Source organism: Winslowiella arboricola (assembly GCF_025527015.1).
Classification (GTDB): domain Bacteria; phylum Pseudomonadota; class Gammaproteobacteria; order Enterobacterales; family Enterobacteriaceae; genus Erwinia; species Erwinia arboricola.
The window spans coordinates 57672-111392 of the sequence record NZ_JAODIM010000033.1; the positions used below are offsets into that span (position 1 = coordinate 57672).

Annotated in this window: 58 protein-coding genes (1 of these 58 cut by a window edge); 24 read left to right on the forward strand and 34 right to left on the reverse strand. The window is 52.9% G+C overall.

The genetic code is table 11. The features are described from left to right. The 3 genes from mrcB to hrpB all read right to left on the reverse strand — a co-directional run. A protein-coding gene (gene mrcB, locus N5923_RS02210; RefSeq protein WP_267140997.1) for a bifunctional glycosyl transferase/transpeptidase crosses the window boundary here: on the reverse strand, positions 1-2055 show its 5' portion. 444 nt of this gene lie to the left of the window's left edge; 2055 of the gene's 2499 nt are visible here — the first part of the coding sequence; it begins with the start codon at positions 2053-2055; its stop codon lies beyond the left edge, outside the window. A gap of 236 nt (positions 2056-2291) precedes the next feature. After that, positions 2292-4451, reverse strand: coding sequence for a ferric-rhodotorulic acid/ferric-coprogen receptor FhuE (fhuE, locus tag N5923_RS02215; RefSeq protein ID WP_267140996.1), 2160 nt, complete (start codon positions 4449-4451; stop codon positions 2292-2294). 84 nt (positions 4452-4535) lie between these two features. Continuing rightward, on the reverse strand, positions 4536-6956 hold the full coding sequence (hrpB, locus tag N5923_RS02220) for an ATP-dependent helicase HrpB (protein WP_267140995.1): 2421 nt from the start codon (positions 6954-6956) through the stop codon (positions 4536-4538). A 203-nt stretch (positions 6957-7159) separates the two neighbouring features. On the opposite strand from hrpB, the gene thpR reads away from it, so the two are divergent. The 9 genes from thpR to panD all read left to right on the forward strand — a co-directional run bounded on the left by thpR (position 7160) and on the right by panD (position 14444). Next, entirely contained in the window at positions 7160-7696 is a 537-nt protein-coding gene (thpR, locus tag N5923_RS02225; RefSeq protein WP_267140994.1) for an RNA 2',3'-cyclic phosphodiesterase, read from the forward strand. Between the two features lie 2 nt (positions 7697-7698). Continuing rightward, the gene (sfsA, locus tag N5923_RS02230; RefSeq protein ID WP_267140993.1) at positions 7699-8403 is read left to right on the forward strand and encodes a DNA/RNA nuclease SfsA; all 705 of its coding nucleotides are present in this window, start codon (positions 7699-7701) and stop codon (positions 8401-8403) included. Positions 8404-8584: 181 nt separating this feature from the next. After that, complete coding sequence (gene dksA, locus N5923_RS02235) at positions 8585-9040, forward strand: RNA polymerase-binding protein DksA (protein ID WP_017800386.1); 456 nt, start codon at positions 8585-8587, stop codon at positions 9038-9040. Between the two features lie 73 nt (positions 9041-9113). Continuing rightward, complete coding sequence (gluQRS, locus tag N5923_RS02240) at positions 9114-10022, forward strand: tRNA glutamyl-Q(34) synthetase GluQRS (protein ID WP_267140992.1); 909 nt, start codon at positions 9114-9116, stop codon at positions 10020-10022. A gap of 58 nt (positions 10023-10080) precedes the next feature. Next, entirely contained in the window at positions 10081-11505 is a 1425-nt protein-coding gene (gene pcnB, locus N5923_RS02245; protein ID WP_267141019.1) for a polynucleotide adenylyltransferase PcnB, read from the forward strand. Next, on the forward strand, positions 11502-11981 hold the full coding sequence (gene folK / locus N5923_RS02250; RefSeq protein WP_267140991.1) for a 2-amino-4-hydroxy-6-hydroxymethyldihydropteridine diphosphokinase: 480 nt from the start codon (positions 11502-11504) through the stop codon (positions 11979-11981). Before pcnB ends, folK begins: the two co-directional genes overlap by 4 nt. 349 nt (positions 11982-12330) lie before the next feature. Then, positions 12331-13125, forward strand: a complete 795-nt coding sequence (gene panB / locus N5923_RS02255) for a 3-methyl-2-oxobutanoate hydroxymethyltransferase (RefSeq protein WP_267140990.1) — start codon at positions 12331-12333, stop codon at positions 13123-13125. A gap of 15 nt (positions 13126-13140) precedes the next feature. Further along, positions 13141-13995 carry a pantoate--beta-alanine ligase gene (panC, locus tag N5923_RS02260; RefSeq protein WP_267140989.1) on the forward strand — a complete coding sequence of 285 codons (855 nt, stop codon included), beginning with the start codon at positions 13141-13143 and terminating at the stop codon, positions 13993-13995. 68 nt (positions 13996-14063) lie between these two features. After that, positions 14064-14444, forward strand: coding sequence for an aspartate 1-decarboxylase (gene panD / locus N5923_RS02265; protein ID WP_267140988.1), 381 nt, complete (start codon positions 14064-14066; stop codon positions 14442-14444). A gap of 39 nt (positions 14445-14483) precedes the next feature. Here the strand turns inward: panD and N5923_RS02270 are convergent, their stop codons facing one another. Continuing rightward, on the reverse strand, positions 14484-15254 hold the full coding sequence (locus tag N5923_RS02270; protein WP_017800394.1) for an ABC transporter permease: 771 nt from the start codon (positions 15252-15254) through the stop codon (positions 14484-14486). Next, a complete protein-coding gene (locus N5923_RS02275) occupies positions 15251-16174 on the reverse strand; it encodes an ABC transporter ATP-binding protein (protein WP_267140987.1) in 924 nt (307 codons plus the stop codon). Before N5923_RS02275 ends, N5923_RS02270 begins: the two co-directional genes overlap by 4 nt. A 112-nt stretch (positions 16175-16286) precedes the next feature. Between N5923_RS02275 and can the strand changes: the two genes are divergently transcribed. Continuing rightward, positions 16287-16949: a carbonate dehydratase gene (gene can, locus N5923_RS02280; protein WP_267140986.1), complete on the forward strand. Its 663-nt coding sequence runs from the start codon at positions 16287-16289 to the stop codon at positions 16947-16949. A gap of 133 nt (positions 16950-17082) precedes the next feature. Here can and hpt read toward each other — a convergent pair whose 3' ends face one another. Together hpt and N5923_RS02290 are read right to left on the reverse strand one after the other, a co-directional pair. Beyond that, positions 17083-17619: a hypoxanthine phosphoribosyltransferase gene (gene hpt, locus N5923_RS02285; RefSeq protein WP_267145188.1), complete on the reverse strand. Its 537-nt coding sequence runs from the start codon at positions 17617-17619 to the stop codon at positions 17083-17085. 229 nt (positions 17620-17848) lie between these two features. After that, positions 17849-18082, reverse strand: a complete 234-nt coding sequence (locus tag N5923_RS02290; RefSeq protein ID WP_267145189.1) for an excisionase — start codon at positions 18080-18082, stop codon at positions 17849-17851. Between the two features lie 75 nt (positions 18083-18157). Between N5923_RS02290 and N5923_RS02295 the strand changes: the two genes are divergently transcribed. Continuing rightward, complete coding sequence (locus N5923_RS02295) at positions 18158-18517, forward strand: hypothetical protein (protein WP_267145190.1); 360 nt, start codon at positions 18158-18160, stop codon at positions 18515-18517. Positions 18518-18743: 226 nt separating this feature from the next. Here N5923_RS02295 and N5923_RS02300 read toward each other — a convergent pair whose 3' ends face one another. From N5923_RS02300 to N5923_RS02340, 9 genes are all read right to left on the reverse strand, one after another. Further along, positions 18744-19367 (reverse strand): tail assembly protein, encoded by a 624-nt coding sequence (locus tag N5923_RS02300; RefSeq protein ID WP_267145191.1) that lies wholly within the window; start codon positions 19365-19367, stop codon positions 18744-18746. Between the two features lie 13 nt (positions 19368-19380). Further along, positions 19381-21042 carry a terminase large subunit gene (locus tag N5923_RS02305; protein WP_267145192.1) on the reverse strand — a complete coding sequence of 554 codons (1662 nt, stop codon included), beginning with the start codon at positions 21040-21042 and terminating at the stop codon, positions 19381-19383. Next, positions 21026-21382: a phage terminase small subunit P27 family gene (locus tag N5923_RS02310; protein ID WP_267145193.1), complete on the reverse strand. Its 357-nt coding sequence runs from the start codon at positions 21380-21382 to the stop codon at positions 21026-21028. Before N5923_RS02310 ends, N5923_RS02305 begins: the two co-directional genes overlap by 17 nt. A 265-nt stretch (positions 21383-21647) precedes the next feature. After that, a complete protein-coding gene (locus N5923_RS02315; protein ID WP_267145194.1) occupies positions 21648-22085 on the reverse strand; it encodes an HNH endonuclease in 438 nt (145 codons plus the stop codon). Beyond that, positions 22085-22387: a head-tail connector protein gene (locus N5923_RS02320; RefSeq protein ID WP_267145195.1), complete on the reverse strand. Its 303-nt coding sequence runs from the start codon at positions 22385-22387 to the stop codon at positions 22085-22087. The genes N5923_RS02315 and N5923_RS02320 overlap by 1 nt, the downstream gene beginning before the upstream one ends. Beyond that, entirely contained in the window at positions 22380-22706 is a 327-nt protein-coding gene (locus tag N5923_RS02325) for a phage head closure protein (RefSeq protein WP_267145196.1), read from the reverse strand. The genes N5923_RS02320 and N5923_RS02325 overlap by 8 nt, the downstream gene beginning before the upstream one ends. A gap of 11 nt (positions 22707-22717) precedes the next feature. Beyond that, complete coding sequence (locus N5923_RS02330; protein WP_267145197.1) at positions 22718-23926, reverse strand: phage portal protein; 1209 nt, start codon at positions 23924-23926, stop codon at positions 22718-22720. A gap of 1 nt (position 23927) precedes the next feature. After that, on the reverse strand, positions 23928-24491 hold the full coding sequence (locus N5923_RS02335; protein ID WP_267145198.1) for an HK97 family phage prohead protease: 564 nt from the start codon (positions 24489-24491) through the stop codon (positions 23928-23930). A gap of 51 nt (positions 24492-24542) precedes the next feature. Continuing rightward, positions 24543-25715, reverse strand: a complete 1173-nt coding sequence (locus N5923_RS02340; RefSeq protein ID WP_267145199.1) for a phage major capsid protein — start codon at positions 25713-25715, stop codon at positions 24543-24545. Positions 25716-25977: 262 nt separating this feature from the next. On the opposite strand from N5923_RS02340, the gene N5923_RS02345 reads away from it, so the two are divergent. Both N5923_RS02345 and N5923_RS02350 read left to right on the forward strand, forming a co-directional pair. After that, positions 25978-26715 carry a hypothetical protein gene (locus N5923_RS02345; RefSeq protein ID WP_267145200.1) on the forward strand — a complete coding sequence of 246 codons (738 nt, stop codon included), beginning with the start codon at positions 25978-25980 and terminating at the stop codon, positions 26713-26715. 42 nt (positions 26716-26757) lie between these two features. Further along, on the forward strand, positions 26758-27264 hold the full coding sequence (locus N5923_RS02350) for a hypothetical protein (protein ID WP_267145201.1): 507 nt from the start codon (positions 26758-26760) through the stop codon (positions 27262-27264). 31 nt (positions 27265-27295) lie between these two features. Here the strand turns inward: N5923_RS02350 and N5923_RS02355 are convergent, their stop codons facing one another. From N5923_RS02355 to N5923_RS02395, 9 genes are all read right to left on the reverse strand, one after another. Next, positions 27296-27595: a hypothetical protein gene (locus tag N5923_RS02355; protein ID WP_267145202.1), complete on the reverse strand. Its 300-nt coding sequence runs from the start codon at positions 27593-27595 to the stop codon at positions 27296-27298. A gap of 339 nt (positions 27596-27934) precedes the next feature. Then, the gene (locus tag N5923_RS02360) at positions 27935-30004 is read right to left on the reverse strand and encodes a DUF927 domain-containing protein (RefSeq protein ID WP_267145203.1); all 2070 of its coding nucleotides are present in this window, start codon (positions 30002-30004) and stop codon (positions 27935-27937) included. 38 nt (positions 30005-30042) lie between these two features. Beyond that, the gene (locus tag N5923_RS02365) at positions 30043-30351 is read right to left on the reverse strand and encodes a hypothetical protein (protein WP_267145204.1); all 309 of its coding nucleotides are present in this window, start codon (positions 30349-30351) and stop codon (positions 30043-30045) included. Further along, complete coding sequence (locus N5923_RS02370; protein WP_267145205.1) at positions 30335-30571, reverse strand: hypothetical protein; 237 nt, start codon at positions 30569-30571, stop codon at positions 30335-30337. The genes N5923_RS02365 and N5923_RS02370 overlap by 17 nt, the downstream gene beginning before the upstream one ends. Beyond that, positions 30564-31298, reverse strand: a complete 735-nt coding sequence (locus N5923_RS24760; RefSeq protein ID WP_407704366.1) for a host cell division inhibitor Icd-like protein — start codon at positions 31296-31298, stop codon at positions 30564-30566. The genes N5923_RS02370 and N5923_RS24760 overlap by 8 nt, the downstream gene beginning before the upstream one ends. Then, positions 31298-32002: a phage antirepressor KilAC domain-containing protein gene (locus tag N5923_RS02380; RefSeq protein ID WP_267145207.1), complete on the reverse strand. Its 705-nt coding sequence runs from the start codon at positions 32000-32002 to the stop codon at positions 31298-31300. The genes N5923_RS24760 and N5923_RS02380 overlap by 1 nt, the downstream gene beginning before the upstream one ends. A gap of 8 nt (positions 32003-32010) precedes the next feature. Then, the gene (locus N5923_RS02385; protein WP_267145208.1) at positions 32011-32295 is read right to left on the reverse strand and encodes a helix-turn-helix transcriptional regulator; all 285 of its coding nucleotides are present in this window, start codon (positions 32293-32295) and stop codon (positions 32011-32013) included. A gap of 83 nt (positions 32296-32378) precedes the next feature. Further along, positions 32379-33251 (reverse strand): DUF6387 family protein, encoded by an 873-nt coding sequence (locus N5923_RS02390; RefSeq protein ID WP_267145209.1) that lies wholly within the window; start codon positions 33249-33251, stop codon positions 32379-32381. Continuing rightward, positions 33248-34468 carry a tyrosine-type recombinase/integrase gene (locus N5923_RS02395; protein WP_267145210.1) on the reverse strand — a complete coding sequence of 407 codons (1221 nt, stop codon included), beginning with the start codon at positions 34466-34468 and terminating at the stop codon, positions 33248-33250. Before N5923_RS02395 ends, N5923_RS02390 begins: the two co-directional genes overlap by 4 nt. A 464-nt stretch (positions 34469-34932) precedes the next feature. Between N5923_RS02395 and N5923_RS02400 the strand changes: the two genes are divergently transcribed. Continuing rightward, a complete protein-coding gene (locus N5923_RS02400; RefSeq protein WP_267140984.1) occupies positions 34933-36216 on the forward strand; it encodes a cystathionine gamma-synthase family protein in 1284 nt (427 codons plus the stop codon). A gap of 60 nt (positions 36217-36276) precedes the next feature. Here N5923_RS02400 and N5923_RS02405 read toward each other — a convergent pair whose 3' ends face one another. Further along, positions 36277-36903, reverse strand: a complete 627-nt coding sequence (locus N5923_RS02405) for a hypothetical protein (protein ID WP_267141018.1) — start codon at positions 36901-36903, stop codon at positions 36277-36279. Positions 36904-37267: 364 nt separating this feature from the next. Continuing rightward, positions 37268-38833 (reverse strand): multicopper oxidase CueO, encoded by a 1566-nt coding sequence (cueO, locus tag N5923_RS02410; protein ID WP_267140656.1) that lies wholly within the window; start codon positions 38831-38833, stop codon positions 37268-37270. Between the two features lie 195 nt (positions 38834-39028). On the opposite strand from cueO, the gene N5923_RS02415 reads away from it, so the two are divergent. From N5923_RS02415 to speD, 3 genes are all read left to right on the forward strand, one after another. After that, complete coding sequence (locus N5923_RS02415) at positions 39029-39376, forward strand: YacC family pilotin-like protein (RefSeq protein WP_017800407.1); 348 nt, start codon at positions 39029-39031, stop codon at positions 39374-39376. A 105-nt stretch (positions 39377-39481) separates the two neighbouring features. Further along, positions 39482-40345 (forward strand): polyamine aminopropyltransferase, encoded by an 864-nt coding sequence (gene speE, locus N5923_RS02420; RefSeq protein WP_267140640.1) that lies wholly within the window; start codon positions 39482-39484, stop codon positions 40343-40345. 28 nt (positions 40346-40373) lie between these two features. Further along, complete coding sequence (gene speD / locus N5923_RS02425; protein ID WP_267140641.1) at positions 40374-41183, forward strand: adenosylmethionine decarboxylase; 810 nt, start codon at positions 40374-40376, stop codon at positions 41181-41183. Positions 41184-41310: 127 nt separating this feature from the next. On the opposite strand, the gene N5923_RS02430 is transcribed toward speD, so the two are convergent. From N5923_RS02430 to dtnK, 6 genes are all read right to left on the reverse strand, one after another. After that, the gene (locus N5923_RS02430) at positions 41311-41760 is read right to left on the reverse strand and encodes a hypothetical protein (RefSeq protein WP_267140642.1); all 450 of its coding nucleotides are present in this window, start codon (positions 41758-41760) and stop codon (positions 41311-41313) included. Next, on the reverse strand, positions 41757-42461 hold the full coding sequence (locus N5923_RS02435; protein ID WP_267140643.1) for a hypothetical protein: 705 nt from the start codon (positions 42459-42461) through the stop codon (positions 41757-41759). Before N5923_RS02435 ends, N5923_RS02430 begins: the two co-directional genes overlap by 4 nt. Before the next feature lie 103 nt (positions 42462-42564). Next, positions 42565-42735 carry a hypothetical protein gene (locus N5923_RS02440; protein ID WP_267140644.1) on the reverse strand — a complete coding sequence of 57 codons (171 nt, stop codon included), beginning with the start codon at positions 42733-42735 and terminating at the stop codon, positions 42565-42567. A gap of 192 nt (positions 42736-42927) precedes the next feature. Further along, a complete protein-coding gene (locus N5923_RS02445; RefSeq protein WP_267140645.1) occupies positions 42928-43689 on the reverse strand; it encodes a DeoR/GlpR family DNA-binding transcription regulator in 762 nt (253 codons plus the stop codon). 6 nt (positions 43690-43695) lie between these two features. Then, positions 43696-44676: a D-threonate 4-phosphate dehydrogenase gene (locus tag N5923_RS02450; RefSeq protein WP_267140646.1), complete on the reverse strand. Its 981-nt coding sequence runs from the start codon at positions 44674-44676 to the stop codon at positions 43696-43698. After that, the gene (dtnK, locus tag N5923_RS02455; RefSeq protein ID WP_267140647.1) at positions 44669-45946 is read right to left on the reverse strand and encodes a D-threonate kinase; all 1278 of its coding nucleotides are present in this window, start codon (positions 45944-45946) and stop codon (positions 44669-44671) included. The genes N5923_RS02450 and dtnK overlap by 8 nt, the downstream gene beginning before the upstream one ends. 223 nt (positions 45947-46169) lie before the next feature. On the opposite strand from dtnK, the gene N5923_RS02460 reads away from it, so the two are divergent. From N5923_RS02460 to N5923_RS02485, 6 genes are all read left to right on the forward strand, one after another. Next, complete coding sequence (locus tag N5923_RS02460; RefSeq protein ID WP_267140648.1) at positions 46170-47318, forward strand: iron-containing alcohol dehydrogenase; 1149 nt, start codon at positions 46170-46172, stop codon at positions 47316-47318. A gap of 17 nt (positions 47319-47335) precedes the next feature. Then, on the forward strand, positions 47336-48220 hold the full coding sequence (locus N5923_RS02465) for a dihydrodipicolinate synthase family protein (protein WP_267140649.1): 885 nt from the start codon (positions 47336-47338) through the stop codon (positions 48218-48220). A gap of 88 nt (positions 48221-48308) precedes the next feature. After that, positions 48309-49730: a sodium:solute symporter family protein gene (locus tag N5923_RS02470; RefSeq protein WP_267140650.1), complete on the forward strand. Its 1422-nt coding sequence runs from the start codon at positions 48309-48311 to the stop codon at positions 49728-49730. A gap of 1 nt (position 49731) precedes the next feature. After that, a complete protein-coding gene (locus N5923_RS02475) occupies positions 49732-50913 on the forward strand; it encodes a sialidase family protein (RefSeq protein ID WP_267140651.1) in 1182 nt (393 codons plus the stop codon). Next, positions 50910-51383, forward strand: a complete 474-nt coding sequence (locus N5923_RS02480; protein ID WP_267140652.1) for a YhcH/YjgK/YiaL family protein — start codon at positions 50910-50912, stop codon at positions 51381-51383. Before N5923_RS02475 ends, N5923_RS02480 begins: the two co-directional genes overlap by 4 nt. Further along, positions 51380-52060, forward strand: coding sequence for an SDR family NAD(P)-dependent oxidoreductase (locus N5923_RS02485; protein ID WP_267140653.1), 681 nt, complete (start codon positions 51380-51382; stop codon positions 52058-52060). The genes N5923_RS02480 and N5923_RS02485 overlap by 4 nt, the downstream gene beginning before the upstream one ends. 105 nt (positions 52061-52165) lie before the next feature. Here the strand turns inward: N5923_RS02485 and yacL are convergent, their stop codons facing one another. Then, on the reverse strand, positions 52166-52531 hold the full coding sequence (gene yacL / locus N5923_RS02490) for a protein YacL (protein WP_267140654.1): 366 nt from the start codon (positions 52529-52531) through the stop codon (positions 52166-52168). Between the two features lie 219 nt (positions 52532-52750). On the opposite strand from yacL, the gene N5923_RS02495 reads away from it, so the two are divergent. After that, positions 52751-53665 carry a LysR family transcriptional regulator gene (locus N5923_RS02495; RefSeq protein ID WP_267140655.1) on the forward strand — a complete coding sequence of 305 codons (915 nt, stop codon included), beginning with the start codon at positions 52751-52753 and terminating at the stop codon, positions 53663-53665. The last annotated feature ends 56 nt before the right edge of the window (positions 53666-53721 follow it).

Genomic DNA, 53721 nt, shown 5'->3' on the forward strand with positions numbered 1-53721 from the left:
CAACGCGCGCGCCGTTCCGCGCGCGGCAACCTGCTGCATGCTGTACAGCGTCAGATAGGCCGCCTGCGCCGGCTCAGCACGTTCCGCCTGCGGGAAGCTCTGATACAGCACCGTGCCATCTTCAGCAATCACTGAACGCACTGCTGAAAGCTGCGCCCGGTTACCGCCGCTGGCGATGGTCTGGAACGCCTGCGCCACTTCAATCGGCGTCAGGTTCAGCGCACCCAGCAGCATGGCCGGCACCGGATGCAACTGATCTTTCGGCACCCCCAGTTTGGTCCAGGTATCGGTCACCTGCTGCAGACCCAGCGACATCCCCAAATTCACCGTCGGCACGTTCATCGATCGGGTCAGAGCATCAACCAGCATCACCTGACCACTGAACTGGCGATCGTCATTTTGCGGCTTCCAGACCTGACCATTAGGCTGTTTCAGGGCAATAGGATTATCGGCGATCCAGGTATTCAGGCGATACTTATCCGGCTGGCTAAGCGCCGTCAGATAAGTTGCCGGTTTCGCCAGTGAACCGATAGAGCGACGCGCCTGCAGCGCACGGTTATAACCGGCAAACTGCGGATCGGCGCCGCCAACCATCGCACGGACTTCACCGCTGAAACGGTCCACAATCACCATCGCGGTTTCAAGATCTTTCAGGCCACGCTGTTTACGCAGTACCGGGATCCCTTCTTCCACCGATTTCTCAGCAGCATCCTGCGAGACCGAATCGAGGGTGGTGAAAATTTTCACCCCGGAGAGATCTTTAATTTTGTCGCCGAGCTTCTGCTGCAGCTCATTACGCACCATCTGCATAAAGGCTGGCTGCGGCGTAATCACCCCACCTTTCGGCTGCACGCCCAGCGGACGCGCACTCAGCATATCGTACAGCTCCTGGTCGATAACGTTCTGCTGCTGTAGCAGGCGCAGAACCAGGTTGCGACGCTCCAGCGCCAGCTGCGGGTTACGCCATGGGTTGTACAGCGACGCGCCTTTTACCATACCGACCAGCAACGCCTGCTGATCGAGACTCAGCTCATCCACCGGACGACCAAAGTAATAGAGGCTGGCCAGCGGGAAACCACGGATCTGATCGCTACCGCTCTGACCGAGATAGACCTCGTTCAGGTACAGTTCAAGGATACGATCCTTGCTGTAACGTGCGTCCATAATCAGCGCCATATAGGCTTCGTTCGCCTTACGCCACAGGGAACGTTCGTTGGTCAGGAACAGGTTTTTCACCAGCTGCTGCGTCAGGGTGCTCCCCCCCTGCACCGCACGGCCGGCGGTAATATTCGCGAGGAAGGCACGGCCAATCGAATAGAGGCTGATACCATCATGCTGATAGAAATGACGATCTTCCGTCGCCACCAGCGTATCCACCAGCAGATCCGGGAAGCCCGCGCGCGGCACAAACAGACGCTGCTCGCCATTTGGCGATTGCAGCATGGTGATCAGGCGCGGATCGAGACGGAAGAAACCAAAGTCGCGTCCGCTATCAAGGTTCTTGATTTCGCTTAGCGAACCACTGCTGAATGACAGACGCGCGCGGATCTGACCCTCTTTGCTGTCCGGGAAATCAAACGGACGGCGGATCATCTCAATACTGTTGGCCTGCACGGTAAACTCACCCGGACGCGTCATTCGCGTCACCTGGCGATACTGGGTGCCCTCAAGCAGCGCAATCATCTCCTGCTTGTTGTAGGACATGCCAGGTTCAAGACTGACCATACGACCATAGACGGTGGCGGGCAGTTGCCAGACTTTACCGTCAATGCGGCTGCGAATCTGCGAATCGAGGTAAACGCCGTAAATGGCCATCAGCACGATAAAGACCAGCAGCAGCTTGATAAACAGCCCCAGCCAGCTTCTTTTCTTACGCCCTTTTCCTTTACGTGGCACCGCTGTTACCTCCTCGTCGCCATCATCAGCATCATCCTGATAATCATCATAATCTTCATCATCATACTCTTCTTCCCTGCGGCGACCTTTAACCGGCTTCCGCGGCGGTTTTGGCTGTTTCCCTTTGCGCCCAATAGGTTCGCGATCGTTCCCAGACATTCGTTTCATTTCTCCAGGTATTGCCGTCGGCAACGCCGATTACTCTGTTCCTGTTCTGCATCGCGGGAAAGTGGAACCTTCCGAAATGCGGCTATTCGGCCGTTTATCACGGCGGGGGAGACTTGCGCATGCGGCGCAGGGGCGAAGAATTCGCCGGCCCGCAAGAATAGCATTAAACCTGAATATTCTTAACTGCCAGCAGGGAGAAATCCCCGGCGCAGAGCCGGGGTGAGGGATCAGAATTGATACGAAACATTAACCGAGTAATTTCGCGATTCGCCATACACCGCATAGTCGCTCAGCCACGAGTAATAGCTGCGATCAAACAGATTATTGACGTTGGCCTGCACCGCCAGCTGTTTAGTCAGCTGGTAACGGGCAAACAGATTAGCCAGCGGGTAACTGCTCTGGTACACACGCCGGGTTTCGCCATCTGGTCCGGTGGCGTCCTGGAAGGTGCGATTTTGCCAGTTAACGCCGCCGCCAATCGTCAGATCGCGCAGCATCGGCAGCTGATAGCGGCTGAAGAGTTTAAACGAGGTTTGCGGCATATTGCTGTTAAAGCGGCCTGATGAATCTCTGGCTACATAGCGCGTAGCACCGAAGGTCATTTGCAGGTTGTCGGTCACTGCGCCATTTAACTCAAACTCCGCCCCTTTACTGACGGCTCCCTTTGCCGCGTAGTAAGCCTGCTCACTGGAATTATTAACAAATTTGCTGCCATCGGCCTGGCCGACGTTTTCCTGCTCGATACGGAACAGCGCAAAGGTGGCGGTCAGACGACCATTCAGCCAGTCCGATTTCAGGCCGGTTTCATAGTTTTTGCCGGTAACTGGCGACAGGTAAGCGCCGTTGCTGTCGCGGTAAGTTTGTGGCTGGAAAATCGAGGTATAGCTGGCGTAAGCCGACCAGCTATCGTTGATGTCATAAACCAGGCCGCCGTAGGGCGTCAGGTTGTTTTTACGCATATTGCCGCTGCTGCCAACGGTACTCCATTGTGTGTAACGCGCACCGAGAATCAGCGACAGCGGATCGGCCAGTGAGAAGCGCGCAGCGGTATACGCCGCTTTCTGCCGCACCACATCATCTGCATTCCGATACCAGTCGCCCCACTCTGGTTCAACAACATCGCCATTGCCGTTAAAGCTGCCCATCTGCTCACTGTCGATTGAACCGTCGGCACTGTAAGTGGCGTTATGCTGGCGGCTATAGCTGATGCCTGCCACCAGCTCATGCTGACGCCCGAACAGATCAAACGGGCCGCTGGCATAGGTATCCACCGACTCCAGTTTGCGGGTACCGCGGTCTTTACTGCCAAAGCCGGAAGTGCCCTCGCCGCTCACCGCATCCGGGAAATCCATCACATACAGCAGCTTATCGTTAAAGGTCTCTTCGGCATGCGTGCCATTGAGGCGGAAGGTCCAGCCGTTATCGAAATTATGCGTCGCATTAGCAAAGACTTTACGTGAATCAATGCTGTAGCGCGTCCAGTTAGCGGCAGAGTTGGTGCTGCGATCGTAATGGGTCAGATCGCCATTACTGTACCAGGTCGGCAATCCGCCCCAGGTTGGGTTACCGGTATTGCTTTGCTGATAGTCGTAGCCCAGCGACAACGTGGTATGGTCGGTGACATCCGCGTCCACTACGCCATACAGGAACTTTTTACTTTTATGATAGCGATCCAGCCAGCTATCCTGATCCTGATAACCGGCGATCACGCGGCCACGTACGCTCCCTGCGTCATTTAACGGCGCGGAGAGATCCAGCACATAACGCTGTTTATTCCAGCTGCCGTAACTGGCGCTGACATCGCCGGTAAATACTTTACTGTCCGCATGCTTACGCACCATATTGACTGAGGCTGCCGGACTGCCAGCGCCGGTCATCAGGCCGGTTGCGCCGCGTACCACTTCAATGCGGTCATAAATCGCCGTATCCGATCCGGCATCGCCAAAGTTCCATGTATCACTGACCGAGGTGGGAATATCATCGAAGGTGAAACTGCTGATCTGAAAACCACGTGAGAAATAAGCTGAGCGTTCACTGTCAATGATTTCAGTGGCGACGCCGGTAGTGTTATCCAGTACCTCGCCGACCGATTGCAGGTTTTGATCCTGCATGCGCTGTTTGGTGATGACGCTAACCGACTGCGGCACATCGCGCGGCGTCAGCAGCATTTTGGTACCAGCACGGGTGGTTTTTACCTGATAATCCTGCTGATCGCTGATTGAGGGATCAGCCGCCGCTTCCACCACCAGATCCGGCTGCGTCTCAGTGGCGGCCAGTGCAGGATGAATAAGCGTATGAATCGCCAGTGCCAGCAGTGATACGGTAAAGCTCTGTTTAGTCACCGACGCGCAGATCGCGGCGCCGGCTTCCCTGCGAATAAAAGCCATAAATATTTCTCATCGTTGTTATTAAGATACCTGTCGTGAGAATATAAATGATAACTATTCGCTTTCAAATTATTTCATTGTGATTTATTTGCGCGTTGGCGGGGTGGTGGCAGGATTATCCGGCCAGGTGTGTTTGGGATAACGCCCTTTCATCTCTTTCTGCACCTGCGGCCAGGCGCCGCGCCAGAATGCGGCTAAATCACGGGTGATCTGCAACGGTCGCCGTGCCGGTGAAAGCAGCTCCAGCACCAGCGGCACCCGTCCGTCAGCCACACAGGGGTTCTGCGCTTCGCCATACATCTCCTGCAACTTTACCGCCAGCACGGGCGGCAGCGTGGCATCGTAACGCAGCGGCAAGCGGCTGCCGGTCGGCACCGTATAGTGCGTCGGCAGTGCGCTGTTCAGCCGCTGCCGCTGCGCCCACGTCAGTAATTGCAGTAACGCGTTGGCCAGATTAATTTGTCGCAGCCCTTTCAGATCGCGCACACCATCCATCATCGGCAACAACCAGCGCTCCAGCGTCGCCAGCAGGCTTTGGTCGTCGCTGGCGGGCCACTCCTCTTGCGGCAACCACTGCGCAGCGCAGGCGAGGCGCATACGCAGCTGTTCAGCTTCCGGCGTCCAGTTCAGGACGCTTAGCCCTTTTTCGCGGATCCAGTTCAGCATCGCCGGATGCAACTCTTCCGGTTCTGGCTTCGCTTGCGGCTGCGCCTTCAGCACCAGTGCGCCTATTTGCTGGCGTCGCCAGGCGCGCAACGTACCTTTTTCTTCATCCCACTCAACCGCGGTCACTGACTTAATCGCCTGTGGGCATTGCTGCGTCAGTTGATCGATATCCACCGGCAGCGCCTGCAAAATCCGCGCATCGGCCTGCGCACCGCTCTGTAATAACAGCGGCGCCAGCAGCCACTCATAGCGTGTTAACGCGTGATCGTCATCCAGCTGTACCCCAATGCCATTCGCCAGCTGATACCGCCCCTGCTGACCGCGACGACGCGCCAGGCGGTCGGGGAAAGCAGCCATCAGCAGCGGCAGCAGATAATCACTGTCCGCCTGCGCCGCGCCGACGCCCAGCCGTCTTTGCAGCTGGCGCGCCCGTCGCTGCCAGTGCGGCTGTACGCGCTGGAAACAGTCACGCAGATCGCTGCTGCCGTTGCGAGGCGGCTCCTCAAGGATTGCCACCAGTAACGTGGCGGTGGCGACACGCTCAGCATTACTGCCTGCATCGATCATCAGCGCCGCCAGCCGTGGATCGCTGCCAAGCTGCGCCATACGACGTCCCTTCACGGTCAGCTTGCCGCTGGCGTCACAGGCCCCCAGCGAGGTTAACAGCTCAGCAGCGGCCTGCAGCGCGCTGGATGGCGGTTGATCCAGCCATGTAAGCTGACTGACATCATGGCAGCCCCACTGCAACAGTTCGAGCCATAGCGCCGACAGATCACTGTTGATAATCTCGGCATCCGCATGGCTCGCCGCACGTTCCGCCTGCTCTTTGCTGATCAGGTGCAGACACAGCCCCGGCTCCAGGCGGCCCGCACGCCCGGCGCGCTGCGTCATTGATGCCTGACTGATACGCTGGGTTTGCAGCCGGGTTAACCCGCTGCGCAGATCGAAGCTGCCGCTGCGCTCCAGTCCGCTATCCACCACCAGCCGGATGCCTTCAATGGTTAAACTGGTTTCGGCAATATTGGTCGCCAGCACCACTTTGCGCCGTCCCGACGCGGCTGGCAGAATCGCCCGCTGCTGTTCACTCAGTGGCAAAGCACCGTACAGCGGACAGAGATCGACATCACTGCCAGTCCGTTCTTCCAGCAGCGTTTTAATACGCTGGATTTCGCCGACACCGGGTAAAAACAGCAGCAGCGATCCGCTTTCATCACGCAGCAGCTGGCTGACCTCACGTGCCACCGCATCGTCAAAACGCAGATGCGTCGGCAGTGCGCTAAAGCGTCGCTCAACCGGGAAGCTGCGTCCTTCTGAGATAATCACCGGTGCAGCGGGCAACATGGCGCTTAACCGCTGATTATCGAGGGTGGCCGACATCAACAAGATCTTCAGGTCGTCGCGTAATCCCTGCTGCACATCCAGCAGCAGCGCTAACGCCAGATCCGCCTGCAGACTGCGTTCGTGAAATTCATCGAGGATCACCAGCGAGACCCCTTCCAGCATCGGATCCTGTTGCAGCATGCGCGTCAGAATCCCTTCGGTCACCACTTCCAGCCGGGTATCTGGCCCCACCCGGGTTTCGGCGCGCATACGATAGCCGACGGTGGCACCAGGCTGCTGATTCAGTTGTTCCGCCAGCCGCTGCGCCACATTGCGCGCCGCCAGACGACGCGGCTCCAGCAGCAGAATACGTCCGCTGAAATCGGTCTGCTGCAGGATCTGTAACGGTAACCAGGTCGATTTACCGGCGCCGGTAGGCGCCGCCAGTAACACTTGTGGCGCCTGCTGTAATGCAGTTAACAGCGCAGGAAGCACCGCACTGACCGGTAATTCACTCACAGAAAAACTCCGTAACAATATGGGGGTATACCCTAAATAATTCGAGCTGCACCAAGGCGGCAAGTGAACGAATCCCGATGAGCGTAGTAAACTACGTGATTCGGGTGAGTGAACGCGGCCAACACAGGTGCAGCTTGAATTATGACGGGTATTATGATGGCAGGCATTGTAGCATTCCTCTCAGTTCATTACCGGAGGCTGCCATGTCCACGCGCCGTTTATTCTTCGGCATCGGTTTACCGCAGACGATACAGCAGGAAATCATTGCCTGGCGCGCTGCGGCATTTAACGCCGCGGCGGGTCGCCCGCTGGCCGCCGCCAATCTGCATCTGACGCTGGCCTTTCTCGGCGAAGTCAGCGACGAAAAGACCACCGCGATCTGCCGGCTGGCCGGACGTATTCGCCAGCCGCCGTTTACCCTGCATATCGACGATGCCGGTCACTGGCCGCGTCCCGGCGTGGTGTGGCTCGGCCTGCGTCAGGCGCCACGCGGTTTGGTGCAGCTGGCGGAGATGCTGCGTTCCCAGGCGGCACGCAGCGGCTGTTATCAAAGCCCGCATCCGTTTCATCCGCATATCAGCCTGCTGCGCAATGCCACCCGGCCAGTGGCGATGCCGCCGCGCGATTTTCACTGGCAGTTTGATGTCGCGCAGTTTTCCCTGCTGCAATCGACCTTTGAGCAGGGTCGCAGTAGTTACAAGGTCATTGAAAGCTGGCCTCTCATCGCCAGACAGGAATAAGCATGGAATATTTCCCGGCGCTGCAACCCGCACGCCTGATTAGCCGCTACAAACGTTTTCTCGCCGATGTGGTGACGCCACAGGGCGAAACCCTGACCATCCATTGTGCCAACACCGGCGCAATGACCGGCTGCGCCACACCAGGCGACACCGTGTGGTACTCCACCTCCGACAGTCTGACGCGGAAATACCCGCACAGCTGGGAGCTGACACAGACGCAGCAGGGTCACTGGATCTGTGTAAATACCCTGCGCGCCAACACGCTGGTGCGTGAAGCGATTGCCGCTGAGGTTATCCCGCAACTGACTGGCTACAAATCGTTACAAGCGGAAGTGAAATATGGCGCAGAACGCAGCCGAATTGATTTTCTGTTGCAAGCAGATCATCGCCGAAACTGCTATATTGAAGTGAAATCCGTGACGCTATTACAGCATGGCAAAGGGTATTTTCCGGATGCGGTTACCGAGCGTGGTCAGAAGCACCTGCGTGAACTGGCTAAAATCGCTGAAAATGGCGAGCGCGCGGTACTCTTTTTTGCCGTTCTGCACTCGGGGATTGAGGACGTATCTCCGGCGCGTCATATTGATGCGCAGTACGCAGAACTACTGGCACGGGCACAACAGAGCGGAGTAGAGATACTCTGTTATAAGGCGCAGTTATCTTCAACCGGTTTGACACTGAAAAAGTCGTTGCAAGTAGAGTTGTAATATTTCGCGCAATTTGCTCTGATAGGATAGATACTGGCGGTGCGCTAAATACGCTTTTACTCACAGGCTTGTCAAGTCATGTTCAAGAATAATTGCCAACCTTAATCGCTTCTGTTATTTATAGCGGCCTGTTTTTTCCCCCTTTGGGGATCGATAGTGCGTGTTATCCAGGAGAAACAACATGCAAGAAGGGCAAAACCGTAAAACATCGTCCCTGAGTATTCTCGCCATCGCTGGGGTGGAGCCATACCAAGAGAAGCCAGGCGAAGAGTATATGAACGAAGCCCAGCTGGAGCACTTCAAGAAAATTCTTGAAGCTTGGCGCAATCAACTCAGGGATGAAGTAGACCGTACGGTTACACACATGCAGGACGAAGCAGCTAACTTCCCGGATCCGGTCGATCGTGCCGCCCAGGAAGAAGAGTTCAGCCTTGAACTGCGTAACCGCGACCGTGAGCGTAAGCTGATCAAGAAGATCGAAAAGACGCTGAAAAAGGTTGAAGACGACGATTTCGGCTACTGCGATTCCTGTGGCGTTGAAATCGGTATCCGTCGCCTTGAAGCGCGTCCTACTGCCGATCTTTGTATTGATTGCAAAACGCTGGCGGAAATTCGCGAGAAGCAAATGGCCGGTTAACGGCGCGCGGATGTTGCAGTGAAGCAGGGACAAATTGGTGCTCCCGCTTCACTGCTCTCCGTATCTGCATATCATGTCACTATCCTATATCGGGCGCTTTGCCCCCTCTCCATCCGGTGAATTACACTTTGGATCGCTGATTGCTGCACTTGGCAGCTATCTGCAGGCGCGTGCGCGGCAGGGTCAGTGGTTAGTGCGCATCGAAGATATCGATCCGCCGCGCGAGGTGCCTGGCGCTGCAGAGCAAATTTTACGTCAGCTGGAACATTACGGCCTGCACTGGGACGGCGATGTGCTGTGGCAGTCGCAACGTCATGAAGCCTATCGTGAGGCGCTGGAGTGGTTACGCCAGCATCAGCAGAGCTATTATTGCCGCTGTAGTCGTAGTCGTATTCAGCAAATCGGTGGACACTATGATGGTCACTGCCGCACGCTGCAGCTTGGCGCGGAAAATGCAGCATTACGTTTACGCCAGCATGCGCCGGTCAGCCACTTTAGTGATGGTCTGCGCGGGGAAATCGTCGCCGATGCGGCGCTGGCTGCAGAGGATTTTATTATTCATCGCCGTGACGGGCTGTTCGCTTACAATCTGGCGGTAGTGGTCGATGACCATTTCCAGGGCGTGACGGAGATAGTCCGCGGCGCCGATCTGATTGAGCCAACGGTGCGACAGATTGCGCTGTATCAGCAGTTTGGCTGGCTGGTGCCGGCATATTTGCATTTGCCGCTGGTGCTGAACCATGATGGCGATAAATTATCGAAGCAAAATCATGCCCCTGCCCTGCCGCAAGGCGATGCCCGCCCACTGTTGGTGCGAGCTTTACAGTTTCTCGGGCAAGATGAGCCGATTGGCTGGCAGGATGATTCACTGGAAGCGCTGTTAAAACAGGCAATCCAGCAGTGGAATTTAACAAAAATCCCACGCAATGACGCAGCGGGAAGCGATGCCGTGACATCGGCATTCTCAAATGGTTCTCACTAAGCTATGATTAGCCGCTGTTTTTACCACCCAAGTTTCTTAGTCACTATCGAGGTGTCCCATTTTTACCCGAGTTGCTAATTTTTGCCGAAAAGTCCTGAATCGCGAAGATGAGGCGCCCACTGAGGTCGAGGAAATCCGTCATATGACGATAATCCCTCGAGATCGCCATACTATCTCGCGGAAAGACATTAGCGAAAATGCCCTCAAAGTGCTCTATCGCCTGAATAAAGCCGGATACGAAGCCTACCTGGTAGGCGGCGGCGTACGCGATTTGCTGTTGGGTAAAAAGCCGAAAGATTTCGATGTGACCACCAACGCCACGCCTGAGCAGATGCGTAAGCTGTTCCGCAACTGCCGACTGGTCGGTCGTCGCTTCCGTCTGGCACACGTGATGTTTGGTCCGGAAGTGATCGAAGTCGCCACTTTCCGTGGGCATCATCTGGCCGAAGTCGAGCAGGAAGATCGCAACAGCTCGCAGCGCGGCCAGAACGGCATGCTGCTGCGCGACAATATTTTTGGTTCGATTGAAGATGACGCCCAGCGCCGCGATCTGACCATCAACAGTCTTTACTACAGCGTCGCTGATTTCACCGTGCGTGATTACGTCGGCGGCCTGAGCGATCTGCAACAGGGCATTATTCGCATGATTGGCGACCCGGAAACGCGTTATCGCGAAGATCCGGTGCGTATGCTGCGCGTAGTGCGCTTCGCCGCCAAACTTGATATGAGCATTGCGCCAGAGACCGGTGAGCCGATCCCACGCCTTGCCACGCTGCTGCAGGATATTCCGCCCGCGCGTCTGTTTGAAGAGACGCTGAAGCTGCTGCAGGCCGGTTACGGTTACAGCACCTATCTGCAACTGCGTGAATATCAGCTGTTCCAGCCACTGTTCCCGATTATCACCCGCTACTTTACCGAACAGAGTGACAGTCCGATGGAGCGGATGGTGATTCAGGTGCTGAAAAACACCGATAACCGTATCCACAACCAGATGCGCGTTAACCCGGCATTCCTGTTTGCCGCCATGTTCTGGTATCCACAGCTGGAAGCGGCGCAGAAAATTGCGCAGGAGAGCGGACTGGCCTACTACGACGCCTTTGCACTGGCGATGAACGACGTACTGGATGAAGCCTGCCGTGCGCTGGCGATCCCGAAACGCATTACCACGCTGGTACGTGATATCTGGCAGTTGCAGCTGCGTCTGTCACGTCGCCATGGTAAACGCGCATGGAAGCTGATGGAGCATCCAAAATTCCGTGCTGCCTATGACCTGCTGGCATTACGTGCTGAAGTGGAAAACAATCAGGAATTGCAGCGTCTCACCACCTGGTGGAGCGAGTTTCAGGTTGCGGCGCCGCCACAGCAGAAAACCATGCTCAACACCCTGGGCGACGATCCGGTTCCTCGCCGTCGTACCCGTCGTCCGCGCAAACGCACGCCAGGCGCGGCGGCACCACGTCGTGACGGCAACAGCAACGCATGACACGGGTCTGGATCGCCTTAGGCAGCAATCTGGCCGATCCACTGCATCAGGTGCAAAATGCACTTGATGCACTGGCTGCGATCCCTGAAAGTCAGTTAATTTCGACTTCGACGCTCTACCGTACGCCGCCGTATGGCCCGGCGGATCAGCCTGACTATCTTAATGCGGTGATTGCCCTTGAGACCGGGCTGACGCCGGAAGCGCTGCTCGATCACACTCAGCGTATTGAGCTGGAGCAGGGACGGGTTCGCAAAGCCGAGCGCTGGGGACCGCGCACGCTGGATCTCGATATCCTGCTGTTTGGCGATTTGACGCTTAATAGCGAGCGCTTAATCGTGCCGCACTACGATATGAAAAACCGCGCTTTTATGCTGCTGCCGCTGCTGGAGATTGCGCCAGAACTTAGCTTCCCGGATGGAGATTCTGTCGCCGAATGTCTGGCAAAGCTTGATAGCAGTGAGATTCAGATCTGGTGATCTAAATTTGGTTAGACGCCTGTTTAATAAACAGCATATTCTGCTTATTAAATATGCGATTGCTGGAGTTTGTCTTCTGTCGTATAATTATTTTGCCAAAAGAAGAATTTCACCATGCTGTATGTCTGCTGCCCTCGCGAAGCAGTTGGCTGCAGCGCAAAACCCCGCCTTGTGCGGGGTTTTGCTTTTCTGTTTTCTAATCCGGGTAACGCCTTTTCGCTATAAGTGATTTTGTCCGTGCAGTACAAAAATCCTTCTCCTCAAGTGCTCCCCTCTCTGATAAACGTTCCTCTGCCTGGCGCGATACATTACACTTCGCCCATCAGAAATTTCGTCCTGAGAGGCCGTAATGAAACCGACCACTATTTCTCATCTGCGCCAGTGGAAACAGTCAGGGCGTAAATTTGCCTCGATTACCGCCTACGAATACAGCTTTGCCAAACTGTTTGCCGAAGAAGGCATTCAGGTATTGCTGGTAGGTGATTCACTGGGGATGACCGTACAGGGCCATGATTCAACGCTGCCGGTAACGGTGTCTGATATTGTCTATCACACCCACGCCGTACGCCGCGGCGCTCCTGCGGCTCTGCTGCTCGCCGATCTGCCGTTTATGAGTTACGCCACCCCGCAGCAAACCTTCGATAACGCCGCGCAGCTGATGCGCGCTGGCGCGAATATGGTCAAACTGGAGGGCGGCAGGTGGCTGGCGGAGACGGTACAGCAGCTGACCGAACGCGCAGTGCCGGTGTGTGGCCATCTCGGCTTAACCCCGCAGTCGGTCAATGTGTTTGGCGGTTATAAAATCCAGGGACGTGAAGCAGCCGATGCCGATCGCCTGCTGGAAGATGCGCTGGCGTTAGAAGCCGCCGGTGCGCAGCTGCTGGTGCTGGAGTGTGTGCCAGTGCCGCTGGCGCAACGCGTCACCGCAGCGCTGAATATCCCGGTGATTGGTATCGGTGCCGGTAATGTGACCGATGGTCAGATTCTGGTGATGCATGACGCCTTTGGCATTACCGGTGGACATATCCCGAAATTCGCGAAAAACTTCCTTGCTGACAGCGGCGATATCCGCGCGGCGGTGCGCCAGTATATTACTGAAGTCGAAGCCGGAAGTTATCCCGCTGAAGAACACAGTTTCCAATAATCCAGGAGAGAGTCTGTGCTGATAATTGAAACCTTGCCGATGCTGCGCCGTGAGATCCGTCGCTGGCGTCAGGATGGCAAGCGCATCGCGCTGGTGCCGACCATGGGCAATCTGCACGATGGTCATATGACGCTGGTTGATGAAGCGCGTGAGCGCGCCGATATTGTGGTGGCGACTATTTTTGTCAACCCGATGCAGTTTGAGCGCGCGGACGATCTGGCGCGCTATCCGCGTACCCTGCAGGAAGATTGCGAGAAACTTAATCGTCGTGGTGTTGATCTGGTGTTTTCGCCATCGCCAGGCGATATCTATCCGCAGGGACTGGATACCCAGACCTTCGTGGAGGTGCCAGGGCTGTCATCACTGCTGGAAGGCGCCAGCCGTCCGGGTCATTTCCGTGGCGTATCGACGGTAGTCAGCAAGCTGTTTAACCTTGTCCAGCCGGACCTCGCCTGCTTTGGCGAAAAGGATTATCAGCAGCTGGCGTTGATCCGCAAGATGGTGGCGGATATGGGCTACGATATCGATATTATCGGCGTGCCGACGGTACGCGCCAAAGACGGACTGGCGCTGAGCTCACGTAACGGCTATCTGACGGCCGATCAGCGTAAACAGGCTCCGGCCCTGAGCAAAGTGATGAACGGCATGGCGCAGAAGCTCTCTGATGGTGAACGCCATGTGGAGCAGATTATCGCTGATGCCGAAGCGGAACTGACGGAAAAAGGCTTCCGCCCGGATGGCTTAGCGATTTGCGATGCCGTCACCCTGCTGCCGCTTAATACCGAGAGTCAGCGCGCGGTGATTTTAATGGCGGCCTGGCTGGGCAATGCGCGGCTGATTGATAACCAACAGGTTGATCTGACGCAGTAGACAAGGCCCGGCTATCGACAGATACTGTTGGTCGTTTTTAATTAGACGCTGAACAAGGTAATAAAGTTATGGTACGCACCATGTTGCAAGGCAAGCTGCACCGGGTAAAAGTAACCCAGGCCGATCTGCACTATGAAGGCTCCTGCGCAATCGATCAGGATTTCCTTGATGCCTCCGGCATCCTGCAGTATGAAGCGATTGATATTTACAACGTCAATAATGGTCAGCGTTTTTCGACCTACGCGATTGCAGCTGAGCGCGGTTCAAAAATCATCTCGGTAAATGGCGCCGCTGCGCGCTGCGCCTGTGAAGGTGACCTGCTAATTATCTGCTCTTATGTGCAGATGTCAGATGAGCAGGCCCGCGAGTGGCAGCCGAAGGTGGCCTATTTTGAGGGTGACAACCAGATGAAGCGCGTGGCAAAAGCGGTACCGGTTCAGGTCGCCTGACCAGCCGTGGGGCAGCGTTATCGCTGCCCCATTGCGTTTTTACGTCCGCAATCCACGTCCACGCTGAATCAGCCACCATACCAGCGCATAAAACACCACGATAAAGGCGATCAGCACCGCGAGGGTAAATACCAGCGGCACATCGCTGATGCCAAGGAAACCATAGCGGAAGCCGCTGATCATATACACAATCGGGTTTAGCTTCGACACCGCCTGCCAGAACGGTGGCAACAGCGTCAGCGAATAGAATACGCCGCCAAGGTATGTCAGTGGCGTCAGCACAAAGGTCGGGATCAGGCTGATATCGTCAAAAGTACGGGCAAACACCGCATTTAACAGCCCCGCCAGCGAAAACAGAATCGCCGTCAGCAACAGCGTAATCGCCACCATTGCCCAGGAGTGGACATGGAACGGCACAAAAAATAGCGAAATCGCCGTTACCAGGATACCCACGCAAATTCCGCGCGCCACCCCGCCGCCAACATAGCCGGCAATAATAATATGGGTTGGTACCGGTGCCACCAGCAGCTCTTCAATATTACGCTGGAACTTAGAGCTAAAGAACGACGAGGAGACGTTGGCGTAAGCGTTGGTGATCACCGCCATCATAATCAGGCCCGGCACGATAAACTGCATATAGGTGAAACCATGCATATCACCAATCCGCGAGCCGATCAGATTACCGAAAATGATAAAATAGAGCGTCATGGTAATCACCGGCGGCAGCAGGGTTTGCACCCAGATACGCGCAAAACGGTTAATCTCTTTTTCCCAGATACTCTTTAGCGCTACCCAGTACAAATGTGTCATGCCTTCTCCCCTTTCTTCTGCGTCAGCCCGACAAACAGCTCTTCCAGCCGGTTTGCTTTGTTACGCATACTCAGCACCTGAACACCCTGCGCGCTAAGCTGACTGAACACACTATTAAGCCCCTGTTCACGCATCACTTCCACTTCCAGCGTCGAGGTATCCACCAGCCGGTACTGGAAACCTTCCAGCCGTGGCAAGGCGCTTTTTGCTGCCAGATCGAGGATAAAGGTTTCGGATTTAAGCTTGGAAAGCAGCCCTTTCATCGAGGTGTTTTCCACCAGCTCACCGCTCTGAATAATGCCAATATTGCGGCACAGCATCTCTGCTTCTTCCAGATAATGCGTGGTGAGAATGATGGTGGTTCCCTGTGCATTAAGCTCTTTCAGGAACGCCCACATCGAACGGCGTAACTCAATATCCACGCCCGCCGTTGGTTCATCGAGGATCAACAGCTTTGGCTCATGCATCAGCGCACGGGCAATCATCAGACGACGTTTCATACCACCAGAGAGCATGCGCGCGCGTTCGTTACGCTTCTCCCACAGATCAAGCTGCTTCAGGTATTTTTCCGCACGTACGATGGCATCGCGCTTTTCAACGCCGTAATACCCCGCCTGATTGACCACAATCTGCATCACGGTCTCAAACGGGTTGAAATTAAACTCCTGCGGCACCAGCCCAAGCTGGCGCTTGGCGTTGACCACATCGTGCTGCAGGTCGTAACCAAATACCCGCACCTTACCGGCGGTTTTATTTACCAGCGAACTGATAATGCCGATGGTGGTAGATTTTCCCGCGCCGTTCGGACCGAGCAGTGCATAGAAATCACCGGCCTCAACATTAAGATCGATCCCTTTTAGCGCCTGAACGCCGCCCGGATAGGTCTTGGCCAGTTTTTCAAGTTCCAGTGCATAAGTCATAGGTAAAAGCCTACCCTGTATTGTTTGGTTTTCTTGTTTGCCGTATTAAAAATTGTGGCGTTGGCCTATAGTACTGCAACGCACTTTGACTTGTTACAGGTCGTTAATTTTAATGAAAGACATAGATACCCTTATCAGCAACAATCGCGAATGGTCAAAATTGCTGGTCGAAGAGGACCCAGGTTTCTTTGAGCGTCTTGCTGATGCGCAAAAACCCCGTTTTCTGTGGATTGGTTGCTCTGATAGCCGCGTACCTGCGGAACGTTTAACCGGTCTTGAACCCGGTGAACTGTTCGTTCACCGCAACGTCGCCAACCTGGTGGTTCACACCGACCTGAACTGCCTTTCCGTGGTGCAATACGCGGTAGAAGTGCTGGAAGTCGAACACATCATTATTTGCGGTCACTATGGCTGCGGCGGTGTGCAGGCGGCGGTTGAAAATCCGGAACTGGGGTTAATCAACAACTGGCTGCTGCATATCCGCGACCTGTGGTACAAACATAGCTCATTACTGGGTGAACTGCCGCCAGAAAAACGTTTTGATAAATTGTGTGAAATCAACGTGATTGAGCAAGTCTACAACCTTGGTCACTCAACGATAATGCAATCAGCATGGAAGCGCGGCCAGAAAGTGACGATTCATGGCTGGGTATATGGCATTCACGACGGCTGTCTGCGCGACCTTCAGGTCACCGCCACCAACCGTGAAATCCTCGAGCAACGTTACCGCCATGGCATTTCCAACCTGCTGAATACCCCGGATAGTCATCGCTGATAGTCGGGCGGCGATAACGGCTCCCCTGCATAACCTGCAGGGGGGCGTTCTCGCCGCCCGCCGCAAATAGCGCCGCAAGAATACAACAGGCCGGTCACTCCGGCCTTGGTCGATTGTGCTGTAAAGCGCGGGATTACTCTTCGAGGATCACAACTTTGCCGACATACGGCAGATGGCGATAGCGCTGGGCATAATCGATGCCGTAACCGACCACAAACTCATCAGGAATGGTGAAGCCGACATATTCCACATCTACCGCCACTTCACGACGCTCAGGTTTATCCAGCAGCGTACAGATCGCCAGTGACTTCGGGCCACGCAGGCTCAGAATTTCGCGCACTTTGCTCAGCGTATTACCGGAATCGATAATATCTTCGACAATCAGCACGTCTTTACCACGAATATCTTCGTCGAGGTCTTTGAGGATTTTAACGTCACGGGTAGTGGACATACCGCTGCCGTAGCTGGAGGCGGTCATAAAATCGACTTCGTGCGAGACATCAATGGTGCGGCACAGATCGGCCATAAACATAAACGAACCACGTAACAGACCCACCAGCACCATATCGCTGCCGCTGTCACGGTAGTGTTCAGAGATCTGCTTGCCCAGTTCAGCAATGCGGGTTTTGATCTCAGCTTCGGAGATCATCACTTCTACGGAATGTTTCATAAATTTCATATCTCACTGATTTTAATCAGTTAAAACTATATGCTAGCGCATGATAAGACTAAGTATTGATACACCGATTGATACACAGAGTATCGCACAACTGAGAGCAACCGCGATAGCATGAGGACAAAGTAAGCGAGGGATTATATCAGGGATGACTGCTTAGAGACGAAAAACGCCGAACAATTTCGGCGCTACTGGCCCCATTAATCCTCAGCTTTTGCTCGGGTTAATGGTCGTCTAGTGCAGCCCAATTTGGTTCAAAATCTTTTGAAGGACGGCTTTTCCTCGCCCACTCATCAACAGCTGCTAAGTCTATCCACCGTTCCCTTACACCATAAATTCTCAACACATGGCGCCCTTCCTGCCAAATGCCAGTACGGACCCTTTTGTTTATAACCTCAATGCTCTCCCCAGTAGCGCGGCAATACATTGAAATGGGAACACATTCCAAGTTGATCATGATTTACCTCAAAATATGTTAGCGATTGATATGTAACTCTTTTAATATCCCTCTTCATTCAAAAAGGAAATTACTATGGACGCAACATACCTTACGACATTAATTATTCAGTTAAATAAAGCCATCGACTCGGGCAAACATCAAGACATTACGATTGATCAAGTCCATATATCCATTGAGAAAAAATCACTTTTGCGCTTCATAAAAGAGGCTTGCGGTAAAGACATCGATTTAAGTGTTCAGTTAAGCAGCTCCAGTGACTTTGAAGCAAAATATGAAGAACGAATTAACCAAATTTTTGCCGCTTATGCTGGGGATGAATCACGGAGATGGGGGGTGAAAAATTCAGGGCTGTGCCTTGCTCTCGCATGGACGAATGAAATCGTTCAGCAACATTTCGTTTTTCCAAACGATCCTCAGTATCAGTTGAAATAATAAATACTTGGGCAGCTCTCACTGCCCGATTAAACTGTTTGCTGTCATCTTGGCGAGTTAGGCTTTGTCCACTTAAATTCCCCGAAGTCCCGCTCCTTTGTCGCTTCAACGCGGCTTAGGTGTGTTCTAATCATCAGCCTCTCCTGCCCGTTTAGCTTATGCCCCTTCTTCTGCATTACGGTTATAACCACACTCTCTATCAGCTCCCGTTTCAACATAAATCACCTCACTGTTGATCGCTGGTAAAGCTTCCCGCACTAATAATTGCACCGCCAATTTCACGCTGACCATAAAGAACGGGCACAGGGTAGCCCATAGCTACTGTATTTACGGGTGCGCCAAAAGCATAGTTAGGCTTGTTATCGGTACTGGATGATGAGCCAATATTATATTTAGGCTGCGGCGTCAGCATCTGCACAACGCCCCCCAGCATCATGCTGAGACCAATACTTGTGAGAGCGGTTGTGGCTAACCCGGCCGCCGTGGTGGTCCCAATTGCGGCCCCCCAGGCGGCCAAACTCATCCCAGCAGTAAAGAATGCAGCAACCAGAGCGATGGCGCCCACTACTATTTGAAGAGTACCTCCCCGCTTTGAGCCCTCTATTATCGGCATCATCATAAATTCATCAGCCGATGATGACATATCAAATTCCTGCAATCCGATATTGTTCTTCCCTCTAAAGAATGCGAAACGAATACCATTCAAATGCGCATTTGAAACGTATTTCTTAAAGCCAGGAACCTGAGAACACATGGCACGCAGCATTTCATTCAGATCAGCAACATGAAACTGGTGAATTTTTCCAAACTTACGCGCCATAGCGCCCTTAAGAGTCATTGTCTTAATCATGGTGATCTTCCTCTCAAATGCCTGTAAAGGCGTTAAGACGCGCTTTGTGCGCATCCGACATATCGAAACTGAACTCCTCGTGTTCGGCCTGCCAGGTGCCGAAAGCCATTAGCCCAGCGATCGCCGGGTCAATTTTGTTTGAGGATTTTTTCTTATTGGGTTTGATGTTGGCGTTAGCGTCACTTTCCATCACGACATTACCAATCGCCCAGGCCAGAACCGGATCGCCGTTGTGCCGGATAACTTTACGGTTAACGAACACCTCCAGCGACTTCGCAACCGGGCTGAACTTCAGGTAGGTCTGCGGGAACGGCTCCACGTCGAGGCCAGCGCCCTGAAGCTGGGTGCGTAAGTGCGTTGCGTTCCAGGTGTCGAAACCCACCAGCTTTATGCCGAACACCTCAGCATCGCGGAGAATGTCGTCACGGATGCGGTCATAGTCGATACAGTCGCCCGGCGTGGTGCGTATCCATCCCGCTTTAGCCCACTGCCGGTATATGGCCCGATTTTTATTGGCTACGTTGTTCAGTTGCGCTTCTGGCAGATAGTGGCGGGTCAGCAGCCGGATTTCACGGTCAGACGGGAAGGCGTAGCAAACGCTGGTAATATCCCCGGTAGAGGACAGGTCCAGCCCGGCATAACACTCCATCCCGGCAAGATCGGACTCACTGTAATCATCCTTGCAGGCTTCCCATGCGCCTGAACCCATCCACGGCGTGGCACCCTGACACCAGATGTTAAAACGTTTGGTCAGCATCTCGACCCACTGCGAGGGAATGCCACGGGCTTTCTGAATAGTGTCAGCCAGTGCCGCACCGTCAACGGACACGTCCAGATTGGGGTTGGCCTTCACCCACAGCGCCGGATCGTCAATCTCGCTTTCATCGTCCAGCTCGTAAATCAGCGCAAACAATGAATCGTTGGTTTCCTCTCCGGCCAGTATCTGACAGCAGTAGTCATAGTGCTGCTTGCAGGCTGATACCACGTTGCTGCCAGCAGTTGTAATGGCAAACAGAATGCCTTCAGGCCGTGCTCCCATCCCCAGCTCCAGCGCAGAGTAAACGCCGTTATCAGGGTGCAGGTGGTACTCGTCCACGATGGCCAGTGAGGGGTTGGTCCCTTCGATTGTGGCGGCTTTGGCAGCCAACGGTTTAAGCAGGCTGTTGGTCTTTGCATAAATCATCTTGTGCTGCTGGATAGCCAGGCGCTTTCTCAGCGGTTTTGACAGCAAACACATCTGGCGGGCATCGTCGAACACGATACGGGCCTGATCGCGGCTCACGGCGGCGGTGTAAATGTCCTGCTGGCCGTACTCCATCACCAGAAACCAGTTAGCCAGCATTGCAGCCACGGTGGATTTGGCATTCTTGCGCGGCACCTGAATGTAGGCACTTTTGTATTTCCGGCGTCCGGTCGCCTTAACCCTGAACCCCAGCAGGCAGGCAAAGGCGAACTGCTGCCACGGCTCCAGCACAATTGGCTGGCCGCGAAGCGGGCCTTTGACGTGGGGACAGAGGCGGGAGAATGAAATAAAGCGCTCAACTGTACCCGTATCAAACATGAACCGGCCGTCATTCAGGTCTGAAAAGTACCTTTCCACGGTCTGTTTTACACGTTTACAGGCGGGTATTTCGCCTGATTTTATCGCGCTGGCGTACTCATCCCATGCGGTCAATGGCGTCTTCCTCTTCCGTTTCCACCGGGTTACGGCGGCGTGATACCGGATCGAAGCCCAGCAGCGAGGACATTTTGATCATGATTTTTTCAGCGTCAGATTTTGCACTCAGCGCGGGATTACGGCTTTCCCCGCCCTGGCTGTTAACGATGCTGAAGCCACGCCGCGCAAGGTCTTCTACCGCCCGACGATACATTGAGTAGTTGACACAATAGAGTTCAAGATTATTCCAGTCGGCAGCCGTCAGATCGCCCCGTTCGGCAAGCTGCTTCGCTTTCGCTTTCCACTGCTGTGCGGCCATCTCGTCAAGATAAGCTGGCGGCTTCGGGGGTCTGGCCATAAAAAATTTATTTCCCTGTCCGTTTTATTTTCAAAAAAATCACCGTGCGTAAAAATTTGAGGGGGCGGGTGGTGCCACCGGGTCAGGGGCTTGTCATTGAAACTCCCCCCACCCGGTAAGTGAGAACTGTTATCGATTGCGAAAGGCATCCCGAATATCACGTTCTCTCTCACTCATTCGCTTCGCTGGCTTTGCCCTTCTGGGCTGAGTGCTGAACTGTTCGCGGCTACTCATCAGGCCATTCATCAGCTGCTTCATATCCTGCTCAGTCATGAACATATATCCATTCGTGGCGCTGGCTGGCTGCTGCTTCCTGCTCACTGTATGCACCGGTTTTACGCTTAGTCTTGGTGAGTGGGTCAGTGGTGGTTGTCTTGCGCGAGTGGCAGGAATGGCACAAAGGCTGGTGATTACTGGCAGGCCAGAACAGCACGTCGCCACCACCATCAATCGGAATGATGTGGTCAACGATGGTTGCTGCTGTGTAGATGCCTGCCTTGAGGCAATGGGCGCACAGTGGGTTGGCCTTCAGGAATACCAGACGATATTTATCCCATTCAGTCGTATAGCCACGTTCACGGCGGCTTCCGCGCCTGGCGTTCTGCTGTCGCGATGCCTGCTGTTTGTGCTGCTCACATTTGCCGGATTTCACCCGGACATTGCAGCCCGCTTCACTGCACCGGCGTAATGGTTGCCACGGCATCAGTACACCCCCGGATCACGGTAAACTGACCAGAGCGCAGAGATGGCCAGTGGAACTTCTTTTGTCTGAACATCATTAACGGATGTGCGATATTCATACAGCTGAGAGATATACATCAGGCATCCCACTTTCAAAGCAGCGTTGAACTGTATCTCTGGCGTGTCGGTGGCGAATCGCTTACCGATATGTTTTTGGCACACCTCCAACGCAGCAGCGATATAAGCCAGTAACAGAGAATCCTCATAGTCATCGTCAATACGGCAGTGCAGCTTTACTTCATCAAGCGTCAGTAAGTCAGCCATTGAAAATACCTCCCTTGCATAACAGTTCCAGCCGGGTGTGGTCTTTATCCGGGATGACTGACTGGATGGTATAAACCGTTCCGCGTGCATTGGCTGACTTCCACAGAACCCTATAAGCCGCCACGATGTCAGGACGGTAACGTATCCAGATGCGTGTTGTGATTTCGCTCATAACAGCACCAGATGCGATAATCTCTTTTCCGCTTACGTCAGCAATATCGGCCCACACAGTGCAGATGTCCTTCCACTGCTTCGTTACCGAACCGGTAGACGGATTCTGAACGGTGGTATAAGCCTGCACCGTAACTCGACGTTTCATATCTCCGGCCCTCACTGGGTAGCCTCCTTGCTTACCTTCACTTCCTGCTTCCATGCCTGACTGAACTCGTCGCCACCTTCACGAGGAGCCATGCCTTCACGCTCACGGGCTTCGTTCGGACTCATTACGCCGGACTTAATCGCTGTCTCATAGCTGACAAAGCGATCCTGCGGGTTAGCACGTAGCAGGTCGGCAGAATCAAACTCCACCTGATAACGAACGCCGGGTGTACCGGTAGCCATAAGCAGGGCGGATTTAATCTGCTGCTCAAAGTTGGTCAGCCACGGACGCATGGTCATGGTCAGAAATGCACGGCTGGCTTCACTGAAGTTGCTGTAGGTGCTGTTGCTGTATTCCTGAAGGAAGATCGGCGACACGTTGAACATCCGGGCGATGTCTTCAATGGTAAAGCGACGAGAGGCTAACCACTCGGCATCCTGATTGCTCATGCTCAGCTGCTCGTACTCCATGCCACCTTCAAGAATTGGCGTTTTGCCTGCGTTCCTGGCTCCCTTGTAACGTTCAAGAGCTTCCAGAGCCTGTTTCCCCTTCACGCTGTCCAGCCACTCTTTTGCCTTGAACACACCAGACGACATCATGCCGTTCTTCATCACGCTGGCACCGTGGCGCTGTTGTGCAAGGCCCAGCCCCAGCGTTTCCCGACAGACAGTAATTGGCGAACGCCCCATAAAGCCATCGTCTGTTGAATATCGCAGGTGCAGGATTTCTTCCTGAAGATAGGTGCGAACTTGCCCGCTGAATGGCTCGGTAATGGTGTACTTGTAGCGGTGCTCTTTGATGCGCTCGGGCACCACTGAACCCGGTGAGTACGGATGCAGGGAAATCGGCTGACCGTCACGGCCCCAGTTAATAACCGCATAGGCGTTACCGTTCAGCAGGCAGTGCCGCATCATCGTGCGCTTGAACTGGTAGGCGGTCTGGCAGTCATTGGGAGTTTCATTCAGCAGGTAATCGACTGGATGATTACTCAACCACTCGCGCGCCTCGCTGCCATTGCGATGGGTGACCCGGTACAGATAACAGGGCATGGATGCCACTGCTTCACTGATCACAGCCACGGCGTTCATTACCGCCGGCAGAGATTCCGCTGTTCCTGATGAGACGTATTCGCCCGATCCGGTGTTGGGAATCCCCGCCATCGCCAGGAAGTCATCGATGGTCATGCTGCGCTGTTCGTTTTTTTTGCGAAATGGCCACATATCACAACCCCGCCAGTTCAGCCCAGCGGCGGCGCATCTCGTTATCAAAGCCAGCCAGTGAAGGATGCTGCGCCATCAGAGAACGGCGGGCGATTTCAACACTACTCTGGCTATAGGCGGGCATACTGGTGACGGTGATTTCCCGCAGTTCTGCAGCTGTCACGGTTCGGACATAAGGCACGGTGGCAATGCTCCACTCTTCATTGAGCGCCCTGAAGCCGAAACTCATACCGGAAATATCACCGCGTTCCACCAGCGTCAGCACGTCACGGCCCAGCTGCGTATCGGGTGGCGTCAGCTCAAAGCGCAGACCTGTATTATCTTCGGTAAGTAGCAGCGTGCCGGAGGTGGTGCGGCCCAGCAGCTTTGTATAATCGTGTTCATAAAGGGCCCGGCAGTCAGCACCAGAGGTGAGGCTGTCAGCAAAGGCACCTGGTGCGAACTGCTCCACGAATTCATCCCAGATAACTTCTGACAGACTGTTCCAGCGGATGGCATAGCCCACCAGCTTCTTATCTGAGGCGGTCAGTTCAGAGGTGCGGATTTCAAAATCTTTATTATTCATCGTTCGAACTCCATCAGGCAGGAAAGGGGCCGAAGCCCCTGAATCATTGGATCAGGAGCCTGAACCAGCAACTTCCAGAACCTTGATGGCATTTGAGTCCACCAGCCCACCGCCCAGATACTTATCGGTGTGAACTTTGTAGAAGCCAGGTTCGGTGATGTTGTCCGGGCGGGTGCGTACACCCGTGGTGTGATCCACGATGTAATAACCGCGCTTGAAGTCACCAACGGCAACAACCGGGCCACCTGCTGAGGCATCATCCATGTTTTCGAGGTAGTACACGGGACGGCCCAGCAGCGTATCAGGGGAACCTGCTGTAAGACGGTCGCGCCAGATATAGTCACCGTTGCCGTTCTTCAGCTTTTGCAGAGCAGCAGCTGAGTTAGAGTTCATCACCCATACGGCATTTTTGCGGTATTTGGCTCTCAGCTTGAACAGCAGGTCGATCAGCTCATCGGCGGTTGGGGCTGCGCCAGCGGTAACCATTTTCTCCAGCGTACCGAAGGGGCGGGTTTTATCGCCAGTTGCCGCACGTGGATAGGACAGGAAGCCTTTAGACTTTTTGACGCCATCGCCTGACAGCAGATCGGTCTCTTCGGTTTCGGTAAAGGTGTCGCTGATTTCAGAGGACAGCCAGCCCAGAATATCCACATCGCTGAAGTCCAGAATTTCCTGGGTGGTTTTTGGATAGGCGTAAATCGGGTACAGTTTGATGCTGACCTCTTCCAGCTTCGGCGTGCTGGTCTCAGTGCGAGCTATGCCTTCTTCACCGCGATTAACGGTAACGCCGCCAACGGATACCAGCTTTTTATATTCGTTGCTGGAGGTGGTCTTCACGGTGGCAATCTGACGCATTACGGATTCATCAGACAGCTGGCGCATAATCTCTTTATCGAGATCGGCAATAACCGTATAACCCCCATCAGAGCCAACGGCGGTGGAGAGTGCTCGGGTTTCGCCCGTCAGAATGTAGTGACGCAGCTCGTCGTTAGATACCGTTTTACCATCTGCTGGCTTGCCTGGCTGACTGCGTTCTTCATCAGCCAGTGCCTCAAGTCGGGAAATATCAGTATCAAGGGATTCAGCTTTAGCGCGGAGTTCGTCGAACTGTTTGCCCTCATCGGCGTTCAGGTTGCGTTTTTCCTCAGTGGCTTTATCCATGATGGAACGCATCTGGGTTTTGAGGGCGGTTTTCTCCTGGCGGAGTTCAAGCAATTTTTTCATGTCGTGGTTTCTCGTAACGGTAAGTGTTGAGACGTGAAACCAGCTCTGAAGGGGAGGCCGTTTAACCTTTTTCTGCATCTCGCAGGCTGTATTCGCTACAGCTTGATTAAACGGCCAGTGGCGGCTCACGTCTGAGTGCCACTGATTAAGATATACATTGAAATTTTGGCGTAAATAAGCGATTTTTATGCAGAACAGTATCGAAAGATGGCGAACAAATAATTTACAAAACTCTACTCCGCTAGAGTCAAAGGTGGCATGAATGGGAAAGGAAGTTCTTGGGCTACCGGGTTGCACACCAACCCCTTTGTATGCACGCACAAACAAAGCAGTACATGAAATCGATTCAAAATTAACAGGTTTAATTCATAAGTGGCATCACCTCAATGCTGGTGTTCCTATGAGGATAGAAAAGTATGACGGGTCGATGATTAGCTACGAAGGCATTGCGTACAAAGGTAGCCCTGTCACCGTTTTTTGGAACGGATTCATTGAACCTTATTTGGAGAACTACTCTTTAGAAGTTCTTAAACAGACCTCAGCTTTAGCTATTGAGTGTCAATTTCCAGTCGCCGAATCTGTAGATGAAGCACAAAGTCTTTTAATGGTGCTAATTCGCCGAATTTATAATGAAATGGCGGAAGTAGACAGCATTTTAAAAGGCAATGGGTTTGAGTTTCCGAAAAAAGTCGATGTTAGCGGTAAAATTTTAGGCATGTCAGAATTGATATGTCAGCACGCGGCTATAGAGAGAATGAAAAAGCCTTCCAGCGGAAACCTAACTTACAACATTGAAAATATTAAAGGAAACAACATTCAACTGGGAAGCAATAACAAAATTAGCTCTACTAACTTTCAATGGTTTATTAATGAAATTTATGCATCAGGGGATATCGAGGCCATTGCCATACTCAAAAACCTACTTATAAACAAGACGGCATCAAGAATTATAGGTGCTGAGGCATCTGACTTTCTTACGGTGCTTATGGGAAGTGAGTAAAATTGGCTGAGTAAAGACACTTACACACACTCTGGAGTAAAAATGAATTTCGATGCTATGGCTTACCCTGATTTATTTACTATCTCAGGCATTGAACACAAAGGAAGAAGGGATTCTGCAAAGAAGAAAGTGATGATCCCTTACACTGAAGAACCAGATATAAATATCGGCGATGAACTCACGCAAAAAATTGGAAAAAATCATATTATATTGAAAGTATTGGATATTTCATTTCTTGCTGGCGGTTCTCTTAATGTTGGAACCAAGCATCCACACATGCTTACTTTAGATGTGGAAAATCTTGCTTCAAATGAACATAAGCCTAAATCCAGCCAAAGCACTTACAATATTGGTTCCGTTTCAGGCTCGCAAGTTCAGATTGGTGAAAATAACCATCTACTTATTAACGTAAGCATCACTGAGCTAGTTGAAAAAGTTGCTGCTTCAAGTGATAAGGAAGCAAAGTCAACCCTTAAAAAACTTCTTGAGAACAGCACTGTAGCTGGCGTAATAGGTGCTGGTGCTTCAGCACTTTTCGCCCTTCTGTAAATATAAAGCCTGGGAAACCAGGCTTATTAATTTATTCTTTCGTGCAATCCATAGCGCTATCCAGATGTTCACGCTTACTGTTGAGTTGCTCGATCAGGATATCCAACTGCTCCTTGCTTGCTGCTATAACCTCGCCTGAAAACTGGTGGCGCAGAAACCCATTGTGATCCACATAGAAGAATGCCTCCCTTCGTGACATGTCACGATAGTCTTTTAATGACATAAGTTGCAGATCGGTTTTGCTGTCCGGGATGCCAAACATGTCCTTGTGTTCAACCAGCTTCTTGATCATCACTCTCGAATAAATCATATCTTCGTTTGTATCGTTCATCTTCACAGCCTCTTTTCGTATATATAAACAAAACGTGGTGGGTTATGTGGGTTAGTGGGTTATCTTCGCCTGCTAACTAAATCATCTTCATTAAAAACAATAAGTTGATTTCCACGAACCTTGAAATCGTAACCCACAGCCCCCCTTAAATAACCCACCAGCCCTTTTACTGAGTGGGTTATGATTTCTGTGTGGGTTATTTTGGACTGTTTGTGGGTTATAAACCCCCTCTAGTGGGTTACGTGTGGGTTACATCATTCCTTTAAATTCATATAGATACAGAAACAACTGATGTATAACCCACATAACCCACTTGTTTTAGCCTTGTGTGAAAGAAAATTATTCCTCTTCCGGGGAGAACATCAGCACATAGAAAACATGCTGTTTGCCGCCCATCTTCCTGAGCGCTTTTTTCTTATACCTACCCCGGTCCCCTGTTTCGAGCATCCCGGCATTGGCAAGCGCACGCGCAAACTGCCCATGATTAAAACCTTTGGCTATCTCCTGCTCAAACGCAGCCGGGAACGTGTAAAACTTGTAGGCATCATCTCCGGAGGCAGACCCCGACCTATAGCCAGCCAGTTCCTTAATGGGAAGGTCGCGTGAGTCGCTGTCTGGGTAAGAAAGAAAACGGCTGAACCCATAAGCATTCAGAAAGGCCTCACACTGTTCAATGATCTGCTGGTGTTCCTTGTTACCTGTGCCAAACTCTTTTATCCAGGCGTTGAAGCTGTGCTGTATAGCATCCCGGCTTGCCTGCTCAGTCCAGCCCGTTATCGCTTTACCTGACACAAGCGCAGCCTCCAGAATGGCGAAGCGCTCCGCAACACGGTGGACCTGTTCACCATAGTCAGCAGGGATCAGGCCACGCCAGCGCGTCTGCGCATCCTTTACCGCCTGCCTGGCTTCCTGCTGGTGGCTGGCTAGCCATCTGACCCACTCGCGTCCTGCGGCTCCATGATTGGCCTGATATGCCTCTTTCAATGCATCGGCATGGGCTTTACCGTTCTGGTGCCCATTGAACACCGTCGATTTATCCATGGGTACGTTGAGCAACCTGACCAGCTGGCCCGCCTTGACCTTAATCCCACCAGCGGTAAGAAACGTCTCTATATCCATTTCCCCCGTGCTAATCGCCACCGTTCGCCAGCGTTTAAGCTCGCGGTTCCCCCCTTCTTTGGCCCCCTGCAGTTTTCCGGCACCGTTAAACAGTGTGTAGGCTGACGTGGCTACATCCTTAGCGCTGCTGCCCTGCCCGATTTCATCCAGTGGTAGCAGGCTGTCATTGTGTGCTTCAGCCTCATTAGCTATGCCCAGCGCAGTACCATACCAGGTAAGGCGCAATGCATCCGGCTCACCGTAAACGCTGCTGGCAATATTCGCCGTGGTTGTCTTTCCGGCGCTGGACTGTTCAAAGAGGTGGACGCCGAACCCGTCAGCACCAGCCAATCCAATGAGTGGGGCAGACAGTGCAGCCGCCACACCCAGCATCATGGATGGATTGCCTCCGGCCAGCATCGCCACGCTATCCCGCCAGCTGCCAGCCGTTCCCGCAACGGTATATCCAGACGAAGCGGCACTGCGGCCATTGAAAAGTATTGGCATAGCCGGATTACCGATAATCTCGCCATCGGGCATGATGTAAGCGCCGTGGTGCCAGCCCGTTGTATGACTGATGATCCATTCCTGCCCGTTACCGCTCTGCTGAAGCCAGTCGGCAAGGATCGCCCTAAAGCTGTTCTTAGTGGTCACGTTCACGCCACCCGCTTTCATCGAGCGCCAGCCATCACGCTCACCGATATCAGCGCTCGGGATTGCCCGTGTGATTTCTTCATTGCCCAGCGGTGATTGCCAGCGCAGTATCAGGTAACGCTCGACACCGTCACTACCGGAACCCACAACCGAGAGCGGAGAACACAGCCAGGCTTCGGTGTTAATGATCTCACCGCTATCCTTATCCACCTTTGGCGTGACCCAATAGACGCCATCATCACGGCTCTCTACCCTGGCTTTAAGTTCTTCTCCCGGTGCTGGCTTCTCTGCCCTGTTGCTTACAGGCAGATTAATAACGATCCCACCGCCATTCTCTGCCTCTTCCCTCATACGTGGCAGTTGCTCAGTCCAGTCCTCCAGAAGCTCATATGACTCCGAATAAAAACGAGCCTCCTTTACACCAGACATAGCCAGCTTTGTAGCAATGACCGTGGTGATAAGTGCTGATAACTCACCAGCGCGATATACCCGCACATAGCGCCGATCCTTATCAACGATAACCAACTTGTTGATATCAGCCAGTTGCTTACGATCCAGCACAACTGGAGGCACAGTATCCAAAGCCGGGTTGCGTTCCTGCCAGTGTTTAGCGTGAATCCATGCGTCTGCTCCGGCAAAAATAATTGCTTCGGCCATAACATCAGGTGGCAGCTTTTTAACGTTCGGGGCGCTCCTCACTTAGCACGTCCCCCCTCTGCTTGACGGATGGTATGGCTGCAATTCTCTTTAGCCAGTGAGATGCCCTGCTTAATGCGGGTAAGGTGCTTGAAGAGCATCCCAAGGTTTGACATGTCCTGGCTTATCTCCTCTCCTTCGTATTCCTCACTTTCAGCCGCTACGAACATCAGGTGGCCAATGCTCGACATTCCCAAATCCAGCGCGGTCTCTACCTCGTCTGTAAGGCGATACATTTCTTTAGCCTGCTCATATCCGATATCTCGGAATGAGTCGATCAGGCTGTAGGCATCAGAATTTCTCGCCATAGTTCACCCCCGCTGGCATATCGGTTTCATTCAGAATAAAAGCAGGATTATCAGTTCCGTTCAGGATGAAGGTGAGGTGATTAGCTACGGTCAGCGCGAGTTCTGTCAGATTCCCCCTGTCCATTTCACTCATTTCGCCGGAGTAGTGGGCCAGAACCATCAGCAGGGAATTAAGCTGGCATGACATTGAAGCCGCTTTACCAAGGGAGATATCAAGCATGACTCCCCCCCTGTACTGGCAGGCGGCCGGCGAAGACAATCACGCAACCAGCTGGAGACAGTTCACGGGCTTCCTGCTCAGTGCCTGCTGTGATGTGAATGACGTTGCTTGAAGTGGCATTGAGCGCCAGAAAACGCCAGGTGAAGGACTGCCGCCCTTCCGGGTGTGTGGTATGATCTTTCATAGCTGCCTCGTTATCGTAATTAACGGTGGTGGTCAGAGGCCCGGTTAGTGTTGACGCACTTCCGGGCTTCGGTGCTTTACAAGTGTCAGACACATGATGTACATTTTGCGACACAACGAAGATTACGCCGAGTGTCAGACACATGTCAAACGTTAAAATGCCAAAAGGTAACAAGCAAATTGCTTTCCGCGTGGAGCCCTCATTGGAAGAAGCGATGCAGCAAGCTATGAAGGAAGACGGAGATGAAACTGTTTCCGCATGGCTAAAAAGAATAATCAGGAAAGAGCTTACCCAGCGAGGAATTGCGCCGAAAAGTTGACCGATGCTCATATCTGAGCATCCCTTGCAACTACCAAACGCCAGATATGGTGGTAGGTGCGTAACCACATGATTTTGCTTCAAGGGTGGAATTCCTCCCTTAATAGCTCCAGTAATTTCATAAGAGCAGTTGACCGGATCACCAACTCTGCTATCCTGGCTGTGAATTTGGTAGTGACATTGGCGGCCTTGCAGGGCCGCTTTTGTTTTATATTGCACCAGCATTATTTGTCTCCCTTCAGAACGCCAGCGTCCACCAGCCGCTTAACCAACCACACCTCACCTTTACCAGTCAGCATTGTGGTGAATGATGCGCGTGTTTCACCATAGGCAACGTAACTACCCTGCCGAACGGCAAAGTACCCGCAGTCGATGAAGCGTTGAGCCGGAAGGTTATACCTCTGGCCATCTTTGATCAGGATGTGATTGTCCCGCATCCACGCAAATAATTTATGAGGTCCAACACCGACCGTCTTAGCAAAGTTAGGGATTGAAATACCCTTGCTGATCCCCGTTACTCTGTCCGCAAACTCAACCTTTGGCGCGGCGTCTGCCAGTTGGCACTCAAGAGCTAATTTCTGTTCAGCAACATCAGCAGCAAGGCGTAATGCTTCTGGTAATGTCAGCTGAACACGAGATGAATCTTCAAGTTCATGCAGGCGCTTTATCACCTTCATGCGGAGCTGAGCGTTATAGCCGGTGATCAGGCATTCAGTGTGATCTCGCCCCAAAATATAATTGACTTGTCTGCGGTTCATGCTGTCCAAGTAGGTGCGTGCAAATTTACTCACATCTTCATGAAGCTGATCCATCATCACCTCAATGTCTCTTTTTACATCGGGATGACGCTTGTCGGTCAGTTCAGCAATCTCTCTGCTGTTCATAGTTAGGGTGGCGGGTTCAGAGTGAGTTAGCGATAGATTATTCATCGTCAACCTCACGCTAATTTTCGGCTGTAGGGATTATTTACGTTCTCAACTACCGGGGGGTTGCGCACCCACCACAGGACATCGGAAAGGAGCCAAGCGCAGCTATTGCGTCCGAAGTGGCAACGAGCTGGGAAGCGGCCTTCCTGTTCCATCTTCCAACGAGTGGATCGTGAAAGGCTGGTGATATCGCTGCACTCTTCCTCACGAATACGCTTATCGTATTTGAAAGCATATTCCTCAAGGATAGTCCGGCGCTGTTCTGGTGTTGGGGATATGAATACTAACTTAGGCATGTTACCTCCACTGTTTCTGAGCTTGTGGAGGCTATTATTCTTTAATGTTTTTTTGATGCATTATTGAAATGTTGTGTCAGAATTCACTTAGATATTTCTCTGCGTAATTTTTCTAAAGAACCTTCTGATACAAGTTTCTCAATGAATGGTCTTACCGTTTGCACTATCGCAAAAACATCCTTTTCACCATCGGGGAATAAAGATACGGCCAACACGCCCTGTGCAATAATCAGCTCTTGTTCAAGAGACCAAGAAATCAAGTCCATGTAAGGAATAATCTTGTACTCAAGTATTTTTCTTCTGACAATACTCCATGAATTATTTATCTCAATAGGAACTTCCTTTACGTTGAGTTCCTTTCTCCACATTGGCAATAAATTTTTCAAATCATCTATTAGTATTTCATCCGGTAAATTCAAATCGACCACTAAGCAAAGTTCATTATCTATAATTTTATTTATTGAATCTGATGCTCTGGCAGAAATCCAACCATGACTTTCTCCCCCTGGTTCCATGGATGAACAATTAAACTCTTCAATATCAATTACTAATTTCTTGCCACCTCTTTCCCCATGAGTATCAGTAGCTTTGGATAATGCTACAACATCCAGCCTAGATAGCCCTCTAACCCCATCACCACTACTTATCCTTAAAGAATTATTGCTATTTACCGCAAACCGCTCAAATGCTTCTTTGTTTCCGTTAAATTGCTCATAAAATTCATCAGGATGTTTGCTTACAAACTCATTAAATGGATCTGTAGAGTCCGATGGCATTTTAGAGTCAGATCCATTTTGAATGAAGTAAGCTCCTTCTGTCCAATCAGGATCATTAAAAAACATACGCCAGTAAAGCTGCCTGAAAAAGTCCTTATCCGACATAATGGTAAGAGAGTTATACTTCTCTAAACTAAATTCCTTAGGAAGGTCTTTCTTACTATTAATTTTTTTAGTCATTTCAACGCCTTTAGTAAAATTATATTTGTGTGGCTACTAGCCAATACATCTAGCCGCTCATACCATTTATTCAGAGCATCTAGTTTTTCTGGTAGATACAGGCTTCGGTTATAGATAGCCATGACACCGGGTAAAGCATGCCCAAGCATTAGCTCCACAATGTGAGGTGCAATACCCATGTTATTTAACCCGGTTGAGAACGTTCGACGCAAGTCGTGCAGAGTCCATGCTTCAATATGCTTAAAATCTTTGTACAACCTACGACCTTTAAGAGATACAGAGGCTCTGCTCCGTTCTTCACCCAGAATTAAACCCGATGAGACAGTTTCTCTTTTCAAATCTTTCAGCCATGGCCTGATCCCTTCTGGAATTGAGCGCACTATTTTTTCTTTGGTTTTACTATGCTCTTTTGGAACAGTCCATATCCATGACGTAAAGTCCCACTCAGACCATTTGGATAATCTAACTTCCATTGTCCTTGCGCCGAACAAAACAAGAATTTTAAGCAATCGCAAATAGTATGGGTGCTGTTCGTGGCCATACGTGCAACGCCATACATCAGCGATTTCAGAGTCAGACAGAACTCGATCACGTTTTCCTGATGGCTGTCCAACATCCTGAATGGTCAGAATGGCCAGGGCGTCACTCGATGCGTATCGCCGAACGCGGCAAAACCTGAGCGCCTGCTTTGATATTTGAAACATTCTCCCTGCAGTAACCGGCTGGGTTTGATTAATCTCATCAAAACAAAGCAGCCAATGACGAGTTTCACACCTTTCAAGGGGATAATGACCAATACGAGGATAAATATGCTTTCTCAGCTGCGCACGAGTCATTTCTTCATCACTACGCTTGTGCCTGGCATAGTTAGTTAGCCAATACTCAAGCGCCCCCTCTACCGTCACAGGCTTCAATGTGGCTTCTGCGGTGATTACCAGCTCAAATTTAGGATCGAGTCCACCAGCAAGCCATCGCCTGCATTGCTCACGCTTCTCTCTTGCCAGTTTTAAAGATAAGTCAGGATAACGGCCCAATGTAAGACGCTCCAGCTTGCTCCCTCGCCCACCGAGACGATAAGAGAATACCCAGCTTAGTTGTCCCTGTCTGGAGGCCCTTACACTCAATCCCTCGCCATCAGCGAACATAGCGGGTGATTCCCTCTCAGAACCCGCCAAAGACTTGAGTTTTTTATCACTGAGCTTATTTGTACCTGCCATCTCGTTCCCCGAACGCTTTCTGTTGATACACCGATTGATACACCGATTGATACACCGCTTTGTATCACGGTCAGTAAAACCACGAAAACACTGAAACCAAGATACACTTAACTATCTGATTTTATATCGAGAAATGATAATTTCAAGAAAACACATAAAAGCATGAAAACCATATGTTTTTTACTTCTACGGTGTGTTTCATAACATTCAGATTGGTCGCATGGGGAAAGCACCGCAGTCTATCACATTTCACCGTTGAAGCATGCTGTTGCGCAACACCAATCTGGTATAACAGACAAAAAAACCATCCAGACGGATAGACTGCCATAAATAACAAAACCAATATTTAATAGCGCAATTAGTTTTAACCATAGAACGTTAATTCATTTATCGCCATGATCACCGGCATGCTAGCTTATGCTCAAAATATCGAGTTAATTCATGCCGCAATGGCAGGAGATCGTATGACGTCGCCACACTCAAAGAAAACCCACCTTGGTAATCGCGAACTGTCGCCAGAAACACAAATGCTTAACTATGGCTACGATCCGGCGCTTTCCGAAGGGGCTGTTAAACCACCGGTATTCCTCACCTCGACCTTTGTCTTTAACACTGCTGAAGAGGGGCGCGATTTCTTCGACTATGTCTCCGGCCGCCGCGAACCGCCAGCAGGCAGTTCATCGGGCCTGGTTTACTCCCGCTTTAACCATCCCAACAGCGAAATCGTTGAGGATCGGCTGGCGATTTATGAACGCAGCGAAAGTGGCGCGCTGTTCTCCTCCGGCATGTCAGCAATCTCCACCACGCTGCTGGCGCTGGTCAAACCGGGGGATGCCATCCTGCATTCGCAGCCGCTGTATGGCGGCACCGAAACCCTGCTAACGAAAACCTTTCGTAATCTGGGCGTCGCGACGCAGGGCTTTGATGATGGCGTCAATCAGGCATCGGTACAGGTGGCCGCCGATGCCGCACTAAAGCAGGGACGCGTTTCGGTGATTCTGATTGAGTCCCCGGCTAACCCGACCAATAGCCTGGTCGATGTGGCGCTGATTAGCGGTATCGCCGACTATATTGCACAGCAGCAGGGCCACCGCCCGATTATTGCCTGCGATAATACCCTGCTGGGTCCGGTATTTCAGCGGCCGCTGGAGCATGGCGCGGATCTCTCCATCTACTCGCTGACTAAATATGTTGGTGGCCATTCGGACCTGATTGCCGGCGCGGTGCTTGGCAGTAAAGCGCTGATCAGCCAGATTAAGTCGCTGCGCGGCTCGATTGGCACCCAGCTGGATCCGCACTCCTGCTGGATGATTGGCCGCTCGCTGGAAACGCTGTCGCTGCGTATGGAGCGGGCGAACAGCAATGCACTGGCTGTCGCGGAGTTTCTGCGTGATCATGCCAAAGTGGAAAATATTCACTATCTGTCGTTTCTTGATGCGCAATCGGCTGCCGGACAAACCTTCAGCAGGCAGTGCTCGGGGGCGGGTTCGACCTTCTCTTTCGATTTACGTGGCGGCCAGGCGTCCTCTTTCCGTTTTCTCAATGCGCTACAGCTATTTAAGCTGGCGGTCAGCCTTGGCGGTACCGAATCACTTGCCAGTCACCCGGCCAGCACCACTCACTCAGGGGTGCCGGTTGAAGTGCGCGATCGCATTGGTATCCGCGCGTCCACCATTCGTTTATCGATCGGCATCGAGAATAAAGACGATTTAATTGAGGATCTGCGTCTGGCGCTGGAACAGGCCTGATCCCAAAGTATTCACTGGCGGCCAGAGCATGGCCGTCAGTGAAAAAACTGCGGACCAAAATCAGGATTTGTTCTGCATGATTTTCAGTATCTTACCAAAGCTGATAGTTTTACTGCCAATTTGCGTCATGCCATCTTCCGGCAGGTAGCTGAATTTCACATACAGAATCTGGCCACTGGCCTTCTGGGTTTGCTGTAATTTTTCCAGTGAGTCATACAGAGCTTTCAGATCGCCCGGAACACCGGCAGCGTCGGTAATAATGGTCCCGAACGGCAGAAACTTCTGAGCCTGTTCAACTGCGGTAATCAGCAAATCATTTAACGGGAATAAACCAGTAAAACGCTTCCTGGGGACATATTTGGTTATCCCCATATAAATTTCCGGCAATTCAGCAATCTCATTTTCAATCCCGCGCGTTTCATTTTTTAACAGAAATTCGGTAATTTCAACCGGCGTACCAATTAATACCAGCGGCTTAACTCCGGCGCCTTTTTCCGAAAAAAGATATTCATTTTTGGAACTCTTCATTGCCTTATGCAATTCACCACGATCGACTATCAGGCTATAATATTTGCCTTCTTTAATCACCGGGATTGGTTCGCGCCACATTTCCGCCGCTGCAGCCATGGCGCCGCCAGAGCTGGCAACGCCGAGGGTAAGTAATAAAGCTGGTATCATTTTTTTCATCATTGACATCCCTCTCAATATTAATTTATGCGAACAATCCGTTATGACATAAAATAATTTCAGTGATACGACATTCAGTTAAATAGAGTCGTTATCACCAGGCTATGCTAAATCAGATAAATAATGTGTACCATAAACAAAGCACAATCATCAGCAAAGTAATTCGCGCGTATAATCAATGCAGCGCGCCCGCAACGTTTCCCGCTGGCATAAAACTCCACTGGCTGCGCAGCGCGACGCAGACAGGCGGCGAGAACGCCGCCCCTACAAGGTTTGCATTATCCTGTAGGGGCGGCGTTCTCGCCGCCCGTGTTGATGATTTGCGATAAACCTGATAACAGCGTTCTCGCCGCCCGCTCAGCGATTAACTGACGGTAAACCCCAGCATCATGCCGGTATCTTCATGCTCCAGCAGGTGGCAGTGCGCCATATAAGCATTTTGCGCATCGGCCACATAGTTAAAGCGCACCAGCACTTCGCTACGCCAGCCCTCAACGCGCACGATATCTTTCCAGCCACTGCGGTGCGCTTCCGGCGCTTTACCGTTTTCCGACAGAATGCGGAACTGCGCGCCGTGAATATGGAACGGATGGAGCATCGCATCGCCTTCACCGGAAATGGTCCACTTTTCATAGTCGCCTAATTTAGCGGCAAACATCGGCTTATCCATATCATACGGCAGGCCGTTGATCTTATTGCCGTGATGGAAATCGTAACTTGTTGTATTGTCGGCCATCGCACTGTGATCCATCGCGCCGTCGCCATCTTTGTCATCGTGCGCATCCATCGCCATGCCCGCCATCGCTTTATTACCATACTTGCGCATCAGCGCCTGCATACCGCGCTGATCCAGCTGAGGATCCATCATCAGTTGCAGCCAGCGGTTAGTGATGCCTTCGCTGGATGGCAATGACGGCAGATCGACCAGTGTGTCCGGCAGTTGACCACTGGCCTGAATCGCCAGCGGGATCACGTTTAACAGTGGCAGCGGCTGGTCAAACGGCATCAGCGTCATCCCCATCTGGCGCACCGGCAGGGTCACCAGGTCAAACGCTTTGCCATCTTTAGTATCAACCAGCACTTCAAAACGCTCACCCGGCATCATCGTCAGTTCACTGACCTTAACCGGTTCGGCCAGCAGGCCGCCGTCGCTGGCAATCACATACAGCGGGCGATGATCGCTGGCCGCCAGTTTCAGTGAGCGGGCGTTACAGCCATTAAGCAAGCGTAAACGCAACCAGCCGCGCGGCACCGCCTGCTGCGGATACTGCACGCCGTTGGTTAACATCATATTGCCAAACCAGCCCACCGCCGCGCTGAGAATATCCAGCTGATAATCGATTTTACTGCCGTCGGCGCTCAGCTGTTTATCCTGCAAAATCAGCGGAATATCATCGACGCCCCACTGTTTCGGCAGCATCAGTTTTTCACTGTCGTTATCCTGCAAAATAACCAGTCCCGCCAGTCCCTGCGCTACCTGATAGCCAGTTTCACCATGCTGATGGGGATGGAACCAGCAGGTGGCCGCCGGTTGATCGGGGGTAAAACTTACCGTGCGTCGCTGACCCGGTTCAATGCGCGCCTGCGGCCCGCCATCCACCGCGCCGGGGATCTCCAGACCATGCCAGTGCAAAGTGGTGGCCTGCGGCAAGCGGTTGTCGATATTGACGCTAACCGGTTTGCCACGCTCCAGCAGCAGCGCCGGACCGAGCAGGCTGCCGTTATAGCCCCAGCTCGGAACCTGCTTGCCGTTCCATGACGAAAAACCACTCTGAGCGGTTAACGTGACTTCGCCGCGCGGGTCGGCACTCAGCAGCTCAGGGATCGGCAGCATCGGACGGGTCGCGGCCATCAGCGAGCGGCTCCAGAGTGGTAACGCACCGGCAGCACTGAGCGCAGCGCTCAGCTTAAGAAAATCACGGCGTAACATCATTGCATCCTTTACGGTAAAAGTTATCGCGCAGCTTAAACCCTCCCCCCGAGGTAAGGTCAAGTTCAATCAGATTCATCATGCGGGCGGAAACTGGTGAAAATGGCTGTTGAAGGCAGTTTAAGCGGCAAAATTGTCTGAACCCTGAGTCTAACTGTGCTAACGTCAGGTTATAGCAACTTTGTGAGAAGAATTATGAAGAAAGGCATCAAGGCTCTGTTTCTGACCGGACTACTGGGTTTTTCCTGCTCCAGCTTTGCGCTGAGCGAATCAGAAGCGGAAGATCTTGCGGATCTGACCGCAGTATTTGTCTACCTGAAAAATGACTGTGGCTATCAGGATCTTCCCGATGCCCAGATTCGTAAAGCTCTGATGTTTTTTGCCCAGCAAAACCGTTGGGATTTAACCAATTACGCCAGCTACAACATGAAAGCGTTAGGCGAAGACAGCTACCGCGATCTGAGCGGTATTGCTATCGCTAACGATAAGAAGTGTAAATCTCTGGCACGTGATTCCCTCAGCCTGCTGGCCTACGTAAAATAACCCTCCGTGATTGCCCCACTGCTGATAATTTGACCGTGCAACCACGGTCAGAGTTAGCTATTATGTGCCGCCCATTTTTCATGGCGACTCTGAGGAGATCCCCCTATGGCCCAAAATGAAATGTGGTATGAAACGCTTCATGCCGGTTTCGGACAGTACTTCACGATCAATAAAGAACTGTATCGCGAAAAGACCGAACATCAGGATCTGATTATCTTTGAAAATGCTGCTCTGGGTCGCGTTATGGCGCTTGACGGCGTGGTACAAACCACCGAGCGCGATGAGTTTATCTACCACGAGATGATGACTCATGTGCCGTTGCTGGCGCACGGCGCGGCAAAGAAGGTACTGATTATTGGCGGTGGCGATGGCGCAATGCTGCGCGAGGTCAGCCGCCATCAATCGGTTGAGCAGATCACCATGGTGGAAATTGACGCCGGCGTGGTCACCTTCTGCAAGCAGTATCTGCCGAACCACAGCGCCGGAGCCTATGAGGATCCGCGCTTTACGCTGGTGATTGATGATGGCGTGAACTTCGTGAATCAGTGCAGCGAAAAGTTCGACGTCATTATCTCTGACTGTACCGACCCGATTGGTCCTGGCGAAAGTCTGTTTACCTCTGAATTCTACGCCGGATGCCACCGCAGCCTTAATCAGAATGGCATCTTTGTGGCGCAGAATGGTGTTTGTTTCCTGCAACAGGACGAAGCCATCAACAGCCACCGCAAGCTGGGTCACTACTTTAGTGATGTCAGCTTCTATCAGGCAGCGATCCCGACCTATTATGGCGGCATTATGACCTTCGCCTGGGCGAGTGATAATCCAGCTTTGCGCCAGCTTGATAGCGCAACCCTGCAGGCGCGTTTTGCTGCAGCGGGTATAACCTGCCGTTACTACAATCCGGCAATCCACACTGGCAGCTTTGCCCTGCCGCAATATCTGTTGAATGCACTGTCAGACGTACGCTGACCGGGCATTTATAAGGGGGTGAACTAAATTGCAAAAGCTGAAACTACATGGCTTCAACAACCTGACTAAGAGCCTGAGTTTTTGTATCTATGATATTTGCTATGCGAATACCGCTGCGGAGCGCGACGGATACATTGCCTATATTGATGAGCAATACAACGCCAATCGTCTGACTGAAATCCTGAGCGAAACCTGCTCGATTATTGGCGCTAATGTGCTGAATATCGCTCGTCAGGATTATGAACCACAAGGGGCCAGCGTCACCATTCTGGTTAGCGAAGAGCCTATTGACCCGCGTGATATCGATAACTCGGAACATCCTGGTCCACTGCCTGATTCGGTGGTCGCCCATCTGGATAAGAGCCATATCTGCGTGCATACCTACCCGGAAAGTCATCCGGAGGGTGGACTCTGCACCTTCCGCGCCGATATCGAGGTTTCGACCTGCGGAGTGATCTCGCCGCTAAAAGCGCTGAATTATTTAATTCATCAACTGGAATCTGACATCGTGACTATCGACTATCGCGTGCGTGGCTTTACCCGTGACGTTAACGGCGTAAAACACTTTATTGATCACGAGATTAACTCGATTCAGAACTTTATGTCGGAAGATATGAAGTCGATGTACGACATGGTGGATGTGAACGTTTATCAGGAGAATATCTTCCACACCAAGATGCTGCTGAAAGAATTCGACTTAAAACATTACCTGTTTAACACCAAACCGGAAGATTTGAGCCCGCAAGAGCACAAACGCATTACCGATTTGTTGTGGAAAGAGATGCGTGAAATTTACTACGGCCGCAATATCCCTGCCGTGGGATTAAAAACGCTGTAACAGTGGGCGGCGAGAACGCCGCCCCTACAAATCTCGCCGCCCGTTCCAATGTTTTGTCTATCTGCTGGACTTCCGGGTGCGCGTTTAAGGGGGTTTTACGCCGGAACCACCGAAATTTCCAGGAAGATCATTTCAAATCGGTCAGAGGATCCGTGTATGGGCTTCGATAGATATCAACAAAAATTTCTTTTGAAGACATAAACTTACCTATTGAAATAACATCATTACTCTTGTAGCTTCGCCAGCACTCCGCCTCAATACTACATGTTTTTTGTGGTTCATATCCCTTAGCTCTTAAGTAATTCTGGATCTCACTGCTGTCAGTGGTCCCTTGAAAATGAACTGAAAAAACAAGAGCCTCCGGGCCGGTAATGTTCGCAAAATCAAAATTATAGTCGTCTGAAATCCTGGGCATTTTTTTCAGCAGTTCAGGCGTATAGAATTCGTACTTCAGCCAGTCCTGCTCGGTGTAAGATGCAGAGCCTGCAAACTCCAGCTTAAGAAACGTCCAGACAGCGGTCAGAAGCATTCCGGCAACAAGAATTGCGCCAATCCAAAATTTCGTGCGTTTTCTCATAGTCCCATCCTGCCGTTGCTGGCACCAATAATCGCAAACGTCCCGTTCTGCTGCGGCAGGATCACGTTACCGGACAGAAAATCATTATAGGGAACAATCGTCCGCATAAACGGCGGCAGCAACCCTTTGCGTGGCCGTGAGTGGGGGAATTTTTCCGGATCCGGGAACAGTAGCGGCTGGAACGTCTCGTTTTTCCAGCTGCCGATCTTGCCGTAATAGTCCCAGCGCTTCAGGGCTTCTTCCTTGCTGACCGGCCGCAGCTGCTCAAAGGGGTTCTGAACTGACACCACCCGGTAAAAACCCAGCAGGTCTGAGACCAGATCCTCGCCGCTGAAACCGCTATCAGTTACCAGGTTATTGGGAAACGACCCCTGAAACGCCTCAAACTTACGCGCCATGGTCATCATCATCGCTAGCGCGATGCTTTTCTGCTCCCAGTGAGGCCGCCCGCGCCGAATGCGCCAGGCCATCACCTTGCCGGAACGTAACAACCCGTAAGGTGACGTCATCCCCTGGGCGTACGTCACATCATAGAACTCTGTTCCCGAAGCCTCTCCTCGGGTAATTTTGCTAAGTAAGTTACGGATATCCGAACCTTGTGCATGGCCCAGATCCACCCAGCCAAGCACTTCCGTATAAATCAATCCCGTTGGCCGAGAAGCAGCATATTTACCGTCGATAATTTCCGATCGTTTACTCATCCTGAGTGTTCCTCCCTGTGCTCATCTCACACGTAATTTACCATAACTACCGACAGGACTAAAAAGAGAAAAGCAGTGCTGAAATCGCCGAACGGGTCAAAACTCATGCGCTACATTTCTTACCAGAAAGTCTCTTCTCCTGAAGATATCCCCCTTCGAGCGTCAGGATCTCAGACTTACTCAGAACGCCTTTTTTCTTGAGATTAACAAGTAACTGCTCAATATTATCCAACTTAACGACGTCACCAGTCAGACTGGTAATGGCTACAGCCATGCGGCTCATGCCGTCACGTTCAGCGGTTACATTGTGAGATTTAGCAAGCCTGCGGACTTGACTTGCAATAGTGGCTGTAGCTGTTCTGGTTATTAGAAAGCACTCCATTACTATCTAAAGAAAACGGTTTGCTGGCTTTAATGCAGATGAATGATAAGGCAAATATCTCCCCTTTAAGTCTCCGTCTCACCACTATGCCGTCAACATCAGCTGAAACGGCTGAGCGTCCAGCTCGGCACGGACATCGGCTTCCAGATATTTATCGGTAATAATATCGGTCAGTCCCTGCAACGGCGACACGCAAAACAGTGACCAGGATCCGTACTTACTGCTGTCGGCCAGCAACACGCGACGGCGCGAATTGACCAGCAGATCCTGCTTCAGCCCGGCTTTCTCCTCGGTCGGCGTGGTAATGCCCTTCTCCAGACTCCATGAGTTACAGCTGACAAAAGCAATATCCGGATAGACGGTGCGCAGAAAACGTCGGCCATGATCGCCAATACAGGACTGGCTGGAATCATCGATACGGCCGCCGATAATTGTCACCTCAATCTGCTTAAATTCAGACAGAAACAGCGCGATATGCAGATCCGCAGTAATTACCCGCAGTTGCAGATGCGTCAGCTCGCGCGCCAGTTCCAGCATGGTGGTGCCGGCATCCAGCACCACTGAATCACCGGATTTGACCAGGCTTGCCGCCCGATGGGCGATCGCCTGCTTCTCTGCCAGATGGCGCTGCGACTTCTCCTGCGTGGTCGGCTGAGCGGGAATAAAGCGATTCAGCGTCACGCCGCCATGGCTGCGGCTGATCACGCCCTCCTGATCAAGCTTAATCAGGTCACGGCGAATGGTGGCTGGCGACGCTGAAATGGCGGCGACCAGCTGTTCAACAGTGACCAGATTATGACTTTTCAGATAGTCCATAATCTGATCGAGGCGGCTTTGTCCCTTCATATTTCCTTATGCCAGTTGCATCGCGAGTTGGATGGAAATCGCCATGCTCTCAGACTTCGCTTTACCTGTCCAGGCAATATCAAACGCCGTGCCATGGTCAGCCGAAGTGCGGATAAACGGCAGTCCGGCGGTGATATTCACCCCGTCGTAGAAACCTAACAGCTTCAGCGGAATATGCCCCTGATCGTGGTACATCGCCACCACCATGTCATACATCCCTTCATAACATTGCAGATAGACGGTATCCGGCGGGCATGGGCCGTAAACATTGATGCCTTTGGCTTTCATCGCTTCGACAGAAGGTCCGACAATAGTGATCTCTTCATCGCCAAACAGGCCGTTCTCTCCGGCGTGCGGGTTCACGCCCGCCACCGCGATACGGGCATTGTCATAACCCACGCGCTTCATAAAGGTATCCGCCATCGCAATGGTGGTTTCCACACGCTCGCGTCCCAGCGTATCGAGGAACTTACGCAGCGCAATATGGGTGGTGACATGAATCACTTTCAGGCGATCGGTATACAGCACCATGGCGTAATCTTTGCTGTCGGTCAGCTGCGCCAGCAGTTCGGTATGGCCCGGATAGATATGTCCGGCAGAGTGCAGCGCTTCCTTATTCAGCGGCGCAGTGGCAATTGCATGCACCTCACCGGCCATCGCCAGCGCCGTGGCGCGTTTCACACAGCGATAAGCCAGATCCCCGGCCTCAGTCTGCACCACCCCCGGTTTTAACGCCTGCGGATCCGCCAGCGGCTCGTCGATAATATTAATAATGCCTGGTGCAAAGTGCGCATCGGACACCTTGTCCAGCACGCGTAATTCCACTTGCGGCGTAATATTCAGACTCAGTATGCGGCGCAGCGTAGTGGCGCATCCCACCACCACTGCCGGTGCGCCGGACAGCTCACCTTCGGCCAGTGACTTGATAATAATTTCCGGACCGATACCTGCCGGGTCGCCCATGGTAACCGCAATAATTTTACTCACTCGACTTCTCCTCAATAAAACGAATAACTTCTACCAGGGTGTTTTCATCGCCAAAGCCACCGGCTTTGGTCATCACCAGCATGTGTTGATACGCATTCAGCAGATGGCCGTAAGGTACACAGCCCGCCACCTGCCCTTTAATCTGAAATCCGCTGGCGCCAAGGCGTCGTGCAATCGCCAGCGCGACATCACCACCGGAAAGATAGAGTCCGGCTGGCTCGGTCTGCGGCAAAATCGCCGCGGTCAGCTCGCCGAGCTGCTGACAAATTTGCTCACCTAATTGCTGGCGTGAGATCTGATGTTGCTGGCACAGCGCCGCAATGGCATGGCGCTGACCGGCCTGCTGGCAGGTGCGGATAATGCAGTGCTCTCCCTGCTGTAGTGCGGTGACGGCCTGTTGCAGCCAGCTGCTGCTCTGCGGCCACGGCGGTTGCTGAAACAGCCCGGCGATATCAATATCCACCAGCGTCAGGCGATGTTGCACCTGCAGACGGGCAATCTGTTGTTGGGCGATATCACTCATCGAACCCACCACCGCCAGCAGCGGCGCAGCAGGACGGTCGGCCAGCAGTGCGCCCAGCGCATCGCTTAACCCGGCGGATCCGGCCAGCAGCGGCTTTTCTTCCAGCTGCGCGGCAGCCCGCATCAGGCGCTGAATATCGTGATCGGACTCGGCATCGGCCACCAGTAAACGCGTGCCCTGATGCAGATGCTGTTGCAGGCGCTGCGCCAGTGCGTCGGATCGCAGCTCTTCAAGACTCAGCACCGCGCCGCTCAGGTCACTTTGCGCCTGAAGCCGCGCCAGCACGCTGGAGTCGCTTACCGGGGTTTTCGGGTCGCTGGCAAATTCAGTAGCGGTGAGCAGCTGCCCGTCGATCAGGCAGTGGCCGTCGCGCGTGGTGCGTCCCAGCTTAGGTACCGCAGGCACCACCAGCGCCAGCTGTCTGCCGCTGGCCAGTAGCGCCGCGGCAATCTCCGCCCCCGGATTGCCGCGCAGGGTGGAGTCGATTTTTTTGAAAATCCAGCCATGGCGCACAATCTCCACGCCCGCCGTCATCGCCTGACGAGTGCGTTCAGCGGCCTGTGGCGCACTTAGCGCCCGACTGTCGGTGCTGATTACCCAGACATCAGCCTCTGCGCTATTAAGCGCGCTGCTGCTGTCAAACAGCACATTGACCCGCGCGCCAGCCCTTGCCAGCCCGCTACCTGCATCATTGGCGCCGGTAAAATCATCGGCAATCACCCATACCGGGGTTTTCCACTGCGTCATCTGTTCTCCATCAGGGTTGAAAGATTGCGGTAGTCATCATGCCACACAACCCGATAATGATTATATTCAATCATGATTGATTATATGTGAGCAAGATCAAATTAATCGAAATCAATTTGTCTTATAAAATTAGCCAGCAGTTGTGACAGCCGTCGCGTTGAAATGACGAATTACAATCACCAGCGATTCCAGCAAGCGATCGCCAGGAGAAAAGGCAGAAATAATGAATATCAACAGCACCCTTATCAGCGGCTACCAGGCGCTTAACGACATTGGCTATCTGCTGCAGGACAAGCAGAGCGTATTGCTGGTCAGCGATAAAAATATTGTGGCGATCCCGGCAGTGCAACAGGTTATCGCGCAGGTGAAATCGCATGTCGGCAGCCTGAAAATCATCGACAGCGTGCCGCCAGAGCCAAGCCAGCACGATGTTGCGGCGATTCTGGCACCGCTGGAGACGCAGGGTATCGATATGGTGATTGGTATTGGCGGCGGCAGCGTGCTGGATGTCGCCAAGCTGCTGTCGGTGCTGTGTGTGGACAACGCGCCAACGCTGGATGCCCTGCTGGCCGGTGAAAAGCCGCTGACGCGCACCACCACCCTGCTGATCCCGACCACCGCCGGAACCGGCTCCGAAGCGACACCGAACGCGATTCTGGCGATCCCGGAGAAAGAGACCAAGGTGGGCATTATTTCACCGGTGATGTTGCCGGACTTTGTTGCGCTGGTGCCGGAGCTGACCACCAGCATGCCCGCGCATATCGCGTCTTCTACCGGTATTGACGCACTCTGCCATCTGATTGAGTGCTTTACCGCCACCGTGTCCAATCCGGTCAGTGATAACTACGCGCTTATCGGCATGAAAAAGCTGTTCGCCAGCCTTGAAACCACCATTGCCGAACCGACGAATCTTAGCGCCCGTCTCGATATGTTATGGGCATCTTATTACGGCGGCGCGGCGATTGCCCATGCTGGCACTCACCTGGTTCACGCCATGTCCTATCCGCTGGGCGGCAAATACCATATCCCGCACGGCGTGGCGAATGCCATTCTGCTGGCGCCCTGCATGCGCTTTGTGCGCCCGGCGGCAGTGAGCAAATTTGCGCAGGCTTACGACCTGCTGCCCGATGCGGATGGTTCGCTGTCGGAAGAGGCGAAATCGCACGCGCTGGTCGACTACTTCGCCGCGCTGGTTAAACGCCTGAAACTGCCCGCCAGCCTTGATGAGCTGGGGATCAATGCTGACCACCTGCCCTACCTGGTGGAAGCCGCGCTGGATGTGCAGCGCCTGATGAAAAATGTTCCGGCAGCGGTCAGCGCCAGTGATGTGCGCGATATCTATCTGACGCTGTTTCCGACACTCAATCACTAATCAATTCCGAGGATAAGATGAGCAAAAAAATTGACGGCGTATTAACCGCCATTGTCACCGCCTTCGATCGCGACGGTGCGTATAACGCCAGCGCCATGCGCCAGCAGATCCAGCGTCAGCTGAAAGCCGGTAACGGTATTTTCTGCGGCGGCACGAACGGCGAATTCTTTGTGCTGAACGAGCAGGAGAAGCTGGCGGTCACCGAAACCTGCGTCGATGAAGTGGCGGGCAGCGCAAATGTCGTCGCCCATATCGGCGAGATCTCAACGCGTGAAACCATTCGTCTCGGCAGGCAGGTAGCAAAACTGGGCGTTGATGCGGTTTCGGTTATCACCCCTTATTTTGTGCCGCTAAAACAGGAAGAGCTGATTGCGCACTATCGCGCAGTGGCTGACGCCATCGAGGTTCCGCTGTTCCTGTACAACATCCCGGCGCGCACCGGCAATACCCTGCAACCGGACACCGTGCGCACGCTGGCGGCGCACCCGAATATTATCGGCATCAAAGACAGTGCTGGCAGCTATGAAAGCCTGAGCGGCTTTTTGCAGGCGGCGGAAGGCATTGACAACTTTAACGTGCTGAATGGCCCGGACTCGCTGATTCATCAGGGCTTTGTTGACGGCTGTTCCGCCTGTATTTCCGGGCTGGCCAACGTGGCACCAGACGAAATCAACGCTATCTGGGCACACTTTAATGCCGGTGATATTGAAGCCTCGCGTAAAGCGCAGGAAAACGTCACTGGCCTGCGTACCGATCTGTATAGCGTCGCCTTCTCACCGGCAGCGGTGAAAAAAGCGCTGGCGCTGATGGGCCATGATGTCGGCGACAGCCGCTATGCGGTGCAGTTCAGCGCAGAAGACGAACAACGTATTCGTCAGATCGTGAATCAATATCTGCAATAAAAAAATTTAATAAAACCATTTCCGATTTGCTGAAGCGGGTGTTGCCTTACACACACCCAGGGTTCATTGCGTCCATTAAGAGGCTGAAATGAAAGAGTTTACCGCTGAAGATACGCTAATCATTATCGGGATAGTGATAGCCTATATCCTGTTTACCACCTGGTTAACCTACCGGTTAAGAAGTAAAAGCTCTGGCGATTTTATGGAAGGCTCGCGTGCAATGCCGGCCTTTATTGTCGGTGTGATGTTAATGTCGGAATATATCGGTGCAAAATCGACTATCGGTACCGCGCAGGCGGCATTTGAGGATGGTTTCGCCGCCTCCTGGTCGGTGATTGGCGCGGCGATCGGTTTTCCCATTTTTGGCCTGTTACTGGTTAAGCGCATCTATAACACCGGAAAAATCACCATTTCTGGCGCGATTGCCGAGAAATATGGTAACTCCACCAAAAATATTATCTCGCTGATTATGATTTATGCCCTGCTGCTGGTTAACGTCGGTAACTATGTCAGCGGCGCGGCGGCGATCTCCACGGTATTGAAAGTCAACCTGCCGGTAGCGGCCTTTATTACCGCGATTGTCAGTACCTTTTACTTCGCCTTTGGCGGCATGAAAGGCATGGCGTGGGTGACGCTGCTGCACAGCGGCATCAAGTATTTCGGCATTATGGTGATCCTCGGCGTGGCGCTGCATATGACCGGCGGTATTACGCCGATGGTGCAGGAGATGCCGGACTTCTACTGGACATGGGACGGTAATATCGGTGCCAGCACCATCTTCGCCTGGCTGATTGGCACCATTGGTTCAATCTTCTGTACCCAGTTTGTGATTCAGGCGATCTCCTCCACCAAAGATGCCAAATCGGCGAAACGCGCGACCTGGGTAGCGTTCCTGTTCTGCCTGCCGATTGCGATCGCTATCGCGATTATTGGCGTAGCGGCGAAATACCTGCATCCGGATATCAACAGCCTGTATGCATTGCCGGTGTTCCTGCAGGATATGAACCCATGGCTGGCGGGCATTGTCACCACCTCGCTGGTGGCGTCGATCTTCGTCAGCGTCAGTACTGTCGCGCTGGCGATTGCCTCGCTGATTGTCAAAGACTTCTATGTGCCTTATCGCAACCCGACGCCTGAACGCGAATTTAAAATGACGCGCTGGCTGTCACTGGCAATCGGTTTCGCGCCGTTGATTTTCGTGCTGTTCGTGCCGGAAGTGCTGAAGCTGTCGTTCTTTACCCGCGCCATTCGTCTGTCGATTTCGGTGGTGGCGATGATTGCCTTCTACCTGCCGTTCTTTAAGAGCGCGCGCGGCGCCAATGCCGGGCTGATCGGCGCCTGTGTGGTGACCTCGGTCTGGTATATGTTGGGCGATCCGTTTGGCATCAACAATATGTATATCGCGCTGATTACCCCGGCGGTGATTATGTTAATCGACCGTTTGATTCCGACGCGCGCGGAGAAAGAGAGTAAGAAATCCAAAACCCAAATTCAGAAAAGTGGAGCCTGATATGACTGAGGAAACTGTTACCGTTGAACGTAGCGGTCTGCTAACCGGCGATCAACAACAGCTAAGCGCGATGCTGCCTTCGGCCTGCCCGCAGAACCATGCCGCCAACCTGTTACCGTTGCCGGATGGCGATCTGCTCTGTACATGGTTTGCCGGTACCCAGGAAGGGATTGCCGATATCTCTATCTACTGCTCGCGGCTGGAAAAAGGCAGTGACCGCTGGTCTGCCGCTGAGAAGCTGTCGGAAGATCCAACCCGTTCCGAACAGAACCCGGTGCTGTTCCTCGATCCTGATGACACCCTGTGGCTGCTGTATACCGCGCAGAAATCGGGCAATCAGGATACCGCGATTGTACGTTATCGCCAGTCCGCTGATTTCGGTCGTAGCTGGGGCGTCATTGAAACGCTGCTCGATCAACCGGGCACCTTTATCCGCCAGCCGGTAGTGGTGCTGGATAACGGTGACTGGCTGCTGCCGGTGTTCTACTGCCGCACCACGCCGGGTGAAAAATGGGTCGGCAATAATGATGACAGCGCGGTAAAAATCTCCAGTGATAAAGGCAAAAGCTGGCGCGATGTGGCGGTGCCGGAGAGTACCGGTTGTGTACATATGAATATCACCCTGCTGAAAGATGGCTCGTTGCTGGCGCTGTATCGCAGCCGCTGGGCGGACTTTATCTATCAGAGTCGTTCCACCGATGGCGGCAACAGCTGGTCTGCGCCGCAGGCAACCGAACTGCCAAACAATAACTCGTCGATTCAGGTGACGACGCTGAACAACGGTCATCTGGCGCTGGTGTTTAACAAGATGAGCGCCGCTGATGCGACCGAACGCCGCGCCTCGCTGTATGACGAAATTGAAGATGAAGACGACGATGTGGCGGTGGCGCTGGAGCCAAAAGTGCACACCGGCCGCAGCGCATTCTGGGGCGCGCCGCGTGCGCCGATGACGCTGGCGATCTCTACCGACGGTGGCAAAAGCTGGCCGCAGCAGCGTAATCTGGATGAAGGTGACGGCTACTGCATGACTAACAACTCGCAGCAGAAGCTGAACCGCGAATTCTCCTATCCCAGCATTAAACAGGGCGTTAATGGCGAACTGCATATTGCCTACACTTACTTCCGTCAGGCGATTAAATATGTGCGGGTTAATGAGGAGTGGCTGACAGGAGAGCAAGCATGATTGCCGGTAATCTTAATGCACTGCGGCTGGCGACTCTGCCAGCCTCACTCTGGTCGCTGTTGTCGCAGCCGCAATACAGTCTGGCGGCGTTGCAGGCCCATGATGACGGCAAAATCCAGCCGCCAGGCGCTGACTGGTTCTGCCATATTGGCGTGGCGCAGACCGCACCCGCAGAGACGCGTCATACCGAGTTCCATCACCGCTATTTAGATATTCAGGTGCTGCTGGAAGGTGAGGAGATCATTAACTTCTCCTGCCAGGATGCCCGTCAGCAGCAGGCGGAAGAGCGCAAACCGGATCTGTTTATCCTCGCCAGCCCGCAGCTGACGCAAGCGATACATCTGCGCGCTGGTGATTTTGTTACCTTCTATCCGGGCGAAGCGCATCAGGCATTGTGCGCGGTCGGCGAGCCGGGGCCGGTACGCAAAGCGGTGTTTAAAATTCCACTGGCGATGCTGGAGGTGCAATGATAAAGCGTCATGCGCTGGTAACCGGCGCCAGCTCCGGGATAGGTGCAGCGATTACGCAAAAGTTATTGCAGGAGGGCTGGGCGGTGACCGGTCTGAGCCGCACGAGAGTCAGCGACGATAATCCGGCGTTTCAGTCGCTCCAGGTTGATCTGTTTGACACCGTGGCGCTGAAACAGGCGCTTGGCAGCCTGCCGACGGTGGATACGGTGATCCATGCCGCCGGGATGATGAAAGCGGCGCCTCTCGGTGAACTGGATGAAACCCTCAGCGAACAGCTGTGGCAGCTGCATATTCGTGTGGCGGAGGTGCTGGCTAATCAGCTGGCGCCGCAGCTGCCTGTGGGCGGACGCATTGTGCTGCTCGGCAGTCGCACCTCGACCGGCGCCGCCGGGCGCAGCCAGTACGTCACCACCAAATCGGCGATGAAAGGGATGGTCAGAAGCTGGGCGGCGGAACTCGCCGGACGCGGTATAACGGTTAATATCGTAGCGCCAGGCGCAACCGAAACGCCGATGCTGAAACAGCCGGGGCGCGAAAGTTCACCGCCGAAGTTGCCACCGATTGGGCGTTTTATTCAGCCACAGGAAGTGGCCGAGCTGGTGAATTATCTGCTGTCGCCAATGGCCGGGGCGATCACCGGCCAGGAGCTGGTGATTTGCGGTGGCGCGTCTTTATAATTGCAGGCCGAGGGCAGCGAAAACGCCGTCATTATGGCTGGTGCAAATCATCAACACGGGCGGCGAGAACGCCGCCCCTGCAGCCACCTATTTTCTCGCCGCCCTTTACTTATTTTCCTTGTAAAACAGCCGGTAGGCGGCAATCACCGCGAGAAAATCCTCTACGCCACAGAATGACAGACTCTCTTCGTCGTAATAGCTCATGCCCTCTTCCATGCCGTCATCTTCGATATTCAGCTGATTGGCGCGGATAATAATCTCCTCATCATCCATCCACAGACTGTACTCATGACCCACATGCTGCCACTGGCGTTCACTGCCTTTAATCGCTTTCACTGCCGCTTCAACATCATCCAGCAACGCGAAATTCTCTTTTACTTCTTCATTAAACCAGTGACCGACCACTTCATGGCCCATCGACATACGTACCTTCACCCCGCCGGTGAGATCACGTAAAAATTCATATTCCATTGTACTTTCCTCTGACAGCCAAACGGCCTTGTCACGCACTATAAAAGTGCAATTTCTGCACTACTCGCGTGGTAAATACCTGCTTACCTGCATTATCGCAGGCTGAGGGGCGAAAAAAAGCGATTTCAGGTCCATTTAACAGTGTGGCGCGATTTTTGCCTGATCTTCTGTCGATCAGCTGAACACACCTTCCTTTTCGTCCAGACCGAGGCTTTTGCTATGGAACTGAAATGGTTCGAAGATTTTCTCAGTGTCACGCGTTGCTACAGCTTTACTCGTGCAGCAGATGAACGTCATGTTACCCAGTCTGCCCTGAGCCGGCGTATCCGCCAGCTTGAGGAGTGGCTTGGCGTACCGCTGTTTGACCGTAAAACCTATCCGGTAACGTTAACGCCCGAAGGAAAGGCGTTTCTCGCCACCGCCAGTGAGACGGTGTTTGCCATGTCGCATCTGCGTAACGATATGCATCAGCGCTATACGCGTCGCACCTCGGTGATGCGCTTTGCGATGCTGAATACGCTGTCGCTGACCTTTTTCCCCGACTGGATTAAACAGATTAGTCAGCATCAGCAGCTGAGCTATATTCGCCTGTGCGATCAAAAGCCAACCTTTGTTGAGCACATTACGCTGCTGCACAGCGACGAAACCGATTTTCTGCTGACCTATGCCCATGATTCAGTCTCACTGATCCAGCAGCTCGCCCGCTACCCGATGCTGCGGCTGGGCACCGAACGCGCTATAGCAGTGTGTCGTCCCGACAGCGACGGTAAACCGCTCTATCCTGTCGGTCTGGACCAGCAGCCGATTCCTTATCTCAGTTATGGTCACCACTCCTTCTTTGCCCATGCGCTGGCGGAGATGTTTAGCCGCAAGCCGCTGCCGCTGGCGCCAATCTACGAAAACAGCATGTCGATTAACCTGAAAGCGATGGTGCTGTCGGGCAGCGGCGTCGCCTGGCTGCCGGAGAGCCTGATCCATGAAGAGTTAAGTCGCGGCATGCTGGTGCGCGCGGGCGATCGCCACTGGGATATGCCGCTGGATATCCGTCTGTATCGTCAGCCCCATCTGCGAAATCATCAGGCGGAAGCCTTCTGGCTTCGCGCCAAAGGGGAGATCGCCGTTTCGGCCGCGTGATAATCCTGATACGGGCGGCGAGAACGCCGCCCCTGCACATCAGTTGAATGTAGGGG

Bases quoted from the DNA above. Each gene is read 5' to 3' on its own strand.
- fhuE (WP_267140996.1), bottom strand. From the start codon at position 4,451: ATGGCTTTTATTCGCAGGGAAGCCGGCGCCGCGATCTGCGCGTCGGTG.
- thpR (WP_267140994.1), top strand. From the start codon at position 7,160: ATGTCCACGCGCCGTTTATTCTTCGGCATCGGTTTACCGCAGACGATA.
- sfsA (WP_267140993.1), top strand. From the start codon at position 7,699: ATGGAATATTTCCCGGCGCTGCAACCCGCACGCCTGATTAGCCGCTAC.
- dksA (WP_017800386.1), top strand. From the start codon at position 8,585: ATGCAAGAAGGGCAAAACCGTAAAACATCGTCCCTGAGTATTCTCGCC.
- gluQRS (WP_267140992.1), top strand. From the start codon at position 9,114: ATGTCACTATCCTATATCGGGCGCTTTGCCCCCTCTCCATCCGGTGAA.
- folK (WP_267140991.1), top strand. From the start codon at position 11,502: ATGACACGGGTCTGGATCGCCTTAGGCAGCAATCTGGCCGATCCACTG.
- panB (WP_267140990.1), top strand. From the start codon at position 12,331: ATGAAACCGACCACTATTTCTCATCTGCGCCAGTGGAAACAGTCAGGG.
- panD (WP_267140988.1), top strand. From the start codon at position 14,064: ATGGTACGCACCATGTTGCAAGGCAAGCTGCACCGGGTAAAAGTAACC.
- N5923_RS02270 (WP_017800394.1), bottom strand. From the start codon at position 15,254: ATGACACATTTGTACTGGGTAGCGCTAAAGAGTATCTGGGAAAAAGAG.
- N5923_RS02275 (WP_267140987.1), bottom strand. From the start codon at position 16,174: ATGACTTATGCACTGGAACTTGAAAAACTGGCCAAGACCTATCCGGGC.
- can (WP_267140986.1), top strand. From the start codon at position 16,287: ATGAAAGACATAGATACCCTTATCAGCAACAATCGCGAATGGTCAAAA.
- hpt (WP_267145188.1), bottom strand. From the start codon at position 17,619: ATGAAACATTCCGTAGAAGTGATGATCTCCGAAGCTGAGATCAAAACC.
- N5923_RS02290 (WP_267145189.1), bottom strand. From the start codon at position 18,082: ATGATCAACTTGGAATGTGTTCCCATTTCAATGTATTGCCGCGCTACT.
- N5923_RS02295 (WP_267145190.1), top strand. From the start codon at position 18,158: ATGGACGCAACATACCTTACGACATTAATTATTCAGTTAAATAAAGCC.
- N5923_RS02300 (WP_267145191.1), bottom strand. From the start codon at position 19,367: ATGATTAAGACAATGACTCTTAAGGGCGCTATGGCGCGTAAGTTTGGA.
- N5923_RS02310 (WP_267145193.1), bottom strand. From the start codon at position 21,382: ATGGCCAGACCCCCGAAGCCGCCAGCTTATCTTGACGAGATGGCCGCA.
- N5923_RS02315 (WP_267145194.1), bottom strand. From the start codon at position 22,085: ATGCCGTGGCAACCATTACGCCGGTGCAGTGAAGCGGGCTGCAATGTC.
- N5923_RS02320 (WP_267145195.1), bottom strand. From the start codon at position 22,387: ATGGCTGACTTACTGACGCTTGATGAAGTAAAGCTGCACTGCCGTATT.
- N5923_RS02325 (WP_267145196.1), bottom strand. From the start codon at position 22,706: ATGAAACGTCGAGTTACGGTGCAGGCTTATACCACCGTTCAGAATCCG.
- N5923_RS02330 (WP_267145197.1), bottom strand. From the start codon at position 23,926: ATGTGGCCATTTCGCAAAAAAAACGAACAGCGCAGCATGACCATCGAT.
- N5923_RS02335 (WP_267145198.1), bottom strand. From the start codon at position 24,491: ATGAATAATAAAGATTTTGAAATCCGCACCTCTGAACTGACCGCCTCA.
- N5923_RS02340 (WP_267145199.1), bottom strand. From the start codon at position 25,715: ATGAAAAAATTGCTTGAACTCCGCCAGGAGAAAACCGCCCTCAAAACC.
- N5923_RS02345 (WP_267145200.1), top strand. From the start codon at position 25,978: ATGGGAAAGGAAGTTCTTGGGCTACCGGGTTGCACACCAACCCCTTTG.
- N5923_RS02350 (WP_267145201.1), top strand. From the start codon at position 26,758: ATGAATTTCGATGCTATGGCTTACCCTGATTTATTTACTATCTCAGGC.
- N5923_RS02355 (WP_267145202.1), bottom strand. From the start codon at position 27,595: ATGAACGATACAAACGAAGATATGATTTATTCGAGAGTGATGATCAAG.
- N5923_RS02360 (WP_267145203.1), bottom strand. From the start codon at position 30,004: ATGGCCGAAGCAATTATTTTTGCCGGAGCAGACGCATGGATTCACGCT.
- N5923_RS02365 (WP_267145204.1), bottom strand. From the start codon at position 30,351: ATGGCGAGAAATTCTGATGCCTACAGCCTGATCGACTCATTCCGAGAT.
- N5923_RS02370 (WP_267145205.1), bottom strand. From the start codon at position 30,571: ATGCTTGATATCTCCCTTGGTAAAGCGGCTTCAATGTCATGCCAGCTT.
- N5923_RS24760 (WP_407704366.1), bottom strand. From the start codon at position 31,298: ATGCTGGTGCAATATAAAACAAAAGCGGCCCTGCAAGGCCGCCAATGT.
- N5923_RS02380 (WP_267145207.1), bottom strand. From the start codon at position 32,002: ATGAATAATCTATCGCTAACTCACTCTGAACCCGCCACCCTAACTATG.
- N5923_RS02385 (WP_267145208.1), bottom strand. From the start codon at position 32,295: ATGCCTAAGTTAGTATTCATATCCCCAACACCAGAACAGCGCCGGACT.
- N5923_RS02390 (WP_267145209.1), bottom strand. From the start codon at position 33,251: ATGACTAAAAAAATTAATAGTAAGAAAGACCTTCCTAAGGAATTTAGT.
- N5923_RS02395 (WP_267145210.1), bottom strand. From the start codon at position 34,468: ATGGCAGGTACAAATAAGCTCAGTGATAAAAAACTCAAGTCTTTGGCG.
- N5923_RS02400 (WP_267140984.1), top strand. From the start codon at position 34,933: ATGACGTCGCCACACTCAAAGAAAACCCACCTTGGTAATCGCGAACTG.
- N5923_RS02405 (WP_267141018.1), bottom strand. From the start codon at position 36,903: ATGAAAAAAATGATACCAGCTTTATTACTTACCCTCGGCGTTGCCAGC.
- cueO (WP_267140656.1), bottom strand. From the start codon at position 38,833: ATGTTACGCCGTGATTTTCTTAAGCTGAGCGCTGCGCTCAGTGCTGCC.
- N5923_RS02415 (WP_017800407.1), top strand. From the start codon at position 39,029: ATGAAGAAAGGCATCAAGGCTCTGTTTCTGACCGGACTACTGGGTTTT.
- speE (WP_267140640.1), top strand. From the start codon at position 39,482: ATGGCCCAAAATGAAATGTGGTATGAAACGCTTCATGCCGGTTTCGGA.
- N5923_RS02430 (WP_267140642.1), bottom strand. From the start codon at position 41,760: ATGAGAAAACGCACGAAATTTTGGATTGGCGCAATTCTTGTTGCCGGA.
- N5923_RS02435 (WP_267140643.1), bottom strand. From the start codon at position 42,461: ATGAGTAAACGATCGGAAATTATCGACGGTAAATATGCTGCTTCTCGG.
- N5923_RS02440 (WP_267140644.1), bottom strand. From the start codon at position 42,735: ATGGCTGTAGCCATTACCAGTCTGACTGGTGACGTCGTTAAGTTGGAT.
- N5923_RS02445 (WP_267140645.1), bottom strand. From the start codon at position 43,689: ATGAAGGGACAAAGCCGCCTCGATCAGATTATGGACTATCTGAAAAGT.
- dtnK (WP_267140647.1), bottom strand. From the start codon at position 45,946: ATGACGCAGTGGAAAACCCCGGTATGGGTGATTGCCGATGATTTTACC.
- N5923_RS02460 (WP_267140648.1), top strand. From the start codon at position 46,170: ATGAATATCAACAGCACCCTTATCAGCGGCTACCAGGCGCTTAACGAC.
- N5923_RS02465 (WP_267140649.1), top strand. From the start codon at position 47,336: ATGAGCAAAAAAATTGACGGCGTATTAACCGCCATTGTCACCGCCTTC.
- N5923_RS02470 (WP_267140650.1), top strand. From the start codon at position 48,309: ATGAAAGAGTTTACCGCTGAAGATACGCTAATCATTATCGGGATAGTG.
- N5923_RS02475 (WP_267140651.1), top strand. From the start codon at position 49,732: ATGACTGAGGAAACTGTTACCGTTGAACGTAGCGGTCTGCTAACCGGC.
- N5923_RS02480 (WP_267140652.1), top strand. From the start codon at position 50,910: ATGATTGCCGGTAATCTTAATGCACTGCGGCTGGCGACTCTGCCAGCC.
- N5923_RS02485 (WP_267140653.1), top strand. From the start codon at position 51,380: ATGATAAAGCGTCATGCGCTGGTAACCGGCGCCAGCTCCGGGATAGGT.
- yacL (WP_267140654.1), bottom strand. From the start codon at position 52,531: ATGGAATATGAATTTTTACGTGATCTCACCGGCGGGGTGAAGGTACGT.
- N5923_RS02495 (WP_267140655.1), top strand. From the start codon at position 52,751: ATGGAACTGAAATGGTTCGAAGATTTTCTCAGTGTCACGCGTTGCTAC.